The organism is Colwellia sp. 6M3 (assembly GCF_014077595.1).
In the GTDB taxonomy this organism is placed as follows: Bacteria; Pseudomonadota; Gammaproteobacteria; order Enterobacterales; family Alteromonadaceae; genus Cognaticolwellia.
On record NZ_JACGWF010000015.1, the window covers coordinates 1 to 57,671 of the forward strand.

The following is a 57,671-nucleotide window of genomic DNA, read 5'->3' on the forward strand; positions in this document are numbered from 1 at the left end:
CTTAAATACTCCATGTAATTGCTTTTTATTATGGCTTAATTCTTTGTCATAAATTTCGCTATAAATTTCGCTATAAATTAGTAAATTTAACCACATCGCAGTTTTATCAATAAAGTAACACTGCATTTTATTATCTTCATAAAAATAAATTTACCATTAAAACAGTGGTTTAGTGTTTTTTTCGATCCTTGGCACAACCTTTGTTAGTGTTTAAGCAACTTATATAAGTAGCACTTTAAAAATAGAGTGTTAAATACAGCCTAAAAGGATTGATACAATGCCAAGTTTAACCATGTTATTTACATTGTTTATGTTACCCGGTGTTTGTTTGCTGGCGACCTCATTTATTGTTGCTAGATTAGAGCAAGGTAAATAAGCTTTACTGTTTAAGGCATAGCCTTCATTTTAAAATATCATTTTTATCGCTATTTTTATAATAATGGCAAGTCGATAAGCTTCTTTTAAGTATTTTTGCCATTTACACTTTATATGTTTATTACCGCTCAAACTCCTTCACTATAAATACTGTACTTTGTGTGAGATCTCAGCTAATTTTGCTTTATCGTTTCAAGGTAAAATTATTAGGTCTAGCTTATGACGTATTTTCAGCAATTGATTTCCTGCGTAGATTTACACGCTATACTTGGCAGTGAAAACCTAGTGATCCTCGATGCTAGTATTCCTCCAGTGGGTAACATGGCAGCACCAGAAAATAGTTGGCCAGAATACCGTATTCCAAGTGCTCGTCGCTTCGACTTAAATAAAGACTTCTCTGATCCCATTAGTACACTTCCACATACCATGCCAACCTCAGAACATTTTGAACAAGCTGCGAAAGCATTAGGTATTAATCAGCAAAGCCAAATTGTGGTTTACGATGATTTGGGCTTATTTTCAGCCGCGCGAGCTTGGTATATGTTTAGGGCAATGGGACATAAAAATATCGCTGTATTAGACGGCGGTTTGCCATATTGGCTTAAACTTAAAAAGCCCATTGATGAACGTTCCAATTTTATTGATGATACTCCCAAGGTAGTGGCTGGAAACTTTGGTGCTAAAGCGCAGGTTGATTTTTTTTGTAACTGGCAAGACGTTGAAGCGCAAACTCGCTCTCAAGTTAACCTGATACTCGACGCACGTGCAAACCGCCGATTTACAGGAGCAGATGCAGAGCCTCGATCAGGAGTTCGAAGTGGCCATATGCCGAACGCAAAAAACTTACCTTACAATGACTTATTAACGCATGGCCGGTTAAAATCACCTGATGAATTAGCAGAGATATTTACTGATATCAATACCGATAAGAAAGCCATGATAATGACTTGTGGTTCTGGTGTTACGGCTTGTGTGTTGGCTTTAGCGGCAGATATTGTCAACATTAAAGACGTTAGGGTTTACGACGGTTCATGGAGTGAATGGGGATCATTAACTCATACCGAAGTTGTAACCTCTACTTGATAAAAAATAAGACATAACTTTTACTAACCAATCTACATATAAACGCTTTTCGAAAAACTCTGACTAATAAGCACTGTAATAATGTACTTACAGTGCTTAACTTTTATTCACTTATTAATAAATAAATGAAATATAAGGTTTGATGAACTTGTCATCAAATAATCAATAAACTATTTAGCTCTTGCCATAGCAAAAAACACTTCTTTCTCCCCTTAAATATTTTAGTTAATTCAATGGTCAATTTTACTAACCTTAGTGGCCATATTGACTAAATATTAGTTCGACATAATATGTCTTATTTTGATTGGTAAATGTGAGCTCAAAATAAAATCATAAATAACAGCGTCTTACTGTTTTTTATCTACTTGGCACAGCACTTGTAATAGTAATATCAGTTACCAACATGATGCGTTAATTAATAACACTTCATGTTACTCACATAAGGATATTAATAATGAAACTATTACAAACTAAACAAGTATTAAGCACCGTTTTATTATCTTGTACGTTGCTACTTACTACCACGGCTTCAGCACAAGAGGCTTCTTTAGAGCAAAGTTTAGCAGCAACAGTACAGGCACAAGGACAAAAGGTGCTGAATGATTTATCTGCAGGGCTAGCACATTCAATCAAAGCTGAACTAAACCGTTTTTCAATGCGATATAGCATGATGGAAACTCAGGAGTTAGCAGCGGTTATAAAGCAAAAAGAATCTAATTTACTAAAACAAAAAACTTCAAAGTATTAATAGGAGAAAAAATTATGGGTATGTTTTCAAGGTTTACAGACATTATTAACGCCAACATTAATGCAATGTTAGATAAAGCAGAAGAGCCAGAAAAAATGATCAAGTTGATCATTAATGAAATGGAAGAAACTTTGGTTGAGGTGCGCTCAGCAGCGGCCAAGTATATTGCAGAAAAGAAAACGGTCATGCGCAGTATTCACGAAATGGAGTGTCGTGCTAATAGCTGGAAAACAAAAGCAGAATTGGCGTTAAGTAAAGGGCGTGAAGACTTAGCTAAGTCAGCGTTGATTGAAAAGCAAAGTTGTACACAAAAACTAGCCGAATTTAATGAAGAGTTAGTGCAAATTGATGAGTACTTATCTGCAGTGCAACAAGATAGCCAACGTTTGCAAGATAAATTGACGGAGGCAAAGCGCAAGCAAGAAGCATTTGCTATTCGCCAGCAATCTGCAGAAGTACGCTTAAAAGTGCGTGAAAAAGCGGTTATTCATAATATTGATGAAGCGATTAATAAATTTGAACGTTACCAGCAAAAAATTGACCGTGTTGAAGCCGAAGTTGAAGCTTACGATATGACTTCGTCAAATGATTTAAATAGTCAATTTCGTGAGCTAGAAAATGATGAAAACATAGAGCAAGAGCTTGAACAATTAAAGCAGAAAGTTGCTAACGGTTAAGTTTGCTTAGGGTGTTATAGGTATAACACCCTCGCTTAATTTTATACTGAGCACTACTGATATTTATGTGCTGTATAAATTTCACAAATTTAAAAGGAGTAAATCATGAGTTACGACCGAGAATATTCAGTTCACAAAACCTTAACAAAAGACCTAACGCATAAAAAGTTATCAGGTGTTTGCGGTGGATTAGCGAGGCATTATAACCTACCTCGTTTAGCGGTAAGGGTAGGTGCCATCGTTGCGTTATTAATGTTTCCAGCTGCCACAGGCGTAGCATATATAGTGGCAACATTATTAATACCTAACAAGGTTTAAAGTTTTTTAACATGCAGGGGAGTAAGGTATGTCGTTTTTTAAATCATTATGTTTAGCCATTTTCGCCACAATATTTTTAACGTACGTTTTAGGCGTCAGTTTTATAGAGCTACTTGATGTTGATATTTATATGGGGGAGCAAGTCATTGAACCTTTAAAGGCGATTAGTGTTTCTGCCTTGGTGGTTGTATTACTTGTTTTGGTGGCTTTTGCTATCGCGATGAGTGTATTCGGCTCAATAATATTTGTTGCTATGTTAGTGCTAGGCGGCGGTGCCATGTTATTGGTTGGGGTCTTTTGGCCTGTATTTTTAATTGCCGGCGTTATTTGGTTACTTGCACGAGATAAACGCCCGGTACATTGTTAGTTTTAGTACCACGACCAAGTAAAACACAAAACAAAATCGAAATACTCGCTAACACAACCTAAGTTTATAAAGAGCACTTATTAACGACGGATTTTAAAAAGTTAGAGAGTATCGATTTACTGTTTTTGGTACTGACTAAGCGTTTAAATAGTTCAGCTTTAATTGTCATGATTTCTTCTATCAATGCTTGCGTGTGAACCCTCTTCATATTTGAACTTATAATTAAGTTATCCATTTAGCTCAAGCTTAGTTACAATAGTGATTAAGAATCATAATATGGATAAAAAGGATGTATAGCAGCTTATGAGGAATATATTTTTACCAGTAATATCATGGTTAATTTTATTGAATATTTCGTTATCCAACGAAGTGTTCGCTAATGAGGTTAATGAGATATCAGTTGAAGATGGGTATGTGAGGGAGAGTATTCCCGGCACGTCTATTTCTTCAGCTTATATGACAATAAAAAACTTATCATCAACAGATACTCGTCTTGTTTCTGCATCAAGCGAAGTGAGCGAGCGTATTGAAATTCATCAGCATACTATGGTTGATGGCTTAATGCGCATGCGCCAACGTGATTATGTAGACATTTTAGCTAACAATAGTACTGTTTTTCAGCCTTCAGGTTTTCATTTAATGATTTTTAATTTAAAAGAGCCTCTAAAAGCAAAAGAAAAAGTTATTATTACCCTGCATTTTGACAATCAATCTAGCCTCGAAGTAAATTATACTGTTCAAGGTCTTAAGCAGAAAAAACACCATCACCATTAGTAAGGAGTAGTTATGAAAGTTAATATCTCGACAAAAGCTGTCATTTCAGGATTTTTAGCATTATTTTTTTTGCTGTATCTACTTGGCGTTTATTGGAGCTTTGAGCCTGAACAATTCGATATTCGTGCGGAGGTTACTAAAGCAGCGACTGCCGACGGTGTTACCCCTGTTGTAGGCTATACTACAACTACAACACTTATTCGCGTCACTGAAACCTTGTTAAATAAGCCTGGTGGTTACTTGGCTAATGACGCACTTCCCCCTTCAGTATTTTTAGATAATATTCCAGCGTGGGAGTTTGGTGCACTGGAAATGATAAGAGATATGGCGCTTGTAATGCGTCAAGAGTTTAGCCGTTCACAGTCTCAATCAGCAGAAAATAAAAATTTAAAAGTAGCACAACCACAATTCAATATTGATCATACAAGTTGGGCTATTCCAAGTGCTGAAGGTGAATACCAAAAAGCAATTAATGAGCTATACGCATACAGAAAAGCCTTATCTCAAGTTAACAATCAATCGGCTCAGTTTTACGCGCGTTCTGATAACTTGCGCGGCTGGATACAAGAAGCAACAAAGCGTTTAGGAAGTTATTCTCAACGTTTAAGTGCAAGTGTTGGTCGAGAACAAATTAATGTTGACCTCGCTGGCGATAGAGTCGCGAAACAATCAACATTAGGCTCAGCCAGTATGCAGTTGAAAACAAGTTGGTGGGATATTGATAATGAGTTTTACGAAGCACGAGGCGCTTGTTGGGCCTTGTTACATTTTTTAAAAGCCATAGAAATTGACTTTAAAGATGTACTCGAGCAGAAAAATGCCAAAGTTAGTGTGCAACAAATTATTCGCGAGCTTGAAGCAAGCCAAGAGTCAATGTGGAGTCCAATGGTTTTAAATGGCGATGGTTTTGGCATACTTGCAAATCATTCTTTGGTAATGGCTAATTATATATCACGTGCGAATGCGGCACTGATTGATTTAAATGACTTATTGAGTCAAGGGTAATAAAACATGAAAAAAATAGCGCTAGCAGTAACTCTCGCATCGATTTTATCAACTAATGTTCAAGCGGATGCTTTAGGTATTTACTTGGGTGGACAAATTTGGGATAACCAAGCTTCAGGAACATTTGGCGATGGTAGCTCTCAAGTTGATTTTAATTTAGCTGACCAAACACAAAACAGTTTTTTTATCGCGTTTGAGCACCCTGTACCATTAATTCCAAATATACGTATAGCTTCTACCACTTTAGAAACTGAAGGCAGTACAACACTAAACACTGAATTCGAATTTGACGGTCAAACGTTTAGTGAAAATACTAATGTTAATGCTGACTTCAATATTAGTTATGTCGATTACACACTCTATTATGAGTTATTTGACAATGACCTAATTTCATTTGATTTTGGTTTAACCGGGCGTGATTTTGACGGCGATGTAACGGTATCGGCACAAGCAAGTCAAGGCTCTACGTCAGGTCGTGTATCAGTCACTGAAATTGTACCAATGTTGTACGCTAGAACTAATGTTGGCTTGCCTTTAACAGGCTTAAACCTTTATGCACAAGGTAATTTCCTATCAATTGATGACCATACACTTTACGACTATGAAGTTGGCGTAAGCTATGAGCTTATTGACAACCTTGCTGTAGATGTAAATATTAATGCTGGCTACCGTGCCGTTAAGTTAGAGCTAGACGACTTAAATGATCTATACACTAACATTGAATTTGATGGTGTATTTCTTGGTACCACTATTCATTTTTAAAGCGTTAACTTAGTACAACCAAAAGCAGAACTGAATAATCAGCTCTGCTTTTTTTTCGTCTAAAATTCGTTGTTTATCATTAAATACTATTCACTTGAGCCAGTATTTTGTCGCTCAAAAGAGCAGGTTAAGCGACAAATAACTTACTTTAGGTTGAGCTGCAGGAAATGTATCGATTTAACCAGATAAGCTTAAAATCAGTGGCTTATGACCTTCAATGATTACCTTACTTATAATTCTATAATTCTATAATTCTATAATTTTTGTTATGTGAATGGTGCATTTAATCTACTGTTAAGAATTATTATTAATGTGCTTAGTCGCTTTCGGTTTAAATGTTGTGATCTATTCAAATACAGATAGCTTAGTATTAAAAAACGTAGAGCTTTGTTTATGAACCACAATTAAGACTATTCGCAAAAGCTATTACCATTGGTTATGCAATTTAAACTTTAATTTCCTGTGAAGCATAAATTAAGTTATGTCGAAAAATTAATACAGATAAATTTTCTAGCAGATTATTATGAGCGGAGATAGCAGGGAGGTTTAATATGGAAATTCAACAAGACATTAAAAAAGCCATCAACATTATGTTGATGGCTTTTGATTTTATCAGCTTTCTAAAAGAAAGCTTAGGTTATTAAATTACACTTTTTTACGACGTGTAAATAACATTGGCGTTAGTAACAACATTAACCAACCAAATGAACCACTTTCTTTCTTATTAACAATTGAAGCTGAAGCTACAGTAGTGTTTGTATTACCGTTACCATCATCAACAGTTAGTTGGAAAGATATTGTTTCGTCTTTATCAACTTTAGGTGCATTAAAACTAAACGATGAAGCGCTAGGGTTGTAACTAACTGGCGTACCAGAAAGTTGTACCCATTCATAAGTTAGGGCATCAGCATTTGCATCAGTAGAGTTAGTAGCATTAACAGTTAATGAACTTCCTTCAGTTGTAGTATTAAGACCTGAGATTACAGCTACCGGTGCTACTTCAACAACACCAAAGCTATATGTTGACATCATAGTATTACTACCCAAAGTATTAGATAACATCACTTCATTATTCGTGCTTGCTGTACGAGGAATTAAGTCAAAACCAACAGAAATCATGTCTGTAGACATACCAACAGCACGAGTTATTGTCCAAGTAATAGTGTTATCTGTAACAACGCCATCATTGTTCACGTTTGTAATCTCATGTCCTGCTGTTACATCTGCGGTTAAAGTATATACCTTGTCTTCGTTTGTGAAGTTAGCTGCAATATCAAAAGAAACTGACTGCGCTTCACCTGGTGTCATTGTTTGAACACCATTTTCAAGATCTGAAGATACATTATTAATAACATCTGACTCGCCTAAAGTGATTGACCAAGGCAATATAATATTCGTGTCAGCGTCTTTTATTTCAATCAAACCTGCAGTGTTATCTACAGCGCCAGTCCAACTTAGCGATAGGTCAAAATTAGTTTCATTTTGAACTATTGATGTTGTAGCTACTTCACTGATTGATGTTTCCACTAAGTCTGTTGTAGAAACTTTCACATTCACTGTATCAACAGCACCTGGTGCAGATGCAGTATAGGCATCTACTACAACATAATAAGTATCCGCAGGCAGGTTTCTGATAGATACTAATTCATTCGAACCACCAGAACCACTTGAACCGATATTTTGAAATAGTGAGTTTAAAATACGTAAATCCGCATCAGGAGCTTCATCAGAACTAGTTGAGAATACTGCTAGAGGTACCACGTCAGTAAAGGTAACTGTAAAGAAGTCAAAACCACCGTCTTCCACTTCCAGTGCTTCTTCACTAATTACTTGTGCTTCGTATGTCGTAGCGGTAATTGTCCCTGTTAAGTCTTTTGATTGAAGACCTGTATAAGAAATTGAACCTTCAGAACGGTTAGCTACCACTGCAGCTTCTGTTGGTAAATTATTTCCTGCTACTTGAACCAATACAGGTAACCTAGCATCTGGAATACCGGCAGAAGTCAATGTAACATCACCAAAGTTCCATACATTAACGTCAGCTTCAGTAACATCAGCAGTAACTGTAATGGTTTGTGTTTCACCAGCTTTAATATCAAAGCTTGTTGGCGAAACTGTTAGTGCCATATCGTTAGGAGTTGGCGTTGTTGAAGGAGCTACTGGTGCTATGGCAGGTGTATTTGCTGTAACTGTCCAACTTGCATCTTTAGTTGCTGTAAATGTACGAGTCCAAGTACATGTATCGATACACTTAGTGTTAGTCATCGATGGGATGTTTAACGATAAAGGAATACCGGCAACCGCTGGGTCTGCTTTCATGTAGTTAGCAAACGTTTCATCCATCAGTAAACCTGTATTTGTTGCTAAGTTCACGCGAATGCTACCAGAACCCATGTCAAATACATCGGCAGGTGTAACACCATCTTCTTTACGAACATCAGTGACAGCTGTCAACATTAATGCTGAACGAATATTATCTGGTGTCCATGTAGGGTGTGCAGATTTTAATACTGCACCGGCGCCAGAAGTATGTGGCGCTGACATTGAAGTACCTTGTAAAAAGGCATAATCAGAAGGAGATGTACCTGTAACATCGTGACCATATTGCTGATCCGAGTATGCTGCATATATAGATACACCTGGAGCAGTTACAGAAGGTGACATGATATCTGCAACAGAACCATTAGGCCCTCTTGAAGAGAAGTCAGCCATATCATCAGCTTGTCCTACATTTAATGTAATTGCTGGGTCAATAGTTAGTGTCATTGCTGGGTTTTCAGCTAAATCAGCTAATACTAACGCACCATCATCTTCAGAAATCATTACTGCAGGAATAGTCGTTGTTTCTAATGCACCCATAGTGAATGGTGCACCATCATTGTTATAAACTACTACGCCAGAAGCGCCAGCTGCTGTGGCATTAGTTACTTTATCGGAAAAAGAACATGCTCCACGGCTAATTAATGCAATTGCATCTTTAAATGCGTCTTCGGCAAATGCGTTACAGCCTGTAAAGTTTGCTGCATCAACATCAATAGCAGCAATTGGAGTTGCTGAAAATACTTCACTGATTGCTGGACCTGTACCGTTAACAAAAACATAGTCAGCATCATTAAAACTAAGAGATGTGTCTAATGTTCTACCATGTGTAGAGGCGCCTACAACAGTATACCAAGGTGCGCTTTTCGCTGTTGTATAAGGATCTGGGCCACCATTACCTGCTGAAACTGCAGAGAATATTCCGGCCTCTTGAGCGGCTAGAAAACCAAGTTCAGTTGAACTTCTCCAAGGGTTACCACCACCACTTATAGAGTAGTTAAGTACATCAACACCATCAGTAACAGCATCGTCTAATGCAGCAATAATTGCGGCACCAGGACAACCTGAATAAGTATCTCCTTGATCACCCGGGCGACAAATTTGATAAGCAACAATATTTGCGTGAGGTGCTACACCAGAAATTTGGTCGAATGAGAATGTTTCATTGACGATACCATCACTTTCAGCAACGCCATTCTCTCCAGTAACTAAAGGAGCATTTTTTATAATGTTACCACCAGCAGTACTAGCAGTGTGAGAGCCATGTCCGCCGTAATCTTCACCATTTTTTGCAGGAGGAGTTTCACCAAACACATTAACGTCATCATAAAGATCAGTAATTACAGAGTATGAGTGAACACCTATTAATTTATCATTACACATAGATGCAAAATCGCCGGCACAATCACCAGCGTATACGCCAGCACCCCATGGGTTGGTGTGGTCATAACCATCACCACCAACATCTGCAAATGAAGCATGATCAGAGTTGATACCACTGTCAATTACACCAATGATTACACCTTCACCCATATTAAGCCCTGATGGGCCTTCGCCTTGCCATACTTGCGTAGCACCAATGTGGATTGGGCCAGTGTCAGTATCCATTTGTTCCATGCGCTCACGCTCAACAAATGCAACACCACTTAGTGTCGATAGTTGTGCAGCTTCTGCCTGTGTTAAGCGCAAAGCCATACCATTAATGGCATTTTTGTAACTGAATAGTACTTCTGCTTTTTTACCAATTACACTAGCAGCTTGTGTTAGGAAATCTTGTTGTTTGTTCTCAAGGAAGTTGGCGTATTGTACCGCTTCTTTCGATTTCGTATCTAAACGTAATGCATTACGAACTTGTTGAGATGACATCTTGCTATTAATTAATTTAGCAAATAGTTCTTTTTTTGCTACTTTTGGGTTTGTTGCAGCAAGTCCAGCGATACTACCGTCATAGGTAGCTAGTGCCATATCATTTAAGCGAACAATATAAGTATATTGACCTTGGGCTAAATCAGCTTCAAAAAAGAATTTTTGAGCAACTGAGCTGTTTACTGAGCTTTTAGCCTTGTTAGGTGCTGATGCTTCAATGGCTTGACGAGCATCATTAATACTGGCCATCGAACTTAATGATACGGTCATTAATGCTGTTGAAACAGCTAATGCGACTTTGTTTCTCACTGAGAATCTCCTTTGCGCCTTTTGTAGCGCATTTAATTGTTTTTAGCTGATATAAAATACTTAAATTTTTGTTATCAAATGCTTTTATGTTTTTACTTAAAAATTTTTGGAACTGAGAACATTTCAAAAAATCACAAAAATGCGACGATTAAACATACCACATGTAAAAATAATGTAAATATATTGTCAGCAAAGGTTTGCGATAAAATTTAATTCAACGTTTAAAATGGAAAATTGTGTTTACAGAATGACCTCTTTAGTTAAATGAACTAAGTAGAATTAAAGTATATGAATAGATAATTTTCCAAGTTTTAAACGAGATTAATTAAACAATAGTTACAAATGTATAAAATAAAACCGTTTTATTAATATTAACGTTGTGAACTTTAGAGGGGAGTTTACTAAGAGGAAATTATTTTCGATGTGTCGCAAGAAAATTAAGTGGTTTAATTTTGATAGCCAAAGATTTTTTGGCTATCAAAAGTTAATTACAAACTAAAGCTTATTTAATGTGTTGTACCATTAATAAATTGAGCTAATTGAGGTCGTTCAAATTGATAAGTTGTCATGCAGTAATCACAGGTCATCGACACACTGCCTTGTTCAGCAATGATACTTTCCAACTCACTAGGTTCAATTTGAGAAATAGTACTTAAGCACTTATCTTCAGAGCAGCTACATTTATAACTAACAGCTTGTGGTTCAAATAATCTTACTTCTTCTTGATGATACAATCGGTATAGCAAGTCTTCACTAGCTAATGAAAATATTTCTTCAGATTTAATGGTATTGGTTAATTGGCATAAATGTTCGAAATCGGCTTCTTGCTGCTCTTTATCGCCACTGTCAGGCAGTAATTGAATTAATGTACCTGCAATTTGTGACGTTTTCTCATCGGTAAATAGCCATATTTTGGTAGGTATTTGCTCTGATACCTCAAAATAATGCTCTAAGCATTCAGCTAAAGTATCTTGCTCAAGGGCAACAACACCTTGATAAGGTTCGCCGTTAGTTGGACGTATGGTAATCACCATATTGCCCTTGCCAATGAGATCTTTAAGGGCTGTAGCATTGGTTTCACTCGCCATACGGGCAATGCCACGCATTTCTTGATGATTGTTGCCGTTTACAGCTAAGTAACCTATTGGGCCGTCACCTTGAAGTTGTACGGCAATTTCACCTTCAAACTTTAATGTTGCGGTTAATAGGCAAGTGGCAGCGACTAACTCACCGAGCAATTGCTTCACACCTTGCGGGTAATCATGTAAAGCAACAATATCTTGGAAGGTTTGGCTTAAGTTTACCAATTCTCCTCGCGCGTGTAGGTTGTCAAATAAATAGCGATTTAAAATATCTTTTTGCATAGCCACTGTTTATATCCTTTCTTTTAAATGTCGAATTTGTCGACGTTGTTTCTTATCGGGTTTAGTGTCGCTGGCGGGGCTAAGTAAAATACCTTGCTTGCGAGCTAAATTATTTTTTTCGCGCGTTTCAATGCTTTCAGTTGTTTCTTGGTAAAGTGTTTGTGCAAAAGTTGCATCACGGCGTTTATCAGCCAACGCGATAACAATGACATGCTTTTCTTCAAAACCTTGTCTTATAGTAATGCGATCACCTAAAACTACGGCTTTACCAGACTTGCTACGCTGACCATTATAAAACACTTTGCCGCCATCAATCATCTGCTTTGCAATGGCTCGTGTTTTATAAAAGCGCGCCGCCCATAACCACTTGTCTAAACGGGTGGACTGATTACTTAGTGCATCATTATCATGAGGTTTATTCATGGTTTTAATTATACTCTATAACGGCATTTTAAATTTTCGGAAAGTTAACATAATGGCTGCATTTTCGCTAGTTCGAATGCATTTCTTTACATTTTGTTAACTAATTATAGTTAAAAAAGAATATGACATCTTGTTGCAGAGCGATTGGTCAAGTATCATCAAAGCGAATTGAAATTTGAAGATAATAAAAAAACGATAAAAAATGACATTGTTGAATAACCTATCAAGCGCGCCTGAACAGCTTTCCAAGCTACCACAACGAAAAATTACTCAAGTAATTATTTTGGTACTGCTTTGCTATATCGCTTTTTTGTGTGCACAAATAACTTGGCTAGGTTTATCTAAGTCAACGCAAAGTGCTAATGTAACATTAAATGGTTCAGCAGCTGTTTCATCAACACCGAAAAAGCAAATCGACGTCAAAGCCATTCAATCATTAAATCTCTTCGGGGCTTTCTCTCAACAAAAAGTAGAGCGTGTTGAGGAAGTTGTTGAAGATGCCCCCGAAACACGTTTAAAGCTAATTTTGTCAGGTGTGGTTGCTAGTAGCGATAAAGCGACCGCCGCTGCGGTAATCGAAAGCTCAGGCAGACAAGAAACTTACAGTATTGGTGAGAACATCAAAGGCACTAGGGCAACGTTAGAAAATGTTTTTAACGACAGAGTTATTTTAAAAGTGTCAGGCGGATTTGAAACTTTGATGTTTGAAGGATTAATATTTGATAAAAACGTCAAGCCATCTCAGCCAGACTATAAACAAAAATCAGGACCTCAACGTACTAAAACGTCATTGCAATTAACATCGCCCAATGTTGTCGATCAGCGTAATAATAAATCACTCGCTAAAGTGACTCAGTCATTAAAAGATGATTTAGAGAGTGACCCAGGTAACATTACCGATTATTTGAAAATTTCGCCGAAACGAGAAAATGGCAAAATTACTGGCTATCAATTAATGCCGGCGAAAGATCCAACTTTTTTCCAAAGTGCTGGTCTGAAGTCAGGGGATGTAGCAGTACAAATGAATGGTTTTGATTTGACTGAGCCTCGAGAAGCCGCTCAGGCACTAAAATCTTTAAGAGAACAACGCGAAGTTTCGCTGTTACTTGATCGTAATGGTGACATGACACAAATACTTTTCAGTATAGATAATTAGAATAAAAGGAATAATAAATGCGCAAATTATTAAGCGCACCTTGGTATAAGCGAAGCCTTACCGGGGTTGTTACTGCAGTTTTACTCAATAGTGTTTTGCTCTCTGCAAATATAAATGCGGCTGAATATTCTCCAAATTTCAAAGGCACAGAAATAGCAGAATTTATCAACATTGTTGGTAAAAATTTGCAAAAAACCATGATCGTTGATCCCAACGTTCGCGGCAAAGTTAATGTACGTAGTTATGACTTACTAACTGAAAAGCAATATTATCAATTTTTCTTAAACGTTTTAGAGGTTTATGGCTTCTCTGCGGTTGAAATGGAAAATAATGTTGTCAAAATTATTCGTAATAAAGATGCGAAAACCTCTTCTATTCCAGTCGTGGGTAATGAAAACCCAGGTGCTGGTGATGAAATGGTCACCCGTGTTGTTGAAGTTAAAAACGTTACGGTACGTGAACTTACACCTTTACTGCGTCAATTATCAGATCAAGCAGGCGGCGGCAACGTAGTTAACTATGATCCTGCTAACGTTATTATGCTTACTGGTACTGCCGCGGTAGTTAATCGCTTAGTGCAAATTATTGAACGAGTGGATAAAGCGGGCGACCAAGACGTACAGATTATTAGCTTGAAATATGCATCGGCTGGCGAAATGGTTCGCATAGTTGAAGCAATGAATAAATCTGGCCAAGGTAAAAGCGCTGGCACACCGACATTTTTAATACCTACCATTGTTGCTGATGAACGTACTAACAGCGTTATTGTCAGTGGCGAAGTTAAAGCCCGCGAACGAGTAGCAAGATTAGTTTCGCGCTTAGATAGTGAACTTGAATCAAACGGCAACACGCGCGTTTATCATTTAAAGTATGCAAAATCAGAAGACATGGTGAAAGTGCTACAAGGGGTTAGCGAGTCTATTGAAGCAGAATCATCTTCAACCACTACTGCATCGCGAAAAAGTAAAACCCGTAATGTGAGTATTGATGCTCATGAAGACACTAACACCCTTGTTATTACCGCTCAACCTGACATGTTACGTTCACTCGAAGCGGTTATTCGTCAATTAGATATTCGTCGTGCTCAAGTGCTTATTGAAGCTATTATTGTTGAAGTTTTTGAAGGTGATGGCGTTAACCTCGGTGTGCAGTGGTATCACGAGTCAGGAGCTATGTCGCAATTTACCAATGGTGTTACACCAATAAGTTCAATTGCAGCAGCAGCTGAAGCTGCTCAGTCTACGCCGGGTACATTAGGTTCTACTGTTACGTCAGAAAGTGGTGCGGTTACAGTGAATCCTGATCAACCTGATACAGATGGTGACTACAGTTTAGCTGCTCAAGTGTTAGGTTCAGTCAGTGGTACATTGTTCGGTATTGTAAAAAATGATTGGGGCGCAATTATTCAAGCGGTAAGTTCTGATACTAATTCGAACTTATTGTCTACGCCAAGTATTACTACCCTTGATAATGAAGAAGCATATTTTATTGTTGGTCAAGAAGTTCCTATTATCACGGGCGCTCAAACCGGCAGTAATAACAGTAACCCTTTCCAAACAGTTGAACGTCAGGAAATTGGTATTAAATTGAAAGTTACGCCGCAAATAAACGAAGGCAGTGGCGTGCAATTAACGATTGAGCAAGAAGTATCTTCAGTAAGCGGTGCAACAGGTGTTGATATCTCTATTAACAAACGTGAAATTAAAACCACTGTGATGGCTGACGACGGCGCGACTGTTATTCTAGGTGGTTTGATTGATGAAGACGTGCAAGAAAGTGTTCAAAAAGTACCTATCCTCGGCGATATTCCATTTATTGGTCACTTGTTTAAATCAACAAGCAACACCAAACGTAAGCGTAATTTGATGGTGTTTTTACGTCCAACTATTGTGCGTGATGGCAAGTTAATGAATGATCTAAGTAAAGAAAAATATAACTTCATTCGTGCGCTTGAAATTCAAAAGAAAGAAGATGGTCTTGAGTTATTGTCTGATGAAAAACTGCCTATTCTGCCTGAATGGAATGATCAATTGTCATTACCACCGTCGTTTGATGAATATATGAAAAAGCGTGATGAAAAATCATCGGATGAAAACGAATAACCATGAGCGATATCGATCCAGAAACTCAAGCTTTTGTTGCGGCAAGTGAAAACGAAACTGCGCTTAACGATTCATCAACACTCGCTGTTAGTGACATTATTACAGATGAAGGTATTCGTTATCGTTTGCCTTTTGGTTTTGCAAAACGTAATAGTGTATTGGTCGCAAATGATCATGGTGAATTACGATTAGTTTGCACAGACACTCTCAATGCTGATGTATTGCTAGAAGTGCGCCGAGTATTAAAAGCGCCTTTTACACTTGATTATAAAAGTGCTGAAGAGTTTGAACAATTGCTTACTATTTCATACCAGCGAGACTCTTCAGAAGCGCAACAAATGATGGAAGATATTGGCAATGAAGTTGATTTATATTCACTTGCCGATGAAATGACCGAAACTGAAGACTTATTAGAAAACGAAGACGATGCACCGATTATTAAACTAATCAATGCCATGTTAAGTGAAGCGATCAAAGAGAATGCTTCCGATATACATATTGAAACTTTTGAGCAAGCGCTACAAATTCGTTTTCGTGTCGATGGCGTTTTACGTGAAGTGTTAAAACCTAACCGTAAATTAGCTTCATTACTGGTTTCTCGTATTAAGGTAATGGCAAAGCTAGATATAGCTGAAAAACGTATTCCGCAAGATGGTCGTATTTCCCTAAGAATAGCGGGTAGAGCAGTAGACGTGCGTGTTTCAACTATGCCTACAGGACATGGTGAACGAGTAGTTTTACGTTTACTCGATAAAAATTCAACCCGTTTAGACTTGCAAGACTTAGGCATGACCGATGGCAACCGAGCGCGCTTTTCTGATTTAATTGAAAAGCCTCATGGCATTATTTTGGTTACAGGCCCAACCGGCTCAGGTAAAAGTACGACTTTGTATGCAGGCTTAAGCCAAATAGATAGCAAAGAACGAAATATTTTAACAGTAGAAGATCCGATCGAATACGCTATTGAAGGTATTGGACAAACTCAAGTCAATACGAAAGTTGATATGACCTTTGCCCGTGGTTTACGCGCAATTTTGCGTCAAGATCCTGATGTGGTGATGGTCGGTGAGATTCGCGATTTAGAAACTGCGCAAATTGGCGTACAAGCAAGTTTAACTGGGCATTTAGTTTTATCTACATTACATACTAATACAGCTGCAGGCGCTATTACACGAATGGAAGATATGGGGGTTGAACCTTTCTTACTTTCATCGAGTCTATTAGGTGTATTAGCACAACGATTGGTTAGAACGTTATGTCCACATTGTCGCGAATGCTGCGCTACTTCAGCGGAAGAACGCAAATTACTACAATTAAGTCACGACGATAATGCGCCAATTTATAAAGCGGTAGGTTGTGAAGAGTGTAATTTTAAAGGTTACCGAGGCAGAACAGGTATTCATGAATTGATTGTGGTTGATGAGCAAGTACGAGAATTGATTCATAACGGTAAAGGCGAGCAGGCGATTGAAAAGTTCATTCGTACTACAACACCAAGTATCCGTCGTGATGGCTTTGATAAAGTCATGCTAGGTGAAACCACCATCGAAGAAGTATTGCGAGTTACACGCGAAGATTAATAAAACAAGTTTCTGTGTCTAAAATAAACGCAAAATTGAAGATAAAACTTGGTAATTAACAAGGTATTATAAATTGTAAATTATGGCAGCATTTGATTATCAGGCAGTAGACAGCCGAGGCAAAAACAAAAAAGGGGTTATTGAAGGTGACACCCCTCGTCATGTACGAAATTTACTTCGTGAACAAGGCTTAATGCCTATTGAAGTAACACCATGTTTGCAGAAAAGTAAGCAAACAAATAAAAAGTCTTTTTTTACTGCAGGAAAAAAAATATCAGCTGCCGAGTTGGCACTTATCACTCGACAGTTATCAACGTTGGTTGAATCTGGCTTACCCATAGAAGAGTCACTAATGGCTGTTGGTGAGCAATGCGATAAAAATACCTTAAAAAGTATGATCATGGCTGTGCGAACCAAAGTAACCGAAGGTTATGGTTTAGCTGAAAGTATGGCTGAGTTTCCACAAGTGTTTAATCGCTTATTTCGCGCTATGGTTGCCGCCGGTGAAAAATCAGGCCATCTTGATAAAGTATTAGATCGCTTAGCTGATTACACTGAAAAGCGACAACAACTGCGCTCACAACTCATTCAAGCGTTGGTTTATCCTGTCATAATGACTGTAGTTGCCACAGGTGTTATTGCAATACTCTTGACCGCCGTAGTACCCAAAATTGTTGGTCAATTCGAACATATGGGCGCTAACTTGCCTGCAACAACTAAATTCTTAATTGCTAGTAGTGATTTCCTGCGGGATTATGGCTTATTCATTGTAGTTATTGTGGCGGCGCTTATGCTGCTATGGTCACAGTTATTGAAAAAAGACAGTTTTAAATTTGCTTATCACAAACGTTTTTTAAATATACCGGGTCTTGGGAAAGTGGCAACAAGTGTTAATACCGCAAGATTTGCACGTACATTGAGCATTTTAACCGCTAGCGCCGTTCCTTTATTAGAGAGTATGAAAATTTCTGGTGAAGTACTCGACAACTTATACATTAAACAAAGTGTTAAAGAGTCAACAGACAAGGTGAGAGAAGGAACAAGTTTACGAGTATCGTTAGAACAAACTAAACTGTTTCCACCCATGATGTTACACATGATCGCTAGTGGTGAAAAAAGTGGCCAACTTGAACACATGTTAGGTCGCGCCGCTGATAACCAAGATCGTGAGTTCGAAGCTGTAATGAACATATCATTAAAAGCATTTGAGCCGATATTAATGGTGGTAATGGCGGGTGTTGTATTATTTATCGTTATGGCTATTTTACAGCCAATTCTTCAGTTAAATACGTTAATAGGAAGTTAGAAATGAAAGCAGTAAGAAATGTTCGAGGTTTTACCTTATTAGAAGTGATGGTTGTTATCGTAATTTTAGGTATTTTAGCCAGTATGGTAGTGCCTAACCTTATGGGCAGCCAAGAGCGCGCAAATATGCAAAAGGCAGTATCAGATATTAATGCCTTGGAAACGTCTTTAAGTATGTACAAAATGGACAATTATAAGTACCCAAGTACAGAGCAAGGTTTAGAAGCATTGGTAACGGAAACTGATATTGAACCTATGCCTCGTCGTTTTCCAGAAGGTGGTTATGTAAAACGTTTACCTAACGATCCGTGGGGAAGTGAATATCAATTACTTAACCCTGGAGAAAACGGAGCAATGGACGTATTTTCTATGGGACCTGATGGCGAACCCGGTACAGATGATGATATTGGCAACTGGAATTTAGGCGATTATCAATAATCAAAACTATTGATTATTAATTTGATATGAAACTTAACATAGGCCATCGCCCAAAACTAAATCCGCGTCGTCACCAAGGTTTTACCTTAATTGAAGTGATGCTGGTGATTGTGTTAATTGGTGTGATGGTTTCTGCAATCCAATTTACTTTTTCAGGTAATAAACCTGAACAATTATTAGAACAAAACAGTGCTCGCTTTGCGGGTGTTTTTGACGTCGCTGCAGAATATGGTTTGCTAAATAATGTTGAATTAGGCTTATTCATCGAAGAAAATAGCTATCAATTTCTCGGTTATGACGGCGTCAGTTGGTCACCTATTGCCGATAACCCATTATTTAGCGTGTATACTTTACCTGAAGGTCTTGAGTTAACGCTAGAACTTGATGACTTACCTATCGAAGAACCTCTATTATTCGACTCTTCTGTATTGATCAACGAAGACGAAGAAGAAGACTTTACTGAAACCGAAAAGAAAAAAACCATCCCTCAAGTTTATATGCTCTCTGGCGGTGAAATAACCCCCTTTAGTTTGACGTTTTCATTGGCGGAATTTGCTATTGATGGCGATGAGAATATCAGTTTTAAAGTGACTGGCATATATACAACACCACTTACAATAGAAGGGCCGATAGTGAATGCTAACGCTCGCTAATTGTTATTGTCGCAAGTTGCAAAAAGGCTTTACCTTAATTGAGGTTATGCTGGCGATGGCGGTATTTTCGATCGCTGGTATTGCCATTTTAGGTACTGCAGACACTAACGCACGAAATTTAGGATATTTAGAAAGTAAAATCGTAGCGAGTTGGGTTGCATCAAATCAATTAGTCGAGGTGACACTCGATGATACATGGCCACCAAAAAATAATAAAAAAGGTAAGGTAGAACTTGCTGGGCAAGAATGGTTTTGGCAGCAAAAAGTTATTAAAACAACCGATAATGACATGCGGGCTATTGTTATGGAGGTGCGGCTTGATGAAAAAGATCCCGCAGCATTAACTAGCTTAATGACCTACATATCGAAGCAAAGCCAATGAATACTGCTGATAAAAATTGTCGAGCGTTTAACTCTATTAAGCCTTTTAGATCTAAATCAAGTCATACATCAAGTAAAGGCTTTACCTTATTAGAAGTACTGATCGCCATCGCTATTTTTTCAGTGATCAGCATGGCAAGTTTTAGTATTTTCGAAACCGTACTCAACAGTGATACCGTAACTAAAGAACGCACTGATCGTATAAATGAACTGCAACGGGGTTTTTTAATTATCGAACGTGATATGTTGCAAATAGCTAGGCGAAGTGTGCGCTTAAATGGTGAAGCGCCCCAAACTGGCTTTTTACACACAGATACTGAAAGTTACACCACAAGTGAACAGGCTATTGCTTTTGTTCGTCATGGTTGGACTAATCCAGGGTTACTCTTACCTCGCAGCGATATGCAGTCAGTAGCTTATCAATTAAATGAAAATACGGTAGAGCGGGTACATTTTAACTTTGTTGACGCTGTATTGGGCGAAGAGCCAAAAGTAAGACCATTAATTTCTAAGGTTGAAAACCTAAGTTTTGAATTTTATGATGGAAAAAAGTGGCAAAAAACACGACAGGGCGACAACTTGCCACAGGCTATTGCTATTGAATTAGAAACAAAAGATTACGGTATTATTCGTCGACAATTTATTGTTGCTGGCGATAGTTCGCAAGATGAGGACGATAGCCGTGAGTAAAGTTATAGCTATTAAGTCTATACCCAAAGGGGTTGCGTTAATTACGGTTATGCTGATTATTGCGTTAATCGCTATTTTAGCTACACAAATGACTGCAAGGTTGCAATTACAAATGCAGCGTACAACCAATATTGGCTCCAACCAACAAGCATACTGGTATGCCATGGGGGCTGAGGCATTTGCAAAGCGAGTACTCATTCAATCATTTGAAGCCGATGCCGAAGTAACACATTTAGGACAAGTGTGGGCACAAGGGGAAAATACTTTTCCCGTTGATTTTGGTGAAATAACCGGTGAGATCAACGATTTAAATAGTTGTTTTAATTTAAATGCTCTAAAAGTAAGTGAAGATGACAGTTCAAGTGGTATTGGCAATGCAGCGAAAAAATCACCAGCAAGAACGGCTTTTGAAGAATTGTTAATTGCTATCAGTATTGAAGGTGTCGGTAATTTTGAAGCAGAATATATGGCTGATGCTCTAACCGACTGGTTGGACGCTGATGGTAGTATTTCTAGCTCAGGTGGCGCAGAAGACAGTGACTATGCCGCGAAAGAGTTTCCTTACCTAGCCGCTAATAATTATATTGCCAGTATTGCAGAGCTAAGAGTGATTGAACACTTTAGCGTTGATGTCATTGAAAAGTTGAAAGACTTCGCCTGTGTATTGCCGAATACGAATATGAATAAAATAAACATTAATACCATTGCACAAGATCAGCCTGAAATACTTGTAGCCATGTTAGGGATAAGTCAAAATGAAGCATCACAAGCTTTGTCTTCCCGTGGTGAAGAAGGCTTTAAAAATATTGATGAATTTTTTACATTACCTGAACTGAGTGAAGCTAAAATTACACCAGAGCAAAAACAACTTTTTTCTGTGAAAAGTGAATACTTTAACCTTAGAACAACAGCAAGCTTTAATAATAGTTACTTTGCTTTAAATACCATTATGAAAGTAGACGATAAAAATAATATAAGTGTGATCAGTCGCATCATAGGACGAGAGTAATGGGTGAAACCTTATTTATCCGTTTAGGCAGCCAAGCTGAAAGTAGAATTCACTGGCTGATTAAAACCAACGGACAAGAAGATATTATAGCAAGTGGTGAGTTGCCTAACGCAGGTGAACTAACTCAGCTAACTGAAAAATCAACAACACGAGACGTGGTCGTTTTTGTACCGGCAAGTGATATTGCTATTAAGCGACTAAAAGTACCAGGCTCATCTCAAAGAGCTACCCGTGCAGCAGCTCCCTACATGTTAGAAGAAATGCTAGCACAAGATGTTGAAGAGATGTGTTTTGCTTTTAGTGAGACTAAACAAGACGATCAAGGGCATAATTGCTTTGTTGCTGCGCTTGAGCGTAAACAACTAGACACTTGGTTGCAGTGGTTAGCAGAAGCAGAAATATTTTCTAAAGTATTAATTCCTGATGCACTTGCATTACCTGTTGAGCCCAACATTAGCAGTGCTGTTATGCTTGGCGAGCAGGTATTAATTCGGTTAGGTGAATGGCAAGTTATGTCATTCGAAGCCAATGCATGGCCAGTAGTTGCTAATTACTTTCAAGGTTTAAGTGAAGATAGCCAAGTGATCAACGCTTATTCGGTTTTATCTGAAGTACCTGCTGATTTAACCATTGAGTATTTACCTGAAGACTTACCTTTAGCTATTTTAGCGAATAATCATTCTCGTAAATTCAACTTGTTACAAGGTGAATTTCAAGTAAAAGAAAAACGCTCTGCAGATACGGTAAATTGGCTTTGGGTTGCCGGTATCGCATGTTTAGCACTGGTATTGAATTTTGGTCTCAAAGGCGCTGAATTATATAGCTTATCTAGTCAGCAATCAGTTATTGAAGCTGAAATCATCGAAAAATATAAAACTGTTTTTCCTGAAACTAAGCGGGTTAAAATCTCGACGGTGCGTTCACAATTACGTCAAAAACTTGCTGAAGTGGGCGATAGTGATGACGTAGCTGGCTTTTTAGCTTTATTAGTTAAGCTTGAGCCGGCACTAGCTAGTGTGCCTGAGATTAAACCTCAAACATTGAAATTTGATGGTAAACGTCAAGAAGTGCGTATGCAAACTATCGCTAAAGATTACCAGTATTTTGAAAAGCTTAAAGTCGCCTTTGAAAAAGCAGGCTTAGCGGTTAATTTAGGTGCACAAAATAATCAAGGTGATCAAATTTCTGGTTCATTTAGTATTACAGATACTTCTTCGAAGGGGCGCTCATGAAAGCATGGTGGCAGCAGTTAAATATTCGTGAGCAACGTTTAGTGTTAGTTATGTCGGTAGTAATTTCTATATTTATTTTATATGGCCTTATTTGGCAACCGCTGAATGAAGGCATCGACAAACAAAAGTTAACACTTGAACGCCAGCAAGAGTTGTTGACGTGGGTTGAAGAAAATACCCAGCGTTATCAACAAGCAAAACGCAATGCTCGTGCAAGTTCAGGCGCGAGTTTGTCGAGTATTGTTAATCGCACTTCTAGAGCGAATAATATTATTATTACCCGTATGCAACCTCAAGGTGATGAGCTACAAGTTTGGATTGATGAAATATCATTTAATCAATTATTAACTTGGTTAGAACAATTAGCCAGCAGAGATGGTCTACAAGTAAAAAATATAGATCTCAGTTTAGCTGACCAACAAGGTGTGGTTCGCGTTCGTCGATTACAGTTAGGAAAGAGTTAATGAAAAAGAAGTTTGCTTATACAGCAATTTTTTTCACCGCATATTGTGTTTTTATTTTAGCCTTAATGCCAGCCAGTTGGGTAGTGTCGCAAATTAAGCTGCCAAAGAACGTAGCACTTGGTGCGGTTGAAGGTAGTGTTTGGCATAGCGAAATTAAGCAAGTCATGATTGATGACGTTATTATTAATCAAGTACAAAGCTCATTGTCGTTAATCTCAGTATTAATGCTGAACCCTAAACTTGACATTAATTTTGGCAATGCGTTGGTCAATGGGCCAGAAGGGAAATTAACCATCAGTGGTTTATTGTCTGAAATGGTGGTTGAAGACGCACAAATAAATGTTGCCGCGAATACGGTAGCAATGCGACTTAACTTAGCGATTGATGTTATTGCCCATGAACAACTTCAGCTGAATATTTCGCGTTTTATTATTGGTGCGCCGGTTTGTAGTGAACTTCAAGGTGACTTAAAGTGGCGCAATGCTGCTGTAACGGCTTTTGAAGAAAAAGTTCAGCTAGGTGAGCTTGCAGCGAAATTAACCTGTGATAACGGTGAACTTATTGCTGATATCGACCCTAAGAATAACTTAGGGCTAAGTTATCGTGCTGCGTTAAAGCAAGGTGGACGTTTCTCGGGTAGTGGCTATTTAACACCTGCAGAGAAGTTTCCTGAGCAATTAAAAGCCGTATTAAGCTTTTTAGGAAAACCAGATAGTAAAGGCCGATACCGTTTAAAAATATAAGTTATTTCTACTATGAATGGCAATTTTAGATTGTCTTTCATAGGCTTACACTTTTATCCTCGCTAAAATATATACCCTACACCCGTTTGTTAATGTCGCTCATGATAAGTCATCTTGAGCGTATTTATTATTAACGACAACACTGATTTCACTATTTAGTACAGCAGTCTCTCTAAATTTCGCATAATTAAATCGTCTCTAGTTTAATTTATGAAATATCCTGCGATTACTTTAACTATTCAATCCATTAAGCAATTTATAATCTATGGTTAAGCGTAATCAGTACAGACTATATTTTGAGGATAAATGGTGTTTATAGAAAAATTCTGCTTTTGTGTGACTAAATAATGACGGCTTCCTGATTTTTGTAACTAATACATAATGGCTTGTAATACTTTCATAAAAAGTATCTGTGAGATATGCCTATGTTAGATATTTTTATTTATTTTCAATAGTTTAGTTAGTGGTCTAAGTTTTGCAAACACATGGGGGAGTGCTTTAGTTTGAGCACTGTTTACCACCTAATTTGAAATTATAGGAGATCAACTATGAACAAAGATACTTTTGAAGGAAAATGGAAACAAGTAAAAGGTGAAGCCCAAAAGCAATGGGGCGATCTAACCAATGACGACATGGATATAATCAATGGTCAGAAAGAAAAATTAGCTGGCAAGATTCAAGAGCGTTATGGCAAGTCTAAAGAGGAGGCAGAAAAAGAGGTTGATCGTTTTTGTAAGGATAATGATTGCCAATAACTGTAATACTTTAGCTTAAATGTATACCTATATTTGGGCTGACAGCTTTTATAAGCTATCAGCTCAACTTATAATGTCAGAACAAATATTAATGACTGACTAAATTAATTATTGATAGCGATAAAGTGAAAAAAACCAATATAGCCGGGCTTATCGGTAAATAGTTTGCAGAGCTAATCAGCTCAAAACGTGCAGAAATAGAGGCCAACCTATATGAGTTCAAGTAATGAAATAATGCACCCAAAAGAATTTTCGCTAGCAAACTGGTGGCAGATAACCAAGCGCGTTATGCATAAAGTTGAACAAGATAACATGTCACTAATAGCTGCAGGTGTTGCGTTTTACTTCTTATTAGCGATGTTTCCATTATTAGCGGCATTGGTTTCTATGTATGGCCTTTTTACCGATCAACAAACCCTTCTTCAACATATGAGCCTTTTGGTTGGCGTAATCCCCGAGCAAAGTAGAGAAATATTAGAAGCGCAGATTGAAAGTTTATTAGCGACAGATAATAGTGCATTAAGTGTGGGGTTTGTTTTTAGTTTTTTATTAGCTATTTGGAGTGGCGGCAAAGGCTCTGTAGCATTGATTACTGCATGTAATATAAGTTATAAAGAGGGGAAAACACGTTCATTTTTAAAAATGATTATCGTGCGTACAATGCTAACGTTGGCAACAATATTAACAATGCTGTTGATGTTACTTATGATTGTTATTATTCCATTCGCGTTGAGTATGCTTGACGAGACAAGCCAATCTTTACTAAGTTGGGTGACATGGCCAATTTTATTGATTCTATTTAACTTATCGTTAGCAAGCTTATACAAATATGCACCACATCGCGCATCTGCAAAATGGCGTTGGACCACACCAGGTGCGGTATTAGCGACCTTATTTTGGCTTGTAGGATCTTATTTTTTCAATTTGTACATTACCGAATATGCCAGTTATAACGAAACATATGGCTCAATGGGCGGCGTCGTTATTTTATTGATGTGGTTTTATGTCACCGCTTTTACTATCTTATTAGGCGCTGCGATAAATGCCGCGGCAGAACTGCAAACTGAAGAAGATACAACTACGGGAGACGAAAAACCCAAAGGTAAAAGAGGAGCTTACGTTGCTAACAATGGCCCTAGTGATCTGAAGCAATAAGTTTTTTTGTTAGCCATTAACCGCGTTTACTAACTTGCTTGGAAAACGTTGGAGAATAACGAGCGGGTAAAATGATATTTGGCCTTGGTTAAATTAACTGTCTTAACTATCTGTCTGAACTATCTGTCTTAACCAAGGCGAGTCATCGTAAAACTATGAATTAATTATTTGGTGTACTGTTATTTATTTCAGCTAGTAAAACACGATAGTCAGTAATTGACGGGTATTCTTTAAATACGTTTTCAGCTTGTTTACTATCAGGGTTAGCTACTGCTAATAAGTGGCCAATACCATATTTTTTAGCTGAATCGAGTATCACTAAGCTGTCATCAACAAATAGTGTGCTTTCTAGTTCAAAACCATGTTTTTCTTGTAGACGCTGCCAGAGTAATTGCGACTCTTTTGTGACACCGAATTCGTGCGTTGAGTAAAGCGTATCAAAGTATTTATCTAACGATGTGCGTTCTATTTTGAGCGATAAGCTATCAGGATGAGCGTTGGTAACAAGCACGATATCACGACCAGATGCTTTCAATGCAACTAGAAAGTCATGTGCATCAGTTCGTAATTGAATTAAGTGCTGAATTTCACGCTTTAAGTCGGTTATTGATAATTGAGTTTGTTCGGACCAGTAATCTAGGCAATACCAGTCGATTGTACCTGCTACTTTTTCGTAGTGTGACATTAACGACGCTTTAGCATCAATCAAGCTTAAATCGTGTAATTCACTGTAGCGTTGTGGTAAATGGTGTAGCCAAAAGTGGTTGTCAAAATGTAAATCGAGGATTGTGCCATCCATATCCAGTAAAACAGTTGAAATTTTTGACCAATCAAGCATAGATTTTTCCCTTGAAACACGTTTATTATAGAATGTCTCAATGAGACTGATGGTAACTATGCAATTAAATAATTACCCCAACGGCTATTATACCCAAGCAGTATGGTTATGTATTCAATGTTATCGTGCTATGGTTAAACTTTAGCTTTTCTAGATGAAAAACATCACTTAAGTTGTTGCAATAAAGGGCGTTATGACAACAAAAAAAGTATTACCAAAAATTACTGCGCGTAAGCAGGTTGCCAAAAGTCACTTATTTACTATTGAACAAGTTGACCTCACATTCAGTAATGGCGAAAAGCGAGAATATGAACGCATGTATGGTAAAGGTCGTGGGGCAGTGATGATTGTACCTATGCTTGATAAACATACTATGTTGCTCGTACGAGAGTACTGTGGCGGCACGCATACCTACGAGCTTGGTTTCCCAAAAGGCCTAATTGATGCCGGCGAAACTGCCGCACAAGCCGCTAATAGAGAATTAAAAGAAGAAGTTGGTTATGGTGCTGAGACGTTAACGTCAATTCACACTGTTGCCATGGCTCCAGCATTTTTTGATGCTAAAATGACGATATTTCTTGCAGAGAATCTTTATGCTGAAAAACTGCTGGGAGATGAACCCGAAGCCTTAGAATTAGTACCTTGGCCACTTGCAAATCATCATGAATTATTGCAACAGCAAGACTTCAATGAGTCGCGCAGTATTGCCGCTTTATTATTAGTAAAGGATCACTTAGGAGCTATTGTATGAATCATGAAAAGTTATTATCAGTGGCGCTTGAAAGTGCTAAAAAAGCGGGACAAGAAGTTGCACGCTTTTATAAACAAGGCAACTTTACTGCCGAGATAAAAGAAGATAACAGTCCTGTTACCAGTGCCGACATCGCGGCAAATGATATTTTAATGGATGAATTAAAAAGGCTAACCCCTGACATTCCTATTATTTCTGAAGAAGTTGGAGCTTTAGGGCTAGCACAGCGCAGTAAATGGTCTCGTTATTGGCTGTTAGATCCTATCGATGGCACGGGGGAGTTTATTGCTGGCAGTGGTGATTTTGCGGTTAATGTTGCGTTAGTCGAGAACGGATGGCCAAGCATTGGTGTTATTCATGCTCCGGATCACCAATTAACTTACTATGCTCAAAATAATTTAGGCGCTTTTAAAGAAAATGATGTGGGTAGCCATAAAATACAAGTGGCACACTATGATGGTCAACGTCGTATAAAAGTTGCTATCAGCCGCCGGCAAGATATCAACTTAATGGGGCAGTATTTAAATGATAAATATGATTTTGATCATGTCGCTTTAGGAAGCTGCTCGTTAAAAAACTGTTTAATTGCCGAAGGTGGTGCTGATTGTTATTTACGTGTTGGACCTACCGGTGAGTGGGATACTGGCGCAAGTCACTGTATAATTGAACAAGCCGGTGGCAGCATAATCGATAGTGAATTTAAACCATTAACGTACAATCAGCGTGAAACGTTAATGCAGCCTGATTTTATCTCGTTAGGAAATAAAGAAATTCCTTGGCAAGATATTATTAAGCCGCATAGAGCAAAGCGTTTATAAATAACAACGCTTAAGCCCAGTTCATAAATACACAGTGTTAGTTGTTATTAGTAAATTAGCTCGAAATAAACTTATCTTACATGGAGAAAATCATGCGTAAAACATCCTCAATATTAATTTCCCTACTGTTGACAGCAACAGTAAGTTTACCTGCATTAGCTGCATGGAAACTCGACAATGCAAATTCTGAGCTGAGCTTTATATCCGTTAAAAAAGCGAATATTGCCGAAAATCATAACTTTGCAAAGCTTGCTGGTAATATCAACGAGCAAGCACAAGTAAATATCAGTGTTGACCTTACCAGCGTTAATACTAATATTGCTATTCGTGATGACCGAATGAAAAAATTCGTTTTTGAAAGCGATAAATATAGCACAGCAAATTTTACTGCGACGCTTGATAAGTCATTACTCAATAACCTAACCATTGGTGCAGATAAAAAGCTTAGCGTTAGCGGCGTAGTGGATTTTCATGGTGAGCAGCAAACTGTAACGATTGAAGTCAGTGTCATCAAGTTAAGTGCGGATAAAATATTGGTTAATACTATCAAGCCATTTTTTATTCAGGCAGATGCATTTGGTATTGTAGCTGGTATCAATAAGCTCAAAGAGTTAGCCTCTTTACCTAGCATCGATTACGTTGTGCCGGTTAGCTTTTCGGTTACCTTCATACGATAATATTTGTCGTAAGAATTAATTAAAGGCACTGAATTAGTGCCTTTTTTAATGCCTAACATATAGTGCCTTATGATTCCTCTGTGCTTTCTTCGCTGTCTTCAACAAATTGGTCTTTTGGGAGAATATTAACCGTTTCATGAAGTTCAGAGTACACCAATAATGCTGTACCTTGCTTTAATTGCTGATGAACTTGGGCTATTTTTTCATTAAGTGATACATCTTCACTACCATACTCTGTTCCTTCACGGAGGACAAAGTTTTCGATAATGGCGCTTAATGTTTCTTCTGACAATTGTTCTAGTGGGATGATCATAAATATCTCGTAAAAAACTCAGGTATACGTTGCTCTAACCAATATCTTGGCTTGAACGGATTATTACCACTGATGAAACCTACATGACCACCTTTAGCGCTGACTTCAAATGTCATTTGTTTAGGCAACGAAGTAATCGCAGTGGTATTTACATGACATAAAAATGGGTCATCGGTTGCATGAATAATTAAACAAGGTGTAGTTATCTGTTGCAACACATCCCTGCCGCTAGCTTGCTTATAATAGTCATTCGCATCAATAAAACCGTTTATTGGCGCAGTAACCATTTGATCAAAGTCTCGAATTGAACGCACACTATTTAGCCGTGTAGTGTCTATATTATGTAACAAGTTAGCTTTTATTTTTTCAACTGTACTTGCTCTAAGCATATCCACTAAGTACTTTTGATAAACACGAGAAAAACCACGGTTAATTCGGTTACTACAACTTGATAGGTCAAGTGGGGCGCAAATGACACATGCAGCTTGATAGATATTTTGTTTTTGCTGAGCTAAGTATTTAGTCAGTACATTCCCGCCTAATGAAAAGCCAACAATCGCTTTTTTTGCCTCAGGGTAGTTACTGGCAAGGTATTGGCTAAAGTAGTCAACATCACAAGTTTGGCCGCTATGGTAAGACTGAGGCATACGGTTTGGTCGACCGCTACAGCCTCTAAAGTGCATTAACACACCTACCCAACCTTGTGCTTTAATCGCGCTTAACATCCCTTTTGCGTAGTGGCTGTTCTTTGAGCCTTCAAGTCCATGTAATACGGCGATAATTGGACGAGTGCATGCTGAGTTAACCTGTTCTGTCCAAGCTAAATCTACAAAGTCACCATCGGGTAATTCTAACGTTTCATTGGTTGTATCTATGGAGTGGCCACGTCTAAAAAACTTAGCGGCAATGGTTTGTAAATGGGCGTTTTTTAGCCACCAAGCTGGGCTGAAAGAGCTTTTGGTAAACATAATGCGGTAATAGCGAGTTATACAAAAAATTTATTGTACGTTAAATTTTTGCTCATGCCCACCGTTTGGCGATAAGTGAGCAATGAGCGTGACCACTTAAGTTTTCATTATGACATTTGTGAAACATCTTTAAGGCGTATCTTCACTGATATGTTTTAAAAAGTAATAAACGTAAAAACTACAAATGCCTATTACAGTAGCTAAACCAATAAATGACATGATGACCACGGGATCGTTTAATAGCATATCGACAAAATTCATCACAAACTCCAAAAGTATTTAAGTAGGTATGGCCACTATTATAAATAACACTTAAATAAAGCTTATTGATTTGGATCATGATCATTGCCACTTTTTGTATTAATGAAAGTGAGGCGGGATAGTAGCAGCTAATAAATAGCACATGCTTACGTTTATCAGACTAACTAATTATGTTGTAACTCAGTGGAGTAAAGCCGAACTATTGAAAATTGAAGATAAAAATAAACCCGCTAGGATAATAAGCGGGTTTATGTTGGTTAACTGCTTTGGGGATATGCTTATATTAAGAAATAACCGTTAAGATTTTTGTCTTAATTTTAATTCTCGTTGTTGGATTATTTTACGATAAATAGCATCGGCTTTTTCACGACTCTCTTTTATCTCATCAACGGTTAATTTATGTTCGTCCATATCGCGACTTTTTTCAGCCATACGATAAGCATTTTTAGCCGCAATAATATTCCAGATATAAGACATTCTAGTACTCTTAGCGACGCCTTTACCTTCAAAGTACATCAAGGCAAGGTTAAATTGTGCTAAGGCATAGTTTTGATCCGCCGCTTTTTGATACCAACGAGATGCTTGCAGGTAATCGCGTTGAACACCACTTCCGTTATAAAGCATCACCCCTAAATTAAATTGCGCTCGGGGTAAGTCTTTATTTGCGGCTTTTTCCATTAATGCATAAGCAGAGTTTAAATCCTTTTTAACGACCTCTCCTTCACTATAAAGCAACGAAAGATCGAACAAGGCTTCTGAGTAATTTTGTGAAGCGGCCTGATGAAGAAGCTCCAACGCCTTCGTTGGGTTTTTAATTACTCCGTAACCGTTTAAATAAATTAACGCCATTTGATATTGCGCAGGAGCATATTCTTCAGCAACTAATGGCTCAAACTCTGCAATCGCGGCTTTAAACTCACCACGGTTTAGCTCGTATATACCTAAATCTAAATCAGCACTAAAGGCAGAGCTTTGTGTAAAAAGGGCAAAACTGATTGCTAGTAAGGTCAATTTTTTCATAATAATGTCCTATATTGTGGTGTTGTCGCGATCGAACGCAGTGACAATTTTTTGCTGCGATCTATTAAGTGTAGCAATAAATTTATAATGCTTGTGACATTATCTCTTCTATTTGTTCTTCAAGGTCAAGCCACTGCATTTCATTTGTTTCTAAATCTTGGGTCAGTGTTGCTTGGCGTTTCAATAATTCTGTTAACTTTGTTTTGTGCTCAGCTTGGTATATCTCACTATCAGCCAATTGTGCTTCAACCTCAGTTAATTCGTTTTGATACTTTTGTACCAGCTTTTCAAACTTATCAGCCTGTTTACGCAGAGGTGATGCTTTTTTACGTAATTCAGCTTGCTCTTTACGTTGCTGTTTTTTATCTACTTGTGGCTCAGTAATTACTTTATTCGTTTTGACTGTTTGCTTTTTATCATCGTTGAGCCATTGTTGGTAATCATCAATATCACCGTCAAACTCTGTTACCTGGCCGTTAGCAACGATATAAAACTCATCTACACACGACTCTAATAAGTATCTGTCATGAGCAATAAGAATAATTGCACCGTCAAAGTCTTGCAGAGCTAACACCAATGCTTGACGCATTTCTAAATCAAGGTGGTTAGTTGGCTCATCTAATAGCAACAATTGTGGCTTTTCTAAGACAATAAGGGCTAAGACCAAACGCGCTTTTTCGCCGCCAGACATGGTGCCAACTTTATCTAAAGCTTGGTCGCCACTAAAGCCAAAACGGCCTAAAAATGATCTCGCTTGTAACTCGGTAATATCCGGTTTTGCTCGCGTTATATGTTCAATCGCACTACTAGGTAAGTGCAATTGCTCAAGCTGGTGCTGAGAAAAGTAGCCCACACGAAGATCTTGCGCACAATAACGCTCACCTTGAAGTAATGCTAAATCACCAGCAAGTGATTTAATTAAGGTTGATTTACCTGCACCATTACGACCTAGTAAGCCAATGCGACTGCCTGGCACTAAAGTCATACCTACATCTTCCAAAATAATAGCTTCATCGCTATAACCACATTGGCTTTCGGTTAATGCCAATAATGGATAAGGCAGGGTATCTGGCTGCTCAAAGCTGAAAGTAAATTGGCTATCAACATGGGCTGGCGCTAAGTCAGGTAACTTTTGTAAACGTTTTAATCGGCTTTGTGCTTGTTTTGCTTTACTGGCTTTTGCGCGAAAGCGGTCAACAAAAGAGGTTAAATGCGCCACTTCTTTTTGTTGCTTTTGATACTGAGCATCTTGCTGGGCTAAATGCTCGGCACGTTGACGTTCAAATGCGCTGTAGTTACCAGAATAAAGTTTTGCAGTTTGGTGTTCAATATGGAGTATTTGGCCAATAACATCATCAAGAAAATCACGGTCATGCGAAATAAGTACTAGGGTGCCGGTGAACCTTTTCAGCCAGCGCTGTAGCCAAATAACTGCGTCTAAATCTAAATGGTTGGTGGGCTCATCCAGTAATAATAAATCAGCACGACTTATCAAAGCTTGGGCTAAGTTTAAGCGCATTCTCCAACCACCAGAAAATGACTTTACTGGGTTTGCTAGTTGTTCTTGTACAAAACCTAAACCGTGTAATAACTCGCCTGCTCGTGCTGGTAAACTGTAGCCATTAACGGTGTCAATTTGGTTGATAATGGTTGCTTCAAGAGTCCCGTTATCGTCAGCGCGTGCTTGATCTAATTTGGCTTCTAATTGTCGGAATTCAATATCTCCATCCATAACATAATCTAAAGCCGATCGATCGAGCGCTGGCGTTTCTTGCTTAACGGTAGCAATTTTCCAGCTTGTTGGCATAGAAAGGTTACCCATATCAGCAGGTAGTGCACCTAATAAGCTCGCGAATAAAGAAGATTTTCCACAGCCGTTCGCCCCAACAAGCCCAACCTTATGATTTGGATGTATAGTAAAACTTGATGATTTTATGAGGTATTTTGCGCCTCGGGCTAAACTTAAATCTGTAGCTATGATCATTTATCGTGTCTCATTTTAATGCAGGTTGCTATTGTCGCTTTTCCTTAGGGGGTTGTTCAAGGTAAAATAGAAGCACTGAGCAGATATCTTGCTAAATCTAATTAAATATTTAATAAAATTGAGTGAAAAAGTGAAAAAACGATTTATAGCCGGAGCAACATGCCCAAAATGTAAAGAAATGGACACCATGGGACTCGTTAAGGAGCATGGAGTTGAAACCGTAACTTGTGTAAGTTGTGGGCACCAAATGTCGCAACCTGAAGAGCATGTAGTGCAAGAAGTTAGACCAAATGAGCAAGTTATTGGGATTTTTAAACAAGAGTAACTTTTCTTGCATTGTTAACAGTACTTTTAGCTAGGCTTGATAATATCAGCGTTATCAGACAAAAAGCGTTGTGCTGTCATGTGCAAAAGTTATGGAATAATTAGTAGGGTGACATCAAAAGTGACGAGAATAAATTACGGCATTTGAAAAGCGTTAACACTCAAAATTAAAAAGTTAACCTAAGCACTAAACAGGTTAACTTTTATATACTTATTAGAATCTTACGCACTGGTATTAATAATAGAGTCACTTTCTTCAAGATCAAATTTTTCAAAAACTTTCGCTAATATTGACTGTTTGTTTTCATCACTCAGACTATTGCCATTATTAGATGCTAGAGTTTCTTCTAGTAACTCAGATAGGTAATCCACCATTGAAGTAATTTCTTCTGTGCTTTGTTTTGGCGGCGGGGGTGGCGGTGGTCTACTACCTTCAGAAACATTGGCGAGTTCACCTATGCTTTTGGCGTCAAAACCTGCGCTAGATAATGCTTTTTCAAGTGCAGCACCCGGTTGAATATTAGCTTGTGAAAATGTTTCTATAATACTCAAAGCATCTTCTTGACTAAGGTTTTCAGTATCAAATTCAGATAAGGTCTCAGAAATTAACGACTGCTGATCTGCGGTTAAACTTTGCTCTGTTCTAGCGGGCGGGGGCGGCATTGAACTGCCCAAATTAGTTGTATTAATCAATTTATTTTCCTTAGCGCTTTTGTTTAGCCGGTGGGCGGTGGTTTTTAAACTCTGTTTTACTAATAACACCGTTACTATCGCTGTCGATATCATCAAAAATGCTTTGATGATCACCATTTGGCAAATCTTGCTGAGAAAATTCGTCAAAGTCGACTTCATCATCGCCATTAATATCTATTGATGAAAAAGCGGGTGGAGGTCCTGGTCGGCCTCGGTTTTGTTCTTGTGCTTGTGCCGGAGTTTGACTAAATATAACGAATAGTAACGCCGTGGCTAATACGGTTTTTGATTGCATATACATAATATGTTGTTAATCCTTATCCCAAATTCGGATATAAGGTTATCAACAGAAAATGCAAAAAATGTGCAAATAAAAAGAAAAGTCAGTTAAATTTTGTAACTTAAGCATTAAAGCATTAAAGCACTAAACGATAACCTGTACCGTAAACTGATTGTATCCAGTCTTTGCCATTACTAATGTCACTGAGTTTTTTACGTAATTTTTTTATGTGGCTATCAATGGTGCGATTATTGACGATACGATCATCTGAATACATATTTTGCATGAGTTGATCTCGGGTAAAAATACGTTCGGGTTTACCTGCTAAAGGTTTTAACAGTTGAAATTCAACAGAGGTAAGCGATACTTCGTGATGATGAAACGACACGGTAAGCCGATGTTCATCGAGTATCAGTATATCGGAAGTATTATCAAGTGTTTGTGTTCGTCTAAGTACCGCCTTCACTCTTGCAACGACTTCACGCGGGCTAAAGGGTTTGCAAATATAGTCATCAGCGCCTAACTCTAAACCGAGCAAACGGTCTATTTCTTCTACCTTAGCGGTCACCATCAAAATAGGGACATTTGAAAACTGCCTGATTTCTTTGCACAAATCTATACCATTTTTACCTGGGAGCATAATATCAAGCAATATAGCTTTCGGTTGATTTTTTTTAACCCAATCAATAACGTCATCACCATGATGAATTAAGTGCGGACTATATTCAGTAAGTGCAAAATAATCTGCCAGTAAATTAGCAAGTTTAACTTCATCTTCTACGATTAATATCGAATCTGGCATAGGTTTTCTCTAAGCTAAAGGTAAGGTAATGATAACCGCTAAACCGCCTGAAACAGACTTTTCAGCACTAATTTCTCCTTGGTGAGCGATAACAATATGCTGACAAATAGATAAGCCTAAGCCAAAGCCACCTGTTTCTCGATTTCTCGAATCTTCTACGCGATATAAATATTCAAATAAATGTACAAGATGCTGTTCATCAACACCAATGCCATTATCTTCAAACTTTATGGTAACAGTGCCTTTGTTATTTCCGGCTGAATTTTCTTCTAATTTATTAACCGTGACCGAAACGCTAAGTTCACTTGCTTTCGAGTATTTAATACAATTATTAATAATATTTTCAAATAATTGATAGAGCCTAGTTTTGTCAGCATAAATATTAACTTCTTTAGTATTTAATTCAAGCACAAGTGCAATTTTGGCATTTGATAAATAACCACGATACTTACCTGCTTCGTGCTGAATTAATTGCATTAAATCTTCATGTTGTTTGCGATAACCCATACCGCCGATATCAGTACTGGTTAGTTGATTTAAATCATCAATTAAACACTGTAAATGTTTTACTTCGTCATTAGCAGAAGCAATATTACTATGGGTTAAGGGTCTAACGTTGTCGAGCATGGCCTCTAACTCGCCACGTAGTATAGCGACAGGGGTACGTAATTCATGCGATATATTGGCTAACCAGCGTTTTCTTGCACTTTCATTTTTAGCGAGTGTTAATGCTAATTCATTGTAATCACGACTTAATTCATTGAGTTCATCTTTTCTGTTTAACTGAATTGATTGTTGATAATCGCCTTGGGTAAGTTTATGCATACCACGAGTAATGAGCTTAATCGGTTCAACAATATGTCGAGCAATAGGAAAGGTAACCAGCGCAACAAGGCTCATAACCAAAAAGGCAATTAGCCATAAATATTCTTGTTGTTGCTCAATAAACTCAACTTCATAACCTTGTGTGAGTTGATTACGTTTTGAAATAGCAAAAAAACCTACCACACGCCCCTCAACTTCGATAGCGACCTTTTTATACTCTAAAGTTGGCAGGTAAATGCCGACAACTACCGTTTCGTCAGCAGTTAGCAATGCGTAATGCGCTTCACCTTTGGGTGGTCGAGGAGGCATGTTATCAAAATTATTATGACGAGGAGGAGGCCTTTTCTCAGGCGAGCTCGGTTGAAAACGTGGTTTATTAAATGGCTTTCTGTCGCCTTTAGCAGGTCGGTGATTTTTTTCGACGTCAAAGTCACTGTCTGCAAGTTGTTGAGAAATTAATTGATGAAACCTGCGGTGTTCTCCGGTAATGGAGCGCCAATTATTTTCAACTTTATATTCATCAGCTAGTTGAGTTAGAACCGGTTGTAATGTTTCTACTTCTTTCGAAATAACATATTCAACCATGCCTTTATCAATGCTCCACTGCATTAGCGAAACCAAAACGGTAACTAATACCAAGCTAAAGCTAAAGAGAAAGAGAAAGAGTTTATTTTGAATTTTCATAGTACATTTATAATCTTAAAATTTGTTAAAAGCTCGGTTTTATTTCGACTAAAGCGAATTAAATTAAGCACATTAGAAAATGTAAAAAGCTTAAAATCAATGGGACTGAGTCAAAGTTCTAATATATAAGTAGGGATAACATATCAAAACAATGTGCAAAAAATATGCATTTTTTTAATTATTTTGATTACTATAATTTACATATAAAGACTAAAGCCATGAACAAATGACACAACTTATTGTTTATAGTCAGTAGTAAAATAAATGGCTAATGGAGTAATTTGGTTTAAGTTTGAACGTTAAAAATATTAGCTCAGAGGTACATGAGAATTAATTGTCAGAGCTGTAATTACCGCTATCTAAAAAGAGTGATAACGGCATGTAATATAAACTATCCCTATAACCATCGGCGAACGTTAGCTTGATATGTTTTATAATTACTGGGAAAAATTTCTGCTAAATGTTGTTCTTCAACAGTGGCCTGTTTGAACAAAGTATACAAACCAATAATAAGGCACACTAAAGTAAATAAAGACGGTAATGCTAGAAAAAATCCTAATTGTGATAATGCCACACTGACAAAAATTGGGTTACGAGAGTACTTAAAAAAGCCATCAGTAATTAACCCATCAAGGCCTTTTGGGTCGACACCAGAGCGCCACTTTTGCTTCATACTAAAGTGGATGATTATCGTCATTAAAAAGCCAAAGGTTAACAGTATATTGCCCAGTATAAGAACAAGGGCATTATCGAAATTCGTTATTAAACCTAGGTATTCATCAAGCGCAGGAAAAAATAACCTAACTACACAAACCATCCAAATTGACACTCTGAAGAGTCGAAATGTCATGTGGTTCCACCAATGCGAGCAAAAGCGTTCGCCGGGAAACACTAGTCCTGTGTTAATGCTTTTTTGTGCCGTTATAATTCTAACAGTATAAAAAAGTGCAACAGCGGAATAAAAAACAGCCAAGTATAAGCGCGTAAACTCTATTATTGAAGAAGTGTTATCAAGAGATATCATATGTATTGATCAAGATTCATTTATGTAAGAAAAATAATCTAGCGTTTATTAAGTCACTAGATTTAGGCTTATTCGAGAAAAATTATGAGAGTAAATTTTTTTAATAAGACTTTACTACAGGTTTTGAAAAGAAAACAAACGGTATTGCTAATGGCCCCAAAATAGCGCCCAATATTGCCCAAAAGTTAGTTTTAGCGCCTTTGTATTTGGCAACGGCATAACAAATAAAAATGCTAAGAATATTTAAAATAAATAAAACAGTCATAGTGTACTCCTTGTAAACCTAAAATATTATACGTACTAAATAGTTGGTGTGAGCAAATAAAATTGCTTGTCACGGTTTGCCGTATTATTTTTTGCTAGCACAACCATGTGCCTTTAATACCCTTTCTTTAGAAGCTGGATATTGTTTTAATGCCTCAATTGGTCGAATAGGGCGCTTGACTAAATTACCTGAACAATTAGGGCAAATAAAGCTTAAAATATTATCAGTGCAGCTAGCACAAAAGGTACATTCAAAAGTACATATGAACGCATCTTCAGCCGAAGGCGGTAAGTCTTTATCACAACATTCACAATTGGGCTTTAAAATTAACATAGTAGCGTCTTTAAAGTAAATCGGTCTCAATATGAGATGTGTTAGGCAATCTGATTTTTAAAATACACCTTTAAATATCACTATAAACCATTAACCTACATTGTTAATAGTGAGGTGGTGGTGGCTCTATTTCTTCTTTACCATCTTGCTCCGGTGCATTTTCTTTAATGCGATTAGCGAGCAGAGAAACTTGATGCTTAAGCTCGGCAAGTTGGTTTTGATGAATGGTAATTTCATGGTTTAGTTGATCGATAATATCATCTTGAAATGCATTGCGAGTTTCAAGGGTTTCAATTGCTTGGTTTAATTCTATAACTGATTTCACGGTTTATTTACCTGCCATAATTCGGCATATCCAGAAGAGCTTTCGGTGATTACCTGGTTATTATCTCTAAAAGCGACACTATACACAACAGCGCCTGCGGGTCTAATATCTTCACGCGGTAAAACTCGCCAGCTAGTTAGGCGTTCGCCCGTTGCAATATCCCATATACTCACCTTTCGAGATGGAGCTCCTGTTAACAACTTAGTACCGTCAGGAGAAAATTGCACGGCACTAAAAATTTCTTGTCGGTTAAAGTATTTTAGTTTGGTAATTAATTCTCCTGTTTTTAAATCCCAGATATTGGCCGATTTTTTACTGTCAGCGGTAAAGGCAAAGCGACCTTTGGGATCAAGCGCCACCATAGTGACTCGGCTAGGGTGATTAAAGCGATATATTACTTGTCCTGATACCGTATCCCATACATAAGCAACAAAATCGTTAGAGCCAGAAAGTGCAATTCGACCATTGGGTAACATATCTATCGCATTAATTTTTTCTTGGTGGCCTAAAAATTCTAAACGTCGACCGTTAGCAATAGTAATGTGCACAACTTTACCATTGCTTTGACCAACCAATAAGTAATCGCCATTATTTGATACAGCCACATCACGTATCGTAGACTCGGTTATTGACCAAAAGCCTTCTGATAAGCCATTTTCTATATTCCAAAGTGAAAAATCATGGCGATTAGCGGTGATAGCATGGCTGTTATTATCGGCAATATCAGTTACTAATACTAAATTGTCTGCACTATTTTGTTGTTGAGACCAATTATATTTAAGCGCATTATTTTCTAAATCCCATAAGCTAATACCATGATGTATTGACGAAACAACACTAAATTTAGCGTCATTCGATATATTAGCCGCGTAAGCTCCCTCTACCGCATGCTGCCATCTTTGTGCGGGCTCTTGCCCTACCGGCTGGCAAGCAGAAAGCAAAGCTAATAAAAACAGAAGCTTGGCTTTTAGAATTGTTAAGTTACAGTTCAGCAAAATATTAATACTTTTTTCTTAGGGCATTTATCGTTAGTATAAGCCGCATTGTTTAACAATTCACACATATTTAAATGACTTAGCCCGAATTTCTGGCTAAGTAGTAAAACGGAGATGTAAATGAAGTTTTTTAAACCGACATTAGTCGCTATTGCCTTATTATCAGTAATGGGTTGTCAAGAACCTGCTAAGCAAGAAGAGCAAGCCGCTGCGCTTGATACAGAAATACAAAAACAAGCCTATGGCTTAGGTGCTTCAATTGGCATGTACATGGAGCGTAATTTAGAAGAGCACGATAAATTGGGCTTAACTTTAGATAAGTCACTTATTATTCGTGGTTTTACTGACAGCATGAATGGCAAGTCTCAAATAGAGAAAGAAGACATTCAAGCATTGTTGATGAACTTAGACCAAGCGATGAAAGCTAAGCAACAAGAGCAAGCCTCAGTGAGCTCTGAAGCAAGTTTAGCTGAAGGACAGGCTTTCTTAGCAGAAAATGCTAAAAAAGAAGGTGTTCAAGTTACTGAATCTGGTATTCAATATGAAGTAATTACAGCCGCAGACGGTGAAAAACCTGCTGCTACTGATACAGTTAAAGTTCACTATAAAGGTACATTCCTTAATGGTGAAACTTTTGATAGTTCATACGATCGTGGTGAGCCAGCAGTATTTCCACTTAATCGTGTAATTTCAGGTTGGACCGAAGGTGTTCAGTTAATGTCAGTGGGTTCTAAATTTAAATTTACTATCCCTTCAGACCTAGCTTACGGCCCTAATGGTAATCCACCTCGCATTCCGGGTCATTCTGTATTGCAATTTGATATTGAATTATTAGAAATTCAAAAACCTGAAGCTGCGGCACAAGTTGGCGATAAAAAGTAATAACTTACCTGTTGTTAAATAACAAAAACCAACCTTTAAGGTTGGTTTTTTTATCAATAATTTTTATTAAATGTAGTATTTTATAACGTATGTTATCAACTCTCTGTTAGATTTTTATTATTCTTACGGAATTGTTTAGGGGTTACTCCTTCATACTTACTAAACGTTTTTGTAAAAGCACGTTCTGACTCGTAACCAACATTTAACGCAATGTCGTTAATAAAAAGCGATGTCGTCAAAATCATTTCTTTCGCTTTTTGAATACGTAAATTCGATAAATAAGTAAAAACAGTTTGTCCGACGAGCAACGTGAACTTTTTCGCGAACGCCGCTCTAGACATGCCAATAGCAGACGCTAAACTATCAATTGTCCAGGGTTTTTCAGGCGACTCATGAATGTATTCAAGCGCTTTACCAATACGTTTATCTTTTAATGCCTGTAAAAAAGAATGTTGCTGCTGGCGTCCAAAATTAATTCTGATTAATTCTACCAATACAACTTCTGTTAGCTTATTGACTATAATTTCATTACCAATGTTTTGTGCCATATACTCCGAACTAAGCTGATCAAAGGTACTTTTTAACCAAGCATGTTTATTTAGCTCACCCTCGCGAACGATTGCTACCTGCTCAAACATGCTACTTAACGGTGACAATGTATCGTGCACAAACGAGCAACTACCACAAAGTAGTAGGGTAGACTCGCCACTGATCGCCATTTGATTCTCAGGAGGCTCGCTTGTCAGTATATGGTCAACACCCGGACCTAAAAATATTAAATCACCGGTAAACAACTGCTCAACTCTGTCACCAATTTTCAACCAACAAGCGCCACGCCTTACAAGATGAAAACAAGCCGTTTTTTTATCTACAAACTCTTTTATCCATGGAGGCTCTACATGGCTACAAAAATATACACTGCCACTGACACGTAAAGACGTGAGAATATCGCTTAGAATTTCCATGCTTATTTAATTGGTTATTGATCGTATTGAAAATATAGACGATCAGTGTAAAAAGTAAAGACTTTCTAACGTTGTTGAGTTTTTTAATTCTTTCATAATAGCTACATCAATATCAATTAACCTAAACAAGAGAGAATGATCATGGCGAAGATAGAAATATATAGTAAAAGCTACTGTCCATATTGTAAAAAAGCAAAGGCAACACTTGTTAGCTTAGGGTTAGCATTTGAAGAATACGAAATTACCCACAGTGAAAAGCTGACTAAAGAAATGCATGAACGTAGTTCGCGCCGAACAGTGCCACAAATTTTTATTAATGATCAGCATATAGGTGGCGGTGATGACTTTCATGAAGCATTAAGCAGCGGCCAATTAAAGCACTTAATTGCTAAAAAATAACGACATAATCAACAATATACCTTGTCTACGTTACAATTTTTAAAGGAAAAAACCATGCCAAACACTACATTATCCGTTGACCGCGAAAGAAAATTCAATGATCTAGCATTAACCCAGAATATAAGTACTTTTGGCGACATTGCCTTAAGGCTTTCAATCGCGCTTATTTTAGTGTGGATTGGCGCGATGAAGTTTTCTGCATATGAAGCCGGTGCAATCGAAGGCCTTATTTCATCAAGTCCTTTAACATCTTGGCTTTACAATATTTTTAGTTTACAAGGTGCCGCTAACTTTATAGGAACGTTCGAAATAGCCACCGCTATTGCCATAACCCTTACACCAGTAAATAGACTCATTGGAATTATTGGTAGTTTAGGTGCAATCGTTACTTTTGCTGTTACCTCTAGCCTATTATTAACTGCGCCAGTTTGGGAGGCCACGCTAGGTGGATTTCCAGCGCTTAATGTAGTTCCAGGTCAATTTTTGGTGAAGGATATTGTACTTTTAGCGGCTTCAATTACCCTATTAGGCAAAGCATTAAAAGCGAAATAAATCAGATAGAATGAATATAGCTATTGGCTATATTCATTCAAAATTAATTCATCGTATGGCGGCATGTCGTTGTTAAGAGGATTCTTTCTACGCTAATCAGTAATATTAGTTAATGCTATCGTGATGAGCTGTTAATAAGCGCCAATCAATACTTCTGATTAAATTTATTGAGACTGCTGGCTTAACCACCACTCTTCCATAATACGTACATTTTTCAGGTTAGATTTATAAAACAAATCGGCAATGTCACCAACAAAAGGAATAACACCTAACAAAAAATCTAGCGCAATATTCCATAGCATTTTCATTCTAAGCGTTCTTGGTACTTGCATAGATTTTGCCAAACCAACAATGCTGAGCGATAAGCCAGTCATTATAAGGTCGCCCACTACAGGAATAAGGCCAATAATAAAGTCTAAGCCTAATCGAATACCCAATAATGGGATACGAATTTTAGCGTCAGCTAAATTAGCTAACTTCTGTGCTTTTAATAATGCTTTAGGTGCTTGATCTAAGTCGTCCATTTTTCCTTTATCCTAGGTTTAAATATAAAACTTTTAAAATAAATTATGACCGTTGTATCGATATTTTCAAATTTCAGGCAATAAAAAAGCCTTACCGAAGTAAGGCTTGAAATGCTCGCTGTGTGGTCTAGTAAACTAGCTTCTTTTTATTTATTTCTTTATTTTTATTATTGTTTTTCTTTAGCGCGGGACATTTATAGCAAACGCCTTTTATTGGTGCAACAACTTTAATAGAGCATATATTCCACGAAGTTTTTCGTATTATAGGGTCCCAAAAATCACCTTGGCTTTATGTTTTTATAGTTAAAAAATTTGATGAATAAAAAAGATCAATTATTACTCTATCAACATTTTGTAAAGTATGTGACAAATTGTATAAAAGTGTGCTTTATCAAGTTCTAAGGTGATTTTTATTACATTGGTAAAAAGTCAGTAATAACACGAAAACTGGTATACCACATATGTTGTTTTGATGGGCAATTGCCCATTCCTTATGGCCTTGGTGGATGAGGATAAATAATTTAATTTAAAAAAAATAAATTATTTTTTAGTTATAGCGTTTTGATGAATGAAATTGCTGTTTTATTGAACATATTCTATTTGCAATTTTGAGGTGCTGACGAGGGTACCTGATTAAAGTTTTGTCGTAGTATTTTACTTTTTTGTATTAAATAACGCGTAATTCGAAAAAATATTTCAATATCCAGGTCGCGAACACCATTAGATTTGATTTGTAACATAGATCAATAAAATTTGAAGTGTTAGAATGCGCGCATATTATAGCGGAGAAGATTTTTGATGACTGAATTAAAGAACGATACGTATTTACGTGCGCTTTTGCGCCAACCTGTTGACTACACACCTGTTTGGATGATGCGCCAAGCGGGTCGTTATTTACCTGAATATCGTGAAGTGCGCAAAGGTGCTGGTGACTTTATGTCAGTCTGTCGTGATGCTGACTTAGCTTGTGAAGTTACTATTCAGCCATTACGCCGTTTCCCACTTGATGCAGCCATTTTATTTAGCGACATTTTAACTATTCCTGATGCTATGGGTTTAGGTCTGTATTTTGAAACCGGTGAAGGTCCTAAATTTGAGCGTCCAATAACATGTAAAGCAGACGTTGAAAAAATTGGTATTCCAGATCCAGAAGGCGAATTGCAATATGTCATGAATGCTGTTCGTACTATTAAGAAAACACTAAATGGCGATGTTCCACTTATTGGCTTTTCGGGTAGTCCATGGACATTGGCCACTTATATGATTGAAGGGGGTAGTTCAAAAGCCTTTACTAAAATCAAAAAAATGATGTTTGCAGAGCCACAAGTTTTACACATGTTATTAGATAAGTTAGCTGACTCAGTAATCTTATATTTAAACGCTCAAATAGCTGCTGGTGCACAATCAGTAATGGTATTTGATACTTGGGGTGGTGTTTTGTCTCCAAGAGATTATAAAGAGTTTTCTTTGCAGTATATGGCGAAGATTGTTGATGGTTTAACTCGTCATAATGATGGTCGTAAAGTACCAGTAACCTTGTTCACTAAAAATGGTGGTATGTGGTTAGAAGATATTGCCGCAACAGGTTGTGATGCTGTAGGTCTTGATTGGACCATTGATATTGAAAATGCTAAAGCACGTGTAGGTGATAAAGTTGCCTTGCAAGGTAACATGGATCCATCGATGTTATATGCACCGTTGCCTCGCATTGAACAAGAAGTTTCAAAAATACTATCAGGATTTGGTGAAGGTGGTACTGGGCATGTATTTAATTTAGGTCACGGTATACACCCTGATGTTAACCCAGATCATGCTGGCCACTTTATTGAGTCGGTACATCGTTTAAGTAAGCCTTATCACTTATAAGTAGTGTTGGTATTAAATCTAAAGGTTATTGGTGTTTTATATGCGAATAACTAATCAAAAGGAGCTTAAAGCTCCTTTTTTTATACCTGAGATATTAATGTAATTGATATTTTTCTATATTTAGTAAGTATTCGGTAATCTATATATTACTTGTAGATTAAGGTATGCTTGAAGCAGAAACAGACATTGAATGGACACTAGTATGACTAACAACAAAAAATTATTATCCACATTACTGATCACTTTATCACTTAGCGCCTGCGGTAGTAGTTCGACCGATAACGAAACCGATAAAGCAGCAAAAGAAGTAATGACTCAAGAGCAAGAAAGTTCTCCAGAGCAAGCAGCAACTAAACTCGTTGCTACGCCAAAATTAAAAGGCGAAAAAATGGAAGATGTAAAACAAAACCTAAAAGACGATTTAAGCGGCTGGCAACGTGGACGAGTACAGTTTTTAAATTTAGAAGGTGGCTTTTACGGCATTATTACTGACTCAGGTCAGAAAATATTACCGATGAATATGGCGAAAGAGTTTGCCCAAAACGGTGCTATTGTGCGTATTAAAGGTAAAGTTAAAAATGTGATGACCATTCAACAATGGGGTACACCTTTTACTATTTCTGAAATCGAACTTATCAGCCCTGGTAACAAAGTGAATGATGCCGATATGTAGCACAAGGCGGTTTATAACAATAAACTAACGACAAGTTAATGGTTGAGTTAGCAGTGTTAACGTTTTACCACTGTTGCTCACCTGAACTTGATATATGTTACGGTATTCTTTCTCAGTAATATTCGGCACGTCTAACTCACTCAGTAATGCCGATAATTGTGGTGTGGTGTTACTGTGACCCACAACTAAAACATTTTCTTTTTGATTTAGTAGTTGTTGTGCAAACTGCGTTAGTTTTGCGGGAGAATACTGTTTTATTGCTAGCTTTTGCTGTTTAGCAAAGGGGGCGGCTGTCGCCATGGTACGTTGGTAGGCTGTGCTATAAACGCGTTTTATTTTCGTATGTTCGAGAATACTAGCAATTTGCTTGGCTCTTCGTTTTCCACAAGGCGTTAATTTAGGATCTTCTTTTACGGCTTGCTTTTCAGCATGGCGAACTAAATAAATGCTAAAACTATCTTCTGCGAATGTTGGTACAACAACAAAAAACAGGGCTGCCAGTAAACAATATTTCATTTTATTTCCATGCTGATTTTTAAAATACACAATGTAAAAAGGGCAAAGTTATTAATAACTTTGCCCTTTTTTATTTGTTTAAAATAATCGATTTAATCCGTTTAATGCCGCTACCCTGAAAGCTTCAGCCATTGTTGGATAGTTGAATGTTGTTTCAACAAAGTATTCAATGGTATTGCCACCATTAGTTTGTTGCATTATCGCTTGGCCGATATGAATAATTTCAGCCGCATTTTCACCAAAACAATGAATGCCTAAAATTTCTTTGGTTTCACGGTGAAAAAGAATTTTTAATGAACCCACTAAATTATTCGATATTTGTGCTCGGGCTAAATGTTTAAATTGCGCACGACCAACTTCATACGGAATTTTAGCTTCTGTTAATTCTTGTTCAGTTTTACCAACAGAGCTGATTTCTGGAATGGTATAAATACCGGTAGGAATATCAACAGTCAGCTTGGCTTTACTTTCACCGTCAAGCATGGCACTTGCACAAATTCTACCTTGGTCGAATGCAGCACTAGCCAAACTTGGGTAACCAATAACATCACCTACGGCAAAAATGCCTTCAACGTCTGTTTGATATGAGTCGCTTACTTTTAATTGTCCACGTCCATCAGCTTTTAAACCCGCATTTTCGAGTTTTAAGTCGGCCGTGTTACCGGTACGTCCATTGGCAAATAATAAGCAATCTGCGCGCATTTTCTTGCCAGACTCTAAATGTACAATAACGCAGTCTTCGTTGGTTTCTACGCGTTCAATCTGCTCACCGTGGCGAATAACAACGCCGTTGTTCCATAGGTGATAACTTAACGAGTCTGACATTTCATCATCTAAAAATGATAACAAACGATCACGGGTATTGATCAAATCTACCTTGACCCCTAAACCGCGAAAAATACAGGCGTATTCACTACCAATAACACCTGCACCGTAGATAATAATTTGGCGTGGAGAATGTTCTAATGACAATATGCTGTCGGAGTCATAAACCCTAGGGTGAGAAAAGTCGACATCGTCAGGTTGATATGGGCGTGAGCCAGTTGCAATAACAACTTGTTTCGCTGTTATGGTGTCAATTGTGCCATCTGCGCGTAAAACTTGAATGGTATTAGCATCAACAAATGAGGCTTCGCCGATATAGTGCTCAACTTGGTTGCGATTATAAAAGCCACTGCGCAAGTTTACTTGCTTGCGAATAACTGCAGATGCGTGACCTAAAATATCTTGAAAGGTTAATTCTTTGGCATTTTGCCCAGCATTAAACAGAGGATTTGAGTTATATTCGATTAACCGACTAACGGATTGGCGTAAGGCTTTTGATGGAATAGTGCCCCAATGAGTACAGCCACCGCCAACATGATGATAGCGTTCAATAATAGCAACTCGCTTATCTTGCTTGGCTAAGTTCATTGCTGCGCCTTCACCACCAGGCCCTGTGCCTATTATAATGGCATCAAAATCGTAGCTTTTTTTAGCACTTTTTGCTTTCTTAGTTTCGGCTTTTGCTTGTTTACTCAACGGTTAACCCTTTAATTCCTGCTTCAATGGTAAAAATTTTAGCAGGAATTAAATGTAACGTAACTGTTTTTATGCGAGTTTTTCTACCATATTTTGCCAGCTACGTTGTTGTTCGGCTAATCGACGCTTAATTTCTTGATATTGCGCCATCACATCTGAGTTCTCAACATCAGCTATTAATTGGTCACGTTTAGTGGCAATTAAGGCTTTGCGAACAGCATAGAACTCGTTGATTTTATGGATAAGTTCATCGTATTCATGCTGTAATCTTTCTAATAATTGCTCAGCGTCAGGGTGAGCTGCTAGTTTTTGCTGACTACGCAATAAGATCATCGATAAACGCGCTTTTTCTATTTTAACTTCAGGTGTTACACGTAACTTCGAGGTCAGCTTTAAATGTTCGCAACCTTTAATTAACCATTTTGTCGGGTCAAAATGCCACCAACGAATACCATTACGGTAGTCGTTTTCAAAAATATGGTGATAGTTATGGTAGCCTTCGCCAAAAGTGAAGAAAGCTAAAACACCGTTGTCGCGTGCCGTATTTTTATCTGTGTAGGTTTGCTTGCCCCAGATATGTGCCAATGAATTAATAAAGAACGTGGTGTGATGACTTAGTACCAAGCGTAAAAATCCAAGTAACAGCAGGCTGTTGATCATATCGCCGTGCCATAAACCGAATAAAATAGGTACGCCAAAGTTCATTAATATGGTTAGTAATAAATAATGTTTATGCTGCCAAACAACAATAGCGTCTTTTTGTAAATCGCGAACGTTGTTGTAGTCATTATATTTAGCAGGTTGATGATCTCTTAGCATCCAACCTATGTGTGAGTGCCAAAAACCCATTTTTGCCGAATAAGGGTCAACATGATTTTTATCAACATGCTTGTGGTGAATACGATGGTCTGAAGACCAATGCAAAGCACTATTTTGTAAGGCGAATGCACCACCTAGAGCGTAAACGAGCCTTAAAGACCAATGCGCTTGATAAGTTCTATGAGACCAAAGACGGTGATAACCCGCCGTAATTGACATACCACAGTATATGAAGCAGATAATAGCTGCGGTGATTTCAGTCGCATCAAAGCCATGAGTAAATGCACGGTAAGGCACTGCGATTGCAGCGAATAAAAAGGTAATGCTAAATACAAATACATTTAACCAAATAATAGGTGGTTTTTTCATTAATTATCCATCTAGGGCTTAAGCACCAAAAAACATTTCGGTGTACACATGTACGCTATTCTATCTTTACTCAATGTTGAGTCAAGTGCTGATGATGAATTATTCGTGAAATTAACCATTATTATTTTGAGCATTGCGATGCGATTAGTATCAATTAGCTAGTATTGTTAACGATTTTCAGTATCATATCAGCCTAGTTTTATCATGAAATAAATAACAGGAATATTGGCGATGAGTGGTATTAGAGCACTTCAAAAAGAGAAAACGCGTCGTCAATTAATTGATGCAGCTCTAGGACAACTGAGCAGTGAGCGTAGCTTTTCTAGTTTAAGTTTACGTGAAGTAGCTAAAGAAGCGGGGTTAGCACCAACCTCTTTTTATCGTCACTTTTCTGATATGGACGAACTAGGCTTAACTTTAGTTGATGAAGCAGGTTTAACTTTACGCCAATTAATGCGACAAGCAAGGCAGCGCATTGAAAAAGGTGGTTCAGTTATTCAAATTTCTGTCCGCACTTTCATGGAGTTTATTGAAAGTAACGGCAATATTTTCCGTTTATTATTACGTGAACGTTCAGGTACTTCACCGGCATTTCGTGCCGCGGTTAATCGTGAAATTCGCTATTTTACTTTAGAGCTTTGTGATTACTTACAACAAGCGAATAAACTAGATGCTGAAATCGCTTATTTGCAAGCCAATGCAGCCGTGACTATTGTTTTTAGTGCCGGCTCAGATGCCTTAGATTGTGATAAAAAAGATCTGGTGGCGTTAGCACAACGAACAATTAAACAGTTAAGATTTATTGCCCGTGGTGCTTTCGAGTTTAGTGTTCGCAATGAAAACCGTATTGAATTGCGTCGCGGCAGAACTAAAGGCGTGACAAAATAACACCTGTTTCTACATGATGGGTATATGGAAATTGATCAAATAAAGCGAAGTGCTCAATTTTATGAGTTTTAACTAATTCAACTAAATTATCACGTAATGTTTCTGGGTTGCATGATATATATATAATGCGCTCAAAACGAGAAACTAGCTCTACACTGTCAGGATCAAGGCCGGCTCGTGGTGGATCAACCAAAACGGTTTGATAGTTATAGCTGGTTAAATCAAAACCTTCTAAGCGACGAAATACCCGTTCGCCATTCATGGCCTGACTAAAGTCTTCACTTGCCATTCTCACAATATCAACATTGTCTAATTTATTCGCTGCTATGTTTATTTGCGCTGACTTAACGGATGTTTTTGATATTTCTGTACCTAGAACGCGATCAAAATTTTGTGCTAAGGCGATACTGAAATTACCGTTACCACAATAAAGTTCTATTAAGTCACCGCCGGTGTTGTTAGTAGCTTGTTGCGCCCACAGTAACATGGCTTCATTTACCTTAGCATTGGGTTGCGTAAAGCTATTCTCAACTTGTTGGTAATGAAACTGCTCACCGTTTACAGATAATGTTTCCATGACAAAATCTTTGTCGAGCACAACTTTTTGTTTACGCGCTCTGCCAATAATATCAACGGGCGCTATGGCAGATAAACGTAACTTTAATTGTTGTGCTTGTTCAATCCACTGCTCGTCTAATTGTTTGTGATAAAGCAAACTAATTAATACTTCGCCACTGAGAGTTGATAGGAAATCAACTTGGAATAACCGTTGGCGTAAAATGTCTTTATTTTTTATGTCGGCCAACAATGCGGTCATAAATTGGTTGATCAGCGTACTGGCAACAGGAAAATCTTCTACTTTGTATTTTTCTTTCGTCTCACTATTAAACATGATGTAGTAAAGGTCATCACCATCATGCCAAACACGAAACTCAGCACGTTGACGGTAGTTTAAAGTTGGTGAAGGAAATATTTCAAATGTTGGTAAGTCAAATTGAGCAAAAGTGCTTGAAATACTTTGCTCTTTTTCGTCAAGCTGTTGTTGATAATTATCGGGATGAATATGACTAAACATTGAAATACCTTGTTGAAAGTGACCATCGCTAATTGATGAGGCGAAGATTCTAGCGAGTGACCAATTTTTGTCTACTAAATAATGGCTGTATTCTAGAAGAATTCGCTTTTTAAGCATAGCCTTTAGTCAAACAAAAGGTGTTAATTCTACAAACAGGATAATTTGAGGTTTAAAAAAATGAGGGAATGTAAAAAGGTTAAAGCCAAAGTAGCTTTAACCTGTAATTTACACCAAGGTTTTACGGTTAAACATAATAGCTAATTCTAAGCAGGCTTAATACTTACCTACAAGGTTGATAAACCAGCCTTTGTACTCATAATCAGTGAGTTTTAAGTCATCACTAAAATCAGTGAAGTTATAACCAACACCCACTTTAAAGTGCTGACCTATATGACGATCTATACCTACAAGCCAACCATTACGCGTTGAATTATCTTCAACAACTTTTAAGGTACGAAACTCTAGCAATGCATCCCACTGCTTAACGATATGGTAGCGAGTTTGTAAGGCAGAAAAATTAACGGTGCTTTTAAAGAATTCGCCGATACCACGGCCAGAACGTAACTCACCCGTTCTTCGACCTAACTTCGCGGCAAACTCCCACACAGGGTTGTAGCGATAGGTACCTTCTAAGGTATAAATTTGTGACTTTTGATCGGTACCAAAGTTAGTTTGTGCTAAACCGCGTAAATCGTACAAGTAGGTATATTTCCCTAACAAGTTCCAACGGTTGTTATCAAAAGGACGATAAGCAAAACCTACACTCGCTTCAGTAAATGTGGCATTGGCATCTGGGCTAATATCATCTTCAGTATCTGAATAGTTATATTTAGCAGCGACACGCCAAGAATCGTTTATTAAGTAATTTAGGCGATTGGTGGTAAGCCACTGTGTACGCTCTTCAGCGCCTTTATCTTCGCGATACTCTAATTTTGTTTGCCATTGCATATCTTTATCGCGAAACCCTAACGAAAGAGAAGCAGCGTCGCGCTCAACATTACCGGCAATCAGTGTTAGTTCGCCATGTTGTAATGAACCACCTAAATTCCAGCCTTGGCTGAGCAGGTAGTTAACACCAAAAACATGCACAAAGCCTGATTCATTTCTTTCATTGATAGTTTGCGTTTCATTAAATACGTTTAGGCTATCAGTTACTCTTGAGCGGTGACCAAAGGTAAGGCCGTTGGTATCGTTAGAGGCAAGTAGCGGGCTAGTTGTATCGGTTGACCAACTGTAGCGACTGTAAAGGTTGTGATCGCTATTAACTTGGTAATCAACATCAAGCGCAGCGGTGTCACCACGATGCCCTGTAGCGTACTCTGCACCAATGCTAGATCGACTCTCTAGTATGTATTTACCGCCTAGCGTGATTAAGTCGTTGTTTTCATAGCCGTCGTCGGCTTCAAGTGTACCTTGGGCAATACCGTAAAGCTCAAAGCTTGGTGTTAAACGTTGACGGTAGCCAAGTGCAGCCAATAAACCGGTTTGAGATTGCAGGTTTATTTGCTCTTTTATTTGTTTTATTTCTGCACTGATATTACCGCTGTTATCAAGGTTTTGCTGAATAAAAAAGCTAATTTGCTGACGCTCATTATTACCAGACTCTTGTTTCGTTATGCTGGTACTGTAGTGGCCTGTTTGACTATATTGGCCTGATACTTCAACCCCTTTTTCAGTGATATCTTCAGTTAAGTCACGTCGAGCAATTGAGAAGCCAGCGCCGGTATTTTTATGCCATGCCGCTGCTGTTAACTCTTGCTCTGTGTAGCCTAAAGCTTTTAGATTTGCTCTCGCTTCAAAACTTAAGGCATCGCCAGATTTATCATTGCCTGTTAGCTCGTCGTCAATAATATTTACTTGCTGAAAGGTTAAACCACCGTTGTCTGAATAAAACACTGGCGCTTGGCTGTTGCGGGTATCACTGTGCTCAATTTTTATGTAACTACCTTTGCCTGCTTGCAAGGTTAAGTCGGCACCGGCAAGTTGATAATCGTTACCGGCCCGATTTTCATCAACGTAGCTTAGACCAACGGCAATGTGATCGTTAAACCAGTGTTTAGCTCGTCCGCCAGCAGTTAAGTGATCAGCGCTAAAGCCATTTGGTAAGTATTCGTAATCAACTAATAATAGTAATTGATTACCGTCGAGTGGTTGATCGCGAATAATACTATTGGCGTTGTTACGTGAAAAGCTGAGTAAGGGGCGCGATAAAATAATACGGCCTTGGAGTTCGTCAACTTGGTAATCAGCATCGCGAGTTAAATCAATTCTATCGAGCGTTATGCCGGTATCTGGATTGCGAACTTCTATGACTAACTTATCTGAGCCGGGTAATACATCGGTGTGCTTTAAGTAATAAATACTACCGCCAGTGCCTAAAAACTCACTATGACCTAAAGCGGTTTGTGCTTCAGAAACAAAGGCTTTTAATTGACTTTTTTCTTGGCCGTAAGCATTTGACTCAGTTGACTTCCAGTTAAGTACTGCGCCATATAAGCTACGGTTGTACTGGCTGTACTCTGTATCGGTCATTCCGGTGTTGTAATTACCCCAAAGCGCGAGAGATTTGTCCCAATCAACACGGACATAAAAACGCCCTTGAGTGTCTACGTCGCGTGTGGTGGTTGAGTCGTCACCATAAACCGGGTAGTACTTGTCAGGATCTAAACGTCTAAAAACATCTACGGGGTCTTTATCTAAAAAGCCATTAAACAACTGTGATAATTCACGCTCTTGAGTATCAGCATGTGCGGTTATTAGATATTTTCCTTTAACCTTACCTTTTAAATAAAATGCAAGGCGGCCTTCGATGAGTAAGTCGTCATCGTACCTGTCGTCGCTTGCTAATGGTTCAATATTGCCAGTCACTTTATTTTCGCTGATGTTGATGTCGGCAAGCGCCGCTAAAAACATATATTTACCCGTTACATCAACTTTAAGTGGTTTAGTTATTGTGCCTTTTTCACCACTTAAGGTGAGGTCAAATACGTAGTTACCAATTGGCAGTAAATGTTCGCTAGCAAACTTTCGTTCTAAATCTATTGGGTAGTCTTTACCGTTAATTTCAATACTGTAGCCTTCGGGTATGTCTTGGCCAAAAATACGCACACGACTACCGGTAATTGGAATGTTTTGTTTGATAAGTTCATTTGTTCCAAAGCTGCCAGTACTGGCTGTATTTGTGTCAGTGGTTACATTGCTAGATGTAAAACTGGCAGAGGTGTTTTGGTTATTAAATTGATTTTGAGTTGAGTTATTGGCTTGCAACGACTGTTGGTTGTTACCTTGATCAAGGTATGTACCGCTGTCGTAAGCTTCAGGCGAAACAAGTTGTATTAATTTGCTTTCTGTTTCGTCCATGTTGCCTTCAGCATCAAACGCTCGTAGCACGTAACGTAAACTATCGCCGGCGATCATCGTGTTCAATGTTGATGGTTCAACTTGCCATGATATTTCGCCATGGCTATCAAGTTCGGTTAATTCACTGCTAAAAAGAGGGTCAATTAAATCAACATCGTTACCTTTATAAACCACTAACGTTAAGTGTTCTATAAACGCAGGATAGTTGGTAAAGTAATTAAATCTAGCATCGTACTTGTTAAGGCCATCAAATTTTATCGCCTGCGGTGCGCTAATGCTTAACCTAGGGGCGGTAATAGCAGGATCTTCTGTAGCCCAAAAAATTCCACCTAATGGCATTCTGACTAAAAAGTCACCTTGCACTACTGTTTTAGCTTGTTTTTCAGCCGTTGCTACTTCATGTGTTTGCTTACTCAGTGCTAATTCTACTCGGCGATCGTTCGGGGTTTTATTTACGCTCGCAGCTTGCTCGCCCTTGCTGATAATTTCAACACTAAAACCTTGTGCCGTTTTACATGCGCCAGGAGGGCATACCGGTGTTTGTTGCTCGGCCTTGGTTGTTGTTTCAATTACAGCTTCGCTGCTTTTAGTGTTTAAGTTACTCGCAAAAGAATGTGTGGTTACGCCTGCTAATAAAACGCTACAGGTAAAGGCTAGTGAATGACGTTGGATAAAGTTTCTCATTATTTACCCTCCGTCATTGAATTCTCGATTTGTAATTTTTGTATTTTGATGGTCAATTTTTCCCAAACTTCTGCAGGCATGCGTGTTTTTAATTGTTCGAATACAGCTTTAGCACGGCGTAAGCCTAGCGCTAGGTTGTAATCTTCTGATGCGCTGTTGTCGGCAAAGCCGGTAATAGCTAAGTGGCCACTTTCTGCATTCACTAATTGCTTAGCTATGCTGTCGAGTAATGGTTGATATTTTGCTTTTATTGTACTTTTGTCAGACTCGAATAGAATTTTTCCAAGTTGAGTTTGTGTTGCAATATTTACAATAGAGGCAAAACTTCCATTAACCTCTTCTACTAATTCAACACTAAACGAAGACTGAAGATCTTCACGAATTAGTGGCAATAGCCATTGATAGGTATTGTTGGCTCGAGCATAAGCTAACGCCTGCGTGTGCGCTTGAGCTGTAATTTGTATCGTTCCACCTTGATATTGGTTAATGGTGTTGGACATTTGCGTTAACCACGCTTTATGTTCTGTATTTATTTCAGCGCTATTTTCATTAAATAATAACTCACCAAGTTTAACTAAAGCATGTTGTTCATTACCGCCTAACTGTTGCTTGGCTAGTTGAATTGCAAAGTCAAAACGTGCAGGTAAACCTTGTGTAATACGCTTAACTCTTGGGTTTTCACTAACAAAAACTGTTTCAGGTGGTAACGTTGCTTTATCAACTTTCATGTAGAAGTTACGGCCACGGGCTAGGTTTTCAACGTCGACTGCTTCTAGATGGAATCGACCATGTAAGTCGGTTTCAATATATAAACCTTCAACAGTAGCAACTCTTACTCCCGGAATACCAATTTCTTGAATACCTTGGTTTTGAATGACAAGGTCAACTTGATAATTGCCATTTGCAAGTACGGTAATATTGCGCTCAATACGTAAATCTTGCGCAGTTAATCCGTCGGCCATTTTACCTACAGGGTTGGCGACTATTTTGCCTTGGCTACTCATGGTTAGATGAGTACCTTCTGCAGTGGTTAGAGTTAAATTATCAGTAAAGGCTAAGTCTTTAAGTTGCTGACGAATAATTATTTGATGATTGCTAGCTTTATCGGCTTCACTACTGCGACCCGATAAATCACCTAAATCAATACCGTGATTTAGCGGTGCACTTGCATCAGCTAATGGGCGTTGGCCATCAGCATCAATTATGAAGGTACTTTTGGCGATATAACTACTTTCGTTAATGCCACCTTGAATAAACACTGCTGAGGCATTAGCGCTGTCTTGCCAATTATCGCTATCTCTATCGTCAAACACTTTGCCAAGAATAGTGACTTCTTCAAAGTCAGGATCCGCACCAACGATAACGGTTGCTGTAGCTTCATTACCAATTGGCGCACTGCCTAAGTAAGGAGATACTCGGTTGATATGTTTACCGCGAGCTACACCTGCACCTACGCGAAGTATATAGACAAATTCAACCGTCGATTCTGCGGGTACGTCAATACCTGAAACGGTCAGTGGTTGTTTGCTTGTTATTTGCATTTCACCGTCGGCATCATTGGTATAGGCTGAGTTTTCAACATAAGTGAAACCTGCCGGCAGGTAATCAATCAATGTTAGGTTTTCAACATCAACTTCGCTAATGTTTTCAATTTGAATGTTATAGCGTACTAAGCCACCAATAAGTGTTTGTTTTGTGTTAGCACTTTTTGTCAGGCGGATCATGCTTGGGTTCACACCTATTTTATCAACAGGAATATGGTTGTTGATCACATCTGGATCACCTTGGGCCAAGGTGAAATCCATATAATATGTAGTGTCATCGCCAATTTCTGGTGCAGTAGCTGAGTTAGATAATGCAAATGGATTTTGCTGACCTGTAGGATCTAAAACGCCAGCCTGTGGCAATATCAAGTTTGAATGGCTTGGTTGATATTCTTCTTCAGGAGCAGTAACCACTAAGGTAAATATGTCGTTGTGCTGACAAGCTGGATCAGCGCCTAAGAATAATAAAAAGAAATAATAACCGTCTTCACCCGTAATTTGGTCTTGCTGATTTGGCAGTAAACAAACATCAGGTAATACTGTGCCCGCGTCATTAATAATACTAACTAATGAGTTGGCAACAGGGATACGAGTGATTGAGTCGTATACCACGCCACTAGGATCAACAGGTACCGGAACATTGACAGATTCATTCGCTGGAATATACACTACGGTACTGAAAAAGGTTGTACCGTTAGGAGTCATAAAGTCAACGGTGTAGTCACCTTGTGGTAAATTCTCAATAGAGAAAAAGCCATTTTCGTCGGTGAGTATGGTGGCAATTATATTTCCATTGGTATC

Annotated in this window: 58 protein-coding genes (1 of these 58 running past the window's edge); 32 read left to right on the forward strand and 26 right to left on the reverse strand. The window is 38.1% G+C overall.

All coding sequences use genetic code 11. The features are described 5' to 3' along the window. Positions 1–594 precede the first annotated feature (594 nt). The 8 genes from H4J50_RS05105 to H4J50_RS05140 all read left to right on the forward strand — a co-directional run bounded on the left by H4J50_RS05105 (position 595) and on the right by H4J50_RS05140 (position 6,109). A complete protein-coding gene (locus tag H4J50_RS05105) occupies positions 595–1,458 on the forward strand; it encodes a sulfurtransferase (RefSeq protein ID WP_182254857.1) in 864 nt (287 codons plus the stop codon). 454 nt (positions 1,459–1,912) lie between these two features. Further along, on the forward strand, positions 1,913–2,206 hold the full coding sequence (locus tag H4J50_RS05110; protein ID WP_108454847.1) for a hypothetical protein: 294 nt from the start codon (positions 1,913–1,915) through the stop codon (positions 2,204–2,206). Positions 2,207–2,220: 14 nt separating this feature from the next. Further along, positions 2,221–2,883, forward strand: a complete 663-nt coding sequence (gene pspA, locus H4J50_RS05115) for a phage shock protein PspA (RefSeq protein ID WP_108454848.1) — start codon at positions 2,221–2,223, stop codon at positions 2,881–2,883. Between the two features lie 105 nt (positions 2,884–2,988). Continuing rightward, positions 2,989–3,201 (forward strand): PspC domain-containing protein, encoded by a 213-nt coding sequence (locus tag H4J50_RS05120; protein WP_108454849.1) that lies wholly within the window; start codon positions 2,989–2,991, stop codon positions 3,199–3,201. 28 nt (positions 3,202–3,229) lie between these two features. Beyond that, positions 3,230–3,568, forward strand: a complete 339-nt coding sequence (locus H4J50_RS05125) for a hypothetical protein (protein WP_108454850.1) — start codon at positions 3,230–3,232, stop codon at positions 3,566–3,568. 303 nt (positions 3,569–3,871) lie between these two features. Further along, positions 3,872–4,342 (forward strand): copper chaperone PCu(A)C, encoded by a 471-nt coding sequence (locus H4J50_RS05130; RefSeq protein WP_182254858.1) that lies wholly within the window; start codon positions 3,872–3,874, stop codon positions 4,340–4,342. 12 nt (positions 4,343–4,354) lie between these two features. Continuing rightward, positions 4,355–5,347, forward strand: a complete 993-nt coding sequence (locus H4J50_RS05135) for a DUF2333 family protein (protein WP_108454852.1) — start codon at positions 4,355–4,357, stop codon at positions 5,345–5,347. Positions 5,348–5,353: 6 nt separating this feature from the next. Beyond that, positions 5,354–6,109 (forward strand): TIGR04219 family outer membrane beta-barrel protein, encoded by a 756-nt coding sequence (locus tag H4J50_RS05140; RefSeq protein ID WP_182254859.1) that lies wholly within the window; start codon positions 5,354–5,356, stop codon positions 6,107–6,109. A 645-nt stretch (positions 6,110–6,754) separates the two neighbouring features. On the opposite strand, the gene H4J50_RS05145 is transcribed toward H4J50_RS05140, so the two are convergent. From H4J50_RS05145 to hslR, 3 genes are all read right to left on the reverse strand, one after another. Beyond that, positions 6,755–10,603: a S8 family serine peptidase gene (locus tag H4J50_RS05145; protein ID WP_182254860.1), complete on the reverse strand. Its 3,849-nt coding sequence runs from the start codon at positions 10,601–10,603 to the stop codon at positions 6,755–6,757. 506 nt (positions 10,604–11,109) lie between these two features. Next, a complete protein-coding gene (hslO, locus tag H4J50_RS05150; protein ID WP_182254915.1) occupies positions 11,110–11,967 on the reverse strand; it encodes an Hsp33 family molecular chaperone HslO in 858 nt (285 codons plus the stop codon). Positions 11,968–11,976: 9 nt separating this feature from the next. Beyond that, positions 11,977–12,390: a ribosome-associated heat shock protein Hsp15 gene (gene hslR / locus H4J50_RS05155; protein ID WP_182254861.1), complete on the reverse strand. Its 414-nt coding sequence runs from the start codon at positions 12,388–12,390 to the stop codon at positions 11,977–11,979. Between the two features lie 202 nt (positions 12,391–12,592). Here hslR and gspC point away from each other — a divergent pair, with 202 nt between their 5' ends. The 14 genes from gspC to H4J50_RS05225 all read left to right on the forward strand — a co-directional run bounded on the left by gspC (position 12,593) and on the right by H4J50_RS05225 (position 26,053). Next, positions 12,593–13,546, forward strand: a complete 954-nt coding sequence (gene gspC / locus H4J50_RS05160) for a type II secretion system protein GspC (protein WP_182254862.1) — start codon at positions 12,593–12,595, stop codon at positions 13,544–13,546. Between the two features lie 17 nt (positions 13,547–13,563). After that, positions 13,564–15,648: a type II secretion system secretin GspD gene (gspD, locus tag H4J50_RS05165; protein ID WP_182254863.1), complete on the forward strand. Its 2,085-nt coding sequence runs from the start codon at positions 13,564–13,566 to the stop codon at positions 15,646–15,648. A gap of 2 nt (positions 15,649–15,650) precedes the next feature. After that, the gene (gspE, locus tag H4J50_RS05170) at positions 15,651–17,228 is read left to right on the forward strand and encodes a type II secretion system ATPase GspE (RefSeq protein ID WP_259366166.1); all 1,578 of its coding nucleotides are present in this window, start codon (positions 15,651–15,653) and stop codon (positions 17,226–17,228) included. Between the two features lie 82 nt (positions 17,229–17,310). Continuing rightward, complete coding sequence (gene gspF / locus H4J50_RS05175) at positions 17,311–18,534, forward strand: type II secretion system inner membrane protein GspF (protein WP_108454859.1); 1,224 nt, start codon at positions 17,311–17,313, stop codon at positions 18,532–18,534. 2 nt (positions 18,535–18,536) lie between these two features. Then, the gene (gspG, locus tag H4J50_RS05180; RefSeq protein WP_108454860.1) at positions 18,537–18,971 is read left to right on the forward strand and encodes a type II secretion system major pseudopilin GspG; all 435 of its coding nucleotides are present in this window, start codon (positions 18,537–18,539) and stop codon (positions 18,969–18,971) included. Positions 18,972–18,997: 26 nt separating this feature from the next. Further along, a complete protein-coding gene (gspH, locus tag H4J50_RS05185) occupies positions 18,998–19,624 on the forward strand; it encodes a type II secretion system minor pseudopilin GspH (RefSeq protein WP_108454861.1) in 627 nt (208 codons plus the stop codon). Further along, positions 19,608–20,006, forward strand: coding sequence for a type II secretion system minor pseudopilin GspI (gene gspI / locus H4J50_RS05190; protein WP_108454862.1), 399 nt, complete (start codon positions 19,608–19,610; stop codon positions 20,004–20,006). Before gspH ends, gspI begins: the two co-directional genes overlap by 17 nt. Next, positions 20,003–20,695 (forward strand): type II secretion system minor pseudopilin GspJ, encoded by a 693-nt coding sequence (gspJ, locus tag H4J50_RS05195; RefSeq protein ID WP_182254865.1) that lies wholly within the window; start codon positions 20,003–20,005, stop codon positions 20,693–20,695. The genes gspI and gspJ overlap by 4 nt, the downstream gene beginning before the upstream one ends. Next, on the forward strand, positions 20,688–21,704 hold the full coding sequence (gspK, locus tag H4J50_RS05200; protein WP_310733254.1) for a type II secretion system minor pseudopilin GspK: 1,017 nt from the start codon (positions 20,688–20,690) through the stop codon (positions 21,702–21,704). Before gspJ ends, gspK begins: the two co-directional genes overlap by 8 nt. Continuing rightward, positions 21,704–22,936, forward strand: a complete 1,233-nt coding sequence (gene gspL / locus H4J50_RS05205) for a type II secretion system protein GspL (protein WP_182254869.1) — start codon at positions 21,704–21,706, stop codon at positions 22,934–22,936. The genes gspK and gspL overlap by 1 nt, the downstream gene beginning before the upstream one ends. Continuing rightward, the gene (gene gspM / locus H4J50_RS05210) at positions 22,933–23,400 is read left to right on the forward strand and encodes a type II secretion system protein GspM (protein WP_108454865.1); all 468 of its coding nucleotides are present in this window, start codon (positions 22,933–22,935) and stop codon (positions 23,398–23,400) included. Before gspL ends, gspM begins: the two co-directional genes overlap by 4 nt. Next, entirely contained in the window at positions 23,400–24,143 is a 744-nt protein-coding gene (locus H4J50_RS05215; protein WP_182254871.1) for a type II secretion system protein N, read from the forward strand. The genes gspM and H4J50_RS05215 overlap by 1 nt, the downstream gene beginning before the upstream one ends. A gap of 548 nt (positions 24,144–24,691) precedes the next feature. Next, complete coding sequence (locus tag H4J50_RS05220; protein ID WP_182254873.1) at positions 24,692–24,898, forward strand: CsbD family protein; 207 nt, start codon at positions 24,692–24,694, stop codon at positions 24,896–24,898. A 213-nt stretch (positions 24,899–25,111) separates the two neighbouring features. Continuing rightward, positions 25,112–26,053 carry a YihY/virulence factor BrkB family protein gene (locus H4J50_RS05225; protein WP_182254875.1) on the forward strand — a complete coding sequence of 314 codons (942 nt, stop codon included), beginning with the start codon at positions 25,112–25,114 and terminating at the stop codon, positions 26,051–26,053. A 160-nt stretch (positions 26,054–26,213) separates the two neighbouring features. Here H4J50_RS05225 and yrfG read toward each other — a convergent pair whose 3' ends face one another. Next, positions 26,214–26,891, reverse strand: a complete 678-nt coding sequence (yrfG, locus tag H4J50_RS05230; protein WP_182254877.1) for a GMP/IMP nucleotidase — start codon at positions 26,889–26,891, stop codon at positions 26,214–26,216. Positions 26,892–27,084: 193 nt separating this feature from the next. Here yrfG and nudE point away from each other — a divergent pair, with 193 nt between their 5' ends. The 3 genes from nudE (at position 27,085) to H4J50_RS05245 (ending at position 29,137) form a co-directional block, all read left to right on the forward strand. After that, entirely contained in the window at positions 27,085–27,642 is a 558-nt protein-coding gene (gene nudE / locus H4J50_RS05235; RefSeq protein WP_182254879.1) for an ADP compounds hydrolase NudE, read from the forward strand. After that, entirely contained in the window at positions 27,639–28,460 is an 822-nt protein-coding gene (gene cysQ, locus H4J50_RS05240; protein WP_182254881.1) for a 3'(2'),5'-bisphosphate nucleotidase CysQ, read from the forward strand. The genes nudE and cysQ overlap by 4 nt, the downstream gene beginning before the upstream one ends. Positions 28,461–28,552: 92 nt before the next feature. After that, entirely contained in the window at positions 28,553–29,137 is a 585-nt protein-coding gene (locus H4J50_RS05245; protein ID WP_162533701.1) for a YceI family protein, read from the forward strand. 67 nt (positions 29,138–29,204) lie between these two features. Here H4J50_RS05245 and H4J50_RS05250 read toward each other — a convergent pair whose 3' ends face one another. From H4J50_RS05250 to H4J50_RS05270, 5 genes are all read right to left on the reverse strand, one after another. Continuing rightward, positions 29,205–29,450 (reverse strand): YheU family protein, encoded by a 246-nt coding sequence (locus H4J50_RS05250; protein ID WP_182254883.1) that lies wholly within the window; start codon positions 29,448–29,450, stop codon positions 29,205–29,207. Next, positions 29,447–30,418, reverse strand: a complete 972-nt coding sequence (locus H4J50_RS05255; RefSeq protein ID WP_182254885.1) for a hydrolase — start codon at positions 30,416–30,418, stop codon at positions 29,447–29,449. Before H4J50_RS05255 ends, H4J50_RS05250 begins: the two co-directional genes overlap by 4 nt. A gap of 129 nt (positions 30,419–30,547) precedes the next feature. Next, positions 30,548–30,679, reverse strand: coding sequence for a DUF3149 domain-containing protein (locus H4J50_RS05260; RefSeq protein ID WP_108454875.1), 132 nt, complete (start codon positions 30,677–30,679; stop codon positions 30,548–30,550). Positions 30,680–30,976: 297 nt separating this feature from the next. Continuing rightward, positions 30,977–31,699: a tetratricopeptide repeat protein gene (locus H4J50_RS05265; protein WP_108454876.1), complete on the reverse strand. Its 723-nt coding sequence runs from the start codon at positions 31,697–31,699 to the stop codon at positions 30,977–30,979. 82 nt (positions 31,700–31,781) lie between these two features. After that, complete coding sequence (locus tag H4J50_RS05270; protein WP_182254887.1) at positions 31,782–33,683, reverse strand: ATP-binding cassette domain-containing protein; 1,902 nt, start codon at positions 33,681–33,683, stop codon at positions 31,782–31,784. A gap of 130 nt (positions 33,684–33,813) precedes the next feature. On the opposite strand from H4J50_RS05270, the gene H4J50_RS05275 reads away from it, so the two are divergent. After that, positions 33,814–34,008, forward strand: coding sequence for a YheV family putative zinc ribbon protein (locus H4J50_RS05275; protein WP_404842743.1), 195 nt, complete (start codon positions 33,814–33,816; stop codon positions 34,006–34,008). 221 nt (positions 34,009–34,229) lie between these two features. On the opposite strand, the gene H4J50_RS05280 is transcribed toward H4J50_RS05275, so the two are convergent. From H4J50_RS05280 to H4J50_RS05320, 9 genes are all read right to left on the reverse strand, one after another. Next, a complete protein-coding gene (locus H4J50_RS05280; protein ID WP_259366167.1) occupies positions 34,230–34,700 on the reverse strand; it encodes a hypothetical protein in 471 nt (156 codons plus the stop codon). A 10-nt stretch (positions 34,701–34,710) separates the two neighbouring features. Further along, positions 34,711–35,001: an EF-hand domain-containing protein gene (locus H4J50_RS05285; protein ID WP_182254889.1), complete on the reverse strand. Its 291-nt coding sequence runs from the start codon at positions 34,999–35,001 to the stop codon at positions 34,711–34,713. Positions 35,002–35,116: 115 nt separating this feature from the next. Further along, complete coding sequence (locus H4J50_RS05290; protein ID WP_182254891.1) at positions 35,117–35,782, reverse strand: response regulator; 666 nt, start codon at positions 35,780–35,782, stop codon at positions 35,117–35,119. A gap of 9 nt (positions 35,783–35,791) precedes the next feature. Further along, positions 35,792–37,216, reverse strand: coding sequence for an ATP-binding protein (locus tag H4J50_RS05295; protein WP_259366168.1), 1,425 nt, complete (start codon positions 37,214–37,216; stop codon positions 35,792–35,794). A 472-nt stretch (positions 37,217–37,688) separates the two neighbouring features. Next, complete coding sequence (locus H4J50_RS05300) at positions 37,689–38,315, reverse strand: isoprenylcysteine carboxylmethyltransferase family protein (RefSeq protein ID WP_182254895.1); 627 nt, start codon at positions 38,313–38,315, stop codon at positions 37,689–37,691. Positions 38,316–38,415: 100 nt separating this feature from the next. Continuing rightward, positions 38,416–38,580, reverse strand: coding sequence for a hypothetical protein (locus H4J50_RS05305; protein WP_182254897.1), 165 nt, complete (start codon positions 38,578–38,580; stop codon positions 38,416–38,418). Between the two features lie 84 nt (positions 38,581–38,664). After that, positions 38,665–38,913, reverse strand: a complete 249-nt coding sequence (locus H4J50_RS05310) for a DUF1272 domain-containing protein (protein WP_182254899.1) — start codon at positions 38,911–38,913, stop codon at positions 38,665–38,667. 103 nt (positions 38,914–39,016) lie between these two features. Beyond that, positions 39,017–39,238, reverse strand: coding sequence for a SlyX family protein (locus H4J50_RS05315; RefSeq protein ID WP_239059081.1), 222 nt, complete (start codon positions 39,236–39,238; stop codon positions 39,017–39,019). Continuing rightward, positions 39,235–40,233, reverse strand: coding sequence for a WD40 repeat domain-containing protein (locus tag H4J50_RS05320; protein ID WP_182254901.1), 999 nt, complete (start codon positions 40,231–40,233; stop codon positions 39,235–39,237). The genes H4J50_RS05315 and H4J50_RS05320 overlap by 4 nt, the downstream gene beginning before the upstream one ends. A 120-nt stretch (positions 40,234–40,353) precedes the next feature. Between H4J50_RS05320 and H4J50_RS05325 the strand changes: the two genes are divergently transcribed. Then, positions 40,354–41,115: an FKBP-type peptidyl-prolyl cis-trans isomerase gene (locus H4J50_RS05325; protein WP_182254903.1), complete on the forward strand. Its 762-nt coding sequence runs from the start codon at positions 40,354–40,356 to the stop codon at positions 41,113–41,115. A 95-nt stretch (positions 41,116–41,210) separates the two neighbouring features. Here H4J50_RS05325 and H4J50_RS05330 read toward each other — a convergent pair whose 3' ends face one another. Next, positions 41,211–42,080, reverse strand: a complete 870-nt coding sequence (locus H4J50_RS05330) for an AraC family transcriptional regulator (RefSeq protein ID WP_182254905.1) — start codon at positions 42,078–42,080, stop codon at positions 41,211–41,213. Positions 42,081–42,221: 141 nt separating this feature from the next. On the opposite strand from H4J50_RS05330, the gene grxC reads away from it, so the two are divergent. Together grxC and H4J50_RS05340 are read left to right on the forward strand one after the other, a co-directional pair. Beyond that, positions 42,222–42,479 carry a glutaredoxin 3 gene (gene grxC / locus H4J50_RS05335; protein WP_108454886.1) on the forward strand — a complete coding sequence of 86 codons (258 nt, stop codon included), beginning with the start codon at positions 42,222–42,224 and terminating at the stop codon, positions 42,477–42,479. A gap of 54 nt (positions 42,480–42,533) precedes the next feature. After that, positions 42,534–43,031, forward strand: a complete 498-nt coding sequence (locus H4J50_RS05340) for a YkgB family protein (protein ID WP_108454887.1) — start codon at positions 42,534–42,536, stop codon at positions 43,029–43,031. 164 nt (positions 43,032–43,195) lie between these two features. Here H4J50_RS05340 and H4J50_RS05345 read toward each other — a convergent pair whose 3' ends face one another. Continuing rightward, on the reverse strand, positions 43,196–43,555 hold the full coding sequence (locus H4J50_RS05345; protein ID WP_108454888.1) for a DUF4112 domain-containing protein: 360 nt from the start codon (positions 43,553–43,555) through the stop codon (positions 43,196–43,198). A gap of 798 nt (positions 43,556–44,353) precedes the next feature. Here H4J50_RS05345 and hemE point away from each other — a divergent pair. Together hemE and H4J50_RS05355 are read left to right on the forward strand one after the other, a co-directional pair. Next, complete coding sequence (gene hemE / locus H4J50_RS05350) at positions 44,354–45,421, forward strand: uroporphyrinogen decarboxylase (RefSeq protein WP_182254907.1); 1,068 nt, start codon at positions 44,354–44,356, stop codon at positions 45,419–45,421. Positions 45,422–45,623: 202 nt separating this feature from the next. Continuing rightward, on the forward strand, positions 45,624–46,094 hold the full coding sequence (locus H4J50_RS05355; protein WP_182254909.1) for a hypothetical protein: 471 nt from the start codon (positions 45,624–45,626) through the stop codon (positions 46,092–46,094). Positions 46,095–46,118: 24 nt separating this feature from the next. Here H4J50_RS05355 and H4J50_RS05360 read toward each other — a convergent pair whose 3' ends face one another. The 3 genes from H4J50_RS05360 to H4J50_RS05370 form a co-directional block, all read right to left on the reverse strand. After that, the gene (locus H4J50_RS05360) at positions 46,119–46,610 is read right to left on the reverse strand and encodes a histidine phosphatase family protein (protein ID WP_108454891.1); all 492 of its coding nucleotides are present in this window, start codon (positions 46,608–46,610) and stop codon (positions 46,119–46,121) included. Positions 46,611–46,688: 78 nt separating this feature from the next. Beyond that, entirely contained in the window at positions 46,689–48,131 is a 1,443-nt protein-coding gene (sthA, locus tag H4J50_RS05365; RefSeq protein ID WP_182254911.1) for a Si-specific NAD(P)(+) transhydrogenase, read from the reverse strand. Positions 48,132–48,200: 69 nt separating this feature from the next. After that, complete coding sequence (locus tag H4J50_RS05370; RefSeq protein WP_108454893.1) at positions 48,201–49,319, reverse strand: fatty acid desaturase; 1,119 nt, start codon at positions 49,317–49,319, stop codon at positions 48,201–48,203. A gap of 231 nt (positions 49,320–49,550) precedes the next feature. On the opposite strand from H4J50_RS05370, the gene fabR reads away from it, so the two are divergent. Further along, complete coding sequence (gene fabR / locus H4J50_RS05375) at positions 49,551–50,207, forward strand: HTH-type transcriptional repressor FabR (RefSeq protein WP_108454894.1); 657 nt, start codon at positions 49,551–49,553, stop codon at positions 50,205–50,207. Here fabR and trmA read toward each other — a convergent pair. From trmA to H4J50_RS05390, 3 genes are all read right to left on the reverse strand, one after another. Continuing rightward, positions 50,188–51,282, reverse strand: coding sequence for a tRNA (uridine(54)-C5)-methyltransferase TrmA (gene trmA, locus H4J50_RS05380; protein WP_108454895.1), 1,095 nt, complete (start codon positions 51,280–51,282; stop codon positions 50,188–50,190). The genes fabR and trmA overlap by 20 nt on opposite strands. Positions 51,283–51,555: 273 nt before the next feature. Then, positions 51,556–55,326, reverse strand: a complete 3,771-nt coding sequence (locus H4J50_RS05385; RefSeq protein ID WP_182254913.1) for a hypothetical protein — start codon at positions 55,324–55,326, stop codon at positions 51,556–51,558. Beyond that, on the reverse strand, positions 55,326–57,671 hold part of the coding region annotated (locus H4J50_RS05390) for an OmpA family protein (RefSeq protein ID WP_182254914.1) (this coding region is incomplete at its 5' end). Its footprint extends 926 nt past the window's final position; 2,346 of 3,272 annotated nt are visible. The genes H4J50_RS05385 and H4J50_RS05390, both read right to left, overlap by 1 nt.

Bases quoted from the DNA above. Each gene is read 5' to 3' on its own strand.
- gspC (WP_182254862.1), top strand. From the start codon at position 12,593: ATGACATTGTTGAATAACCTATCAAGCGCGCCTGAACAGCTTTCCAAG.
- H4J50_RS05135 (WP_108454852.1), top strand. From the start codon at position 4,355: ATGAAAGTTAATATCTCGACAAAAGCTGTCATTTCAGGATTTTTAGCA.
- H4J50_RS05255 (WP_182254885.1), bottom strand. From the start codon at position 30,418: ATGTTTACCAAAAGCTCTTTCAGCCCAGCTTGGTGGCTAAAAAACGCC.
- H4J50_RS05385 (WP_182254913.1), bottom strand. From the start codon at position 55,326: ATGAGAAACTTTATCCAACGTCATTCACTAGCCTTTACCTGTAGCGTT.
- H4J50_RS05330 (WP_182254905.1), bottom strand. From the start codon at position 42,080: ATGGAAATTCTAAGCGATATTCTCACGTCTTTACGTGTCAGTGGCAGT.
- H4J50_RS05360 (WP_108454891.1), bottom strand. From the start codon at position 46,610: ATGAAATATTGTTTACTGGCAGCCCTGTTTTTTGTTGTTGTACCAACA.
- gspJ (WP_182254865.1), top strand. From the start codon at position 20,003: ATGAATACTGCTGATAAAAATTGTCGAGCGTTTAACTCTATTAAGCCT.
- gspL (WP_182254869.1), top strand. From the start codon at position 21,704: ATGGGTGAAACCTTATTTATCCGTTTAGGCAGCCAAGCTGAAAGTAGA.
- grxC (WP_108454886.1), top strand. From the start codon at position 42,222: ATGGCGAAGATAGAAATATATAGTAAAAGCTACTGTCCATATTGTAAA.
- H4J50_RS05215 (WP_182254871.1), top strand. From the start codon at position 23,400: ATGAAAAAGAAGTTTGCTTATACAGCAATTTTTTTCACCGCATATTGT.
- gspD (WP_182254863.1), top strand. From the start codon at position 13,564: ATGCGCAAATTATTAAGCGCACCTTGGTATAAGCGAAGCCTTACCGGG.
- gspM (WP_108454865.1), top strand. From the start codon at position 22,933: ATGAAAGCATGGTGGCAGCAGTTAAATATTCGTGAGCAACGTTTAGTG.
- H4J50_RS05245 (WP_162533701.1), top strand. From the start codon at position 28,553: ATGCGTAAAACATCCTCAATATTAATTTCCCTACTGTTGACAGCAACA.
- gspE (WP_259366166.1), top strand. From the start codon at position 15,651: ATGAGCGATATCGATCCAGAAACTCAAGCTTTTGTTGCGGCAAGTGAA.
- H4J50_RS05355 (WP_182254909.1), top strand. From the start codon at position 45,624: ATGACTAACAACAAAAAATTATTATCCACATTACTGATCACTTTATCA.
- H4J50_RS05140 (WP_182254859.1), top strand. From the start codon at position 5,354: ATGAAAAAAATAGCGCTAGCAGTAACTCTCGCATCGATTTTATCAACT.
- H4J50_RS05285 (WP_182254889.1), bottom strand. From the start codon at position 35,001: ATGTATATGCAATCAAAAACCGTATTAGCCACGGCGTTACTATTCGTT.
- H4J50_RS05105 (WP_182254857.1), top strand. From the start codon at position 595: ATGACGTATTTTCAGCAATTGATTTCCTGCGTAGATTTACACGCTATA.
- H4J50_RS05130 (WP_182254858.1), top strand. From the start codon at position 3,872: ATGAGGAATATATTTTTACCAGTAATATCATGGTTAATTTTATTGAAT.
- yrfG (WP_182254877.1), bottom strand. From the start codon at position 26,891: ATGCTTGATTGGTCAAAAATTTCAACTGTTTTACTGGATATGGATGGC.
- H4J50_RS05120 (WP_108454849.1), top strand. From the start codon at position 2,989: ATGAGTTACGACCGAGAATATTCAGTTCACAAAACCTTAACAAAAGAC.
- H4J50_RS05305 (WP_182254897.1), bottom strand. From the start codon at position 38,580: ATGACTGTTTTATTTATTTTAAATATTCTTAGCATTTTTATTTGTTAT.
- H4J50_RS05310 (WP_182254899.1), bottom strand. From the start codon at position 38,913: ATGTTAATTTTAAAGCCCAATTGTGAATGTTGTGATAAAGACTTACCG.
- pspA (WP_108454848.1), top strand. From the start codon at position 2,221: ATGGGTATGTTTTCAAGGTTTACAGACATTATTAACGCCAACATTAAT.
- gspG (WP_108454860.1), top strand. From the start codon at position 18,537: ATGAAAGCAGTAAGAAATGTTCGAGGTTTTACCTTATTAGAAGTGATG.
- H4J50_RS05265 (WP_108454876.1), bottom strand. From the start codon at position 31,699: ATGAAAAAATTGACCTTACTAGCAATCAGTTTTGCCCTTTTTACACAA.
- gspF (WP_108454859.1), top strand. From the start codon at position 17,311: ATGGCAGCATTTGATTATCAGGCAGTAGACAGCCGAGGCAAAAACAAA.
- H4J50_RS05260 (WP_108454875.1), bottom strand. From the start codon at position 30,679: ATGAATTTTGTCGATATGCTATTAAACGATCCCGTGGTCATCATGTCA.
- hslR (WP_182254861.1), bottom strand. From the start codon at position 12,390: ATGAATAAACCTCATGATAATGATGCACTAAGTAATCAGTCCACCCGT.
- hslO (WP_182254915.1), bottom strand. From the start codon at position 11,967: ATGCAAAAAGATATTTTAAATCGCTATTTATTTGACAACCTACACGCG.
- H4J50_RS05295 (WP_259366168.1), bottom strand. From the start codon at position 37,216: ATGCAGTGGAGCATTGATAAAGGCATGGTTGAATATGTTATTTCGAAA.
- gspI (WP_108454862.1), top strand. From the start codon at position 19,608: ATGCTAACGCTCGCTAATTGTTATTGTCGCAAGTTGCAAAAAGGCTTT.
- H4J50_RS05225 (WP_182254875.1), top strand. From the start codon at position 25,112: ATGAGTTCAAGTAATGAAATAATGCACCCAAAAGAATTTTCGCTAGCA.
- hemE (WP_182254907.1), top strand. From the start codon at position 44,354: ATGACTGAATTAAAGAACGATACGTATTTACGTGCGCTTTTGCGCCAA.
- H4J50_RS05270 (WP_182254887.1), bottom strand. From the start codon at position 33,683: ATGATCATAGCTACAGATTTAAGTTTAGCCCGAGGCGCAAAATACCTC.
- H4J50_RS05125 (WP_108454850.1), top strand. From the start codon at position 3,230: ATGTCGTTTTTTAAATCATTATGTTTAGCCATTTTCGCCACAATATTT.
- gspH (WP_108454861.1), top strand. From the start codon at position 18,998: ATGAAACTTAACATAGGCCATCGCCCAAAACTAAATCCGCGTCGTCAC.
- H4J50_RS05340 (WP_108454887.1), top strand. From the start codon at position 42,534: ATGCCAAACACTACATTATCCGTTGACCGCGAAAGAAAATTCAATGAT.
- H4J50_RS05110 (WP_108454847.1), top strand. From the start codon at position 1,913: ATGAAACTATTACAAACTAAACAAGTATTAAGCACCGTTTTATTATCT.
- H4J50_RS05220 (WP_182254873.1), top strand. From the start codon at position 24,692: ATGAACAAAGATACTTTTGAAGGAAAATGGAAACAAGTAAAAGGTGAA.
- nudE (WP_182254879.1), top strand. From the start codon at position 27,085: ATGACAACAAAAAAAGTATTACCAAAAATTACTGCGCGTAAGCAGGTT.
- H4J50_RS05345 (WP_108454888.1), bottom strand. From the start codon at position 43,555: ATGGACGACTTAGATCAAGCACCTAAAGCATTATTAAAAGCACAGAAG.
- cysQ (WP_182254881.1), top strand. From the start codon at position 27,639: ATGAATCATGAAAAGTTATTATCAGTGGCGCTTGAAAGTGCTAAAAAA.
- H4J50_RS05370 (WP_108454893.1), bottom strand. From the start codon at position 49,319: ATGAAAAAACCACCTATTATTTGGTTAAATGTATTTGTATTTAGCATT.
- H4J50_RS05250 (WP_182254883.1), bottom strand. From the start codon at position 29,450: ATGATCATCCCACTAGAACAATTGTCAGAAGAAACATTAAGCGCCATT.
- trmA (WP_108454895.1), bottom strand. From the start codon at position 51,282: ATGTTTAGTCATATTCATCCCGATAATTATCAACAACAGCTTGACGAA.
- H4J50_RS05325 (WP_182254903.1), top strand. From the start codon at position 40,354: ATGAAGTTTTTTAAACCGACATTAGTCGCTATTGCCTTATTATCAGTA.
- H4J50_RS05290 (WP_182254891.1), bottom strand. From the start codon at position 35,782: ATGCCAGATTCGATATTAATCGTAGAAGATGAAGTTAAACTTGCTAAT.
- H4J50_RS05300 (WP_182254895.1), bottom strand. From the start codon at position 38,315: ATGATATCTCTTGATAACACTTCTTCAATAATAGAGTTTACGCGCTTA.
- fabR (WP_108454894.1), top strand. From the start codon at position 49,551: ATGAGTGGTATTAGAGCACTTCAAAAAGAGAAAACGCGTCGTCAATTA.